This window comes from Streptomyces sp. ISL-11 (assembly GCF_018614525.1).
Classification (GTDB): Bacteria; Actinomycetota; Actinomycetes; order Streptomycetales; family Streptomycetaceae; genus Streptomyces.
This window is the reverse complement of the sequence record NZ_JAGGOL010000084.1, coordinates 1-57,671: the sequence shown is the minus strand read 5'-3', so window position 1 is coordinate 57,671 and position 57,671 is coordinate 1. Positions and strand designations below refer to the sequence as shown.

Annotated in this window: 47 protein-coding genes and 3 pseudogenes (1 of these 50 running past the window's edge); 29 read left to right on the top strand and 21 right to left on the bottom strand. The window is 71.5% G+C overall.

Annotated features, from left to right (window positions below; genetic code table 11):
- The 5 genes and pseudogenes from J7E86_RS32075 to J7E86_RS18535 form a co-directional block, all read left to right on the top strand.
- Positions 1-371: pseudogene (locus J7E86_RS32075) on the top strand (DUF4158 domain-containing protein) (its annotated part extends 178 nt beyond the left edge of the window); the annotation flags it as partial.
- A gap of 160 nt (positions 372-531) precedes the next feature.
- On the top strand, positions 532-1,329 hold the full coding sequence (locus J7E86_RS31160) for a hypothetical protein (RefSeq protein WP_251019325.1): 798 nt from the start codon (positions 532-534) through the stop codon (positions 1,327-1,329).
- Positions 1,330-1,399: 70 nt separating this feature from the next.
- The gene (locus tag J7E86_RS18545; protein ID WP_215082815.1) at positions 1,400-2,611 is read left to right on the top strand and encodes a cytochrome P450; all 1,212 of its coding nucleotides are present in this window, start codon (positions 1,400-1,402) and stop codon (positions 2,609-2,611) included.
- Positions 2,612-2,728: 117 nt separating this feature from the next.
- On the top strand, positions 2,729-3,112 hold the full coding sequence (locus tag J7E86_RS18540; RefSeq protein WP_215082814.1) for a VOC family protein: 384 nt from the start codon (positions 2,729-2,731) through the stop codon (positions 3,110-3,112).
- Positions 3,113-3,580: 468 nt separating this feature from the next.
- Positions 3,581-4,864 carry a NucA/NucB deoxyribonuclease domain-containing protein gene (locus J7E86_RS18535; protein ID WP_215082813.1) on the top strand — a complete coding sequence of 428 codons (1,284 nt, stop codon included), beginning with the start codon at positions 3,581-3,583 and terminating at the stop codon, positions 4,862-4,864.
- Positions 4,865-4,871: 7 nt separating this feature from the next.
- Here J7E86_RS18535 and J7E86_RS18530 read toward each other — a convergent pair whose 3' ends face one another.
- Both J7E86_RS18530 and J7E86_RS18525 read right to left on the bottom strand, forming a co-directional pair.
- Positions 4,872-5,363: a hypothetical protein gene (locus tag J7E86_RS18530; protein ID WP_215082812.1), complete on the bottom strand. Its 492-nt coding sequence runs from the start codon at positions 5,361-5,363 to the stop codon at positions 4,872-4,874.
- A gap of 118 nt (positions 5,364-5,481) precedes the next feature.
- On the bottom strand, positions 5,482-7,317 hold the full coding sequence (locus J7E86_RS18525) for an NAD-binding protein (RefSeq protein ID WP_215082811.1): 1,836 nt from the start codon (positions 7,315-7,317) through the stop codon (positions 5,482-5,484).
- Positions 7,318-7,831: 514 nt separating this feature from the next.
- On the opposite strand from J7E86_RS18525, the gene J7E86_RS18520 reads away from it, so the two are divergent.
- Positions 7,832-9,394: an FAD-dependent monooxygenase gene (locus tag J7E86_RS18520; protein ID WP_251019324.1), complete on the top strand. Its 1,563-nt coding sequence runs from the start codon at positions 7,832-7,834 to the stop codon at positions 9,392-9,394.
- A gap of 255 nt (positions 9,395-9,649) precedes the next feature.
- On the opposite strand, the gene J7E86_RS18515 is transcribed toward J7E86_RS18520, so the two are convergent.
- From J7E86_RS18515 to J7E86_RS18505, 3 genes are all read right to left on the bottom strand, one after another.
- On the bottom strand, positions 9,650-10,630 hold the full coding sequence (locus tag J7E86_RS18515; RefSeq protein ID WP_251019323.1) for a recombinase family protein: 981 nt from the start codon (positions 10,628-10,630) through the stop codon (positions 9,650-9,652).
- 255 nt (positions 10,631-10,885) lie between these two features.
- The gene (locus tag J7E86_RS18510) at positions 10,886-11,485 is read right to left on the bottom strand and encodes a cysteine hydrolase family protein (RefSeq protein WP_215082809.1); all 600 of its coding nucleotides are present in this window, start codon (positions 11,483-11,485) and stop codon (positions 10,886-10,888) included.
- 232 nt (positions 11,486-11,717) lie between these two features.
- The gene (locus J7E86_RS18505; protein WP_215082808.1) at positions 11,718-12,968 is read right to left on the bottom strand and encodes an MFS transporter; all 1,251 of its coding nucleotides are present in this window, start codon (positions 12,966-12,968) and stop codon (positions 11,718-11,720) included.
- 138 nt (positions 12,969-13,106) lie between these two features.
- On the opposite strand from J7E86_RS18505, the gene J7E86_RS18500 reads away from it, so the two are divergent.
- Positions 13,107-14,039, top strand: a complete 933-nt coding sequence (locus J7E86_RS18500) for a LysR family transcriptional regulator (RefSeq protein ID WP_215082807.1) — start codon at positions 13,107-13,109, stop codon at positions 14,037-14,039.
- A 46-nt stretch (positions 14,040-14,085) separates the two neighbouring features.
- Here the strand turns inward: J7E86_RS18500 and J7E86_RS32070 are convergent.
- Positions 14,086-17,101: pseudogene (locus J7E86_RS32070) on the bottom strand (Tn3 family transposase).
- Between the two features lie 51 nt (positions 17,102-17,152).
- Between J7E86_RS32070 and J7E86_RS18475 the strand changes: the two are divergent.
- The 5 genes from J7E86_RS18475 (at position 17,153) to J7E86_RS18455 (ending at position 20,956) form a co-directional block, all read left to right on the top strand.
- Positions 17,153-17,479 carry a hypothetical protein gene (locus J7E86_RS18475; protein ID WP_215082803.1) on the top strand — a complete coding sequence of 109 codons (327 nt, stop codon included), beginning with the start codon at positions 17,153-17,155 and terminating at the stop codon, positions 17,477-17,479.
- 251 nt (positions 17,480-17,730) lie between these two features.
- On the top strand, positions 17,731-17,889 hold the full coding sequence (locus tag J7E86_RS18470; RefSeq protein ID WP_215082802.1) for a hypothetical protein: 159 nt from the start codon (positions 17,731-17,733) through the stop codon (positions 17,887-17,889).
- 56 nt (positions 17,890-17,945) lie between these two features.
- Positions 17,946-18,437 (top strand): hypothetical protein, encoded by a 492-nt coding sequence (locus J7E86_RS18465; protein ID WP_215082801.1) that lies wholly within the window; start codon positions 17,946-17,948, stop codon positions 18,435-18,437.
- A 199-nt stretch (positions 18,438-18,636) separates the two neighbouring features.
- Positions 18,637-19,890, top strand: a complete 1,254-nt coding sequence (locus J7E86_RS18460) for a protein-glutamine gamma-glutamyltransferase (RefSeq protein WP_215082800.1) — start codon at positions 18,637-18,639, stop codon at positions 19,888-19,890.
- 241 nt (positions 19,891-20,131) lie between these two features.
- Positions 20,132-20,956, top strand: a complete 825-nt coding sequence (locus tag J7E86_RS18455) for a GNAT family N-acetyltransferase (RefSeq protein ID WP_215082799.1) — start codon at positions 20,132-20,134, stop codon at positions 20,954-20,956.
- A 701-nt stretch (positions 20,957-21,657) separates the two neighbouring features.
- On the opposite strand, the gene J7E86_RS18450 is transcribed toward J7E86_RS18455, so the two are convergent.
- From J7E86_RS18450 to J7E86_RS18430, 5 genes and pseudogenes are all read right to left on the bottom strand, one after another.
- On the bottom strand, positions 21,658-22,395 hold the full coding sequence (locus J7E86_RS18450; RefSeq protein ID WP_215082798.1) for a dienelactone hydrolase family protein: 738 nt from the start codon (positions 22,393-22,395) through the stop codon (positions 21,658-21,660).
- A gap of 410 nt (positions 22,396-22,805) precedes the next feature.
- Positions 22,806-23,405 (bottom strand): Ku protein, encoded by a 600-nt coding sequence (locus J7E86_RS31150; RefSeq protein ID WP_285439719.1) that lies wholly within the window; start codon positions 23,403-23,405, stop codon positions 22,806-22,808.
- A gap of 252 nt (positions 23,406-23,657) precedes the next feature.
- Positions 23,658-24,634, bottom strand: a pseudogene (locus J7E86_RS18440) (penicillin acylase family protein); the annotation flags it as partial.
- A 109-nt stretch (positions 24,635-24,743) separates the two neighbouring features.
- Positions 24,744-26,051, bottom strand: a complete 1,308-nt coding sequence (gene paaK / locus J7E86_RS18435; protein WP_215082797.1) for a phenylacetate--CoA ligase PaaK — start codon at positions 26,049-26,051, stop codon at positions 24,744-24,746.
- Positions 26,052-26,110: 59 nt separating this feature from the next.
- Positions 26,111-27,760: an acyl-CoA synthetase gene (locus J7E86_RS18430; protein WP_215082796.1), complete on the bottom strand. Its 1,650-nt coding sequence runs from the start codon at positions 27,758-27,760 to the stop codon at positions 26,111-26,113.
- A 176-nt stretch (positions 27,761-27,936) separates the two neighbouring features.
- On the opposite strand from J7E86_RS18430, the gene J7E86_RS18425 reads away from it, so the two are divergent.
- From J7E86_RS18425 to J7E86_RS18405, 5 genes are all read left to right on the top strand, one after another.
- Entirely contained in the window at positions 27,937-28,737 is an 801-nt protein-coding gene (locus J7E86_RS18425; protein ID WP_215082795.1) for a crotonase/enoyl-CoA hydratase family protein, read from the top strand.
- Between the two features lie 21 nt (positions 28,738-28,758).
- Positions 28,759-29,706 (top strand): Zn-ribbon domain-containing OB-fold protein, encoded by a 948-nt coding sequence (locus J7E86_RS18420; RefSeq protein WP_215082794.1) that lies wholly within the window; start codon positions 28,759-28,761, stop codon positions 29,704-29,706.
- Positions 29,703-30,758 (top strand): lipid-transfer protein, encoded by a 1,056-nt coding sequence (locus tag J7E86_RS18415; protein ID WP_215082793.1) that lies wholly within the window; start codon positions 29,703-29,705, stop codon positions 30,756-30,758. The genes J7E86_RS18420 and J7E86_RS18415 overlap by 4 nt, the downstream gene beginning before the upstream one ends.
- Positions 30,755-31,921 carry a thiolase domain-containing protein gene (locus J7E86_RS18410; protein WP_215082792.1) on the top strand — a complete coding sequence of 389 codons (1,167 nt, stop codon included), beginning with the start codon at positions 30,755-30,757 and terminating at the stop codon, positions 31,919-31,921. The genes J7E86_RS18415 and J7E86_RS18410 overlap by 4 nt, the downstream gene beginning before the upstream one ends.
- An 80-nt stretch (positions 31,922-32,001) precedes the next feature.
- Positions 32,002-32,238, top strand: a complete 237-nt coding sequence (locus J7E86_RS18405) for a DUF397 domain-containing protein (RefSeq protein WP_215082791.1) — start codon at positions 32,002-32,004, stop codon at positions 32,236-32,238.
- A 91-nt stretch (positions 32,239-32,329) separates the two neighbouring features.
- On the opposite strand, the gene J7E86_RS18400 is transcribed toward J7E86_RS18405, so the two are convergent.
- The 4 genes from J7E86_RS18400 to J7E86_RS18390 all read right to left on the bottom strand — a co-directional run bounded on the left by J7E86_RS18400 (position 32,330) and on the right by J7E86_RS18390 (position 35,079).
- A complete protein-coding gene (locus J7E86_RS18400) occupies positions 32,330-33,346 on the bottom strand; it encodes an isopenicillin N synthase family oxygenase (RefSeq protein WP_215082790.1) in 1,017 nt (338 codons plus the stop codon).
- Between the two features lie 184 nt (positions 33,347-33,530).
- Positions 33,531-33,605, bottom strand: a complete 75-nt coding sequence (locus tag J7E86_RS32065; RefSeq protein WP_374223821.1) for a putative leader peptide — start codon at positions 33,603-33,605, stop codon at positions 33,531-33,533.
- A gap of 125 nt (positions 33,606-33,730) precedes the next feature.
- Complete coding sequence (locus J7E86_RS18395; protein ID WP_308312634.1) at positions 33,731-34,279, bottom strand: rodlin; 549 nt, start codon at positions 34,277-34,279, stop codon at positions 33,731-33,733.
- Positions 34,280-34,602: 323 nt separating this feature from the next.
- The gene (locus J7E86_RS18390; protein WP_215082789.1) at positions 34,603-35,079 is read right to left on the bottom strand and encodes a DUF1453 family protein; all 477 of its coding nucleotides are present in this window, start codon (positions 35,077-35,079) and stop codon (positions 34,603-34,605) included.
- A gap of 95 nt (positions 35,080-35,174) precedes the next feature.
- On the opposite strand from J7E86_RS18390, the gene J7E86_RS18385 reads away from it, so the two are divergent.
- Positions 35,175-35,792: a TetR/AcrR family transcriptional regulator gene (locus J7E86_RS18385; protein WP_215082788.1), complete on the top strand. Its 618-nt coding sequence runs from the start codon at positions 35,175-35,177 to the stop codon at positions 35,790-35,792.
- 356 nt (positions 35,793-36,148) lie between these two features.
- Complete coding sequence (locus J7E86_RS18380) at positions 36,149-36,646, top strand: hypothetical protein (RefSeq protein WP_215082787.1); 498 nt, start codon at positions 36,149-36,151, stop codon at positions 36,644-36,646.
- 61 nt (positions 36,647-36,707) lie between these two features.
- On the opposite strand, the gene J7E86_RS18375 is transcribed toward J7E86_RS18380, so the two are convergent.
- Together J7E86_RS18375 and J7E86_RS18370 are read right to left on the bottom strand one after the other, a co-directional pair.
- Complete coding sequence (locus J7E86_RS18375; RefSeq protein ID WP_215082786.1) at positions 36,708-38,714, bottom strand: N-acetylmuramoyl-L-alanine amidase; 2,007 nt, start codon at positions 38,712-38,714, stop codon at positions 36,708-36,710.
- A 260-nt stretch (positions 38,715-38,974) separates the two neighbouring features.
- Entirely contained in the window at positions 38,975-40,084 is a 1,110-nt protein-coding gene (locus J7E86_RS18370; RefSeq protein ID WP_215082785.1) for an aminoglycoside phosphotransferase family protein, read from the bottom strand.
- Positions 40,085-40,320: 236 nt separating this feature from the next.
- Here J7E86_RS18370 and J7E86_RS18365 point away from each other — a divergent pair, with 236 nt between their 5' ends.
- Entirely contained in the window at positions 40,321-41,829 is a 1,509-nt protein-coding gene (locus J7E86_RS18365) for a hypothetical protein (protein WP_215082784.1), read from the top strand.
- A gap of 142 nt (positions 41,830-41,971) precedes the next feature.
- On the opposite strand, the gene J7E86_RS18360 is transcribed toward J7E86_RS18365, so the two are convergent.
- Positions 41,972-43,453 (bottom strand): PP2C family protein-serine/threonine phosphatase, encoded by a 1,482-nt coding sequence (locus J7E86_RS18360; RefSeq protein ID WP_215082783.1) that lies wholly within the window; start codon positions 43,451-43,453, stop codon positions 41,972-41,974.
- A 492-nt stretch (positions 43,454-43,945) separates the two neighbouring features.
- On the opposite strand from J7E86_RS18360, the gene J7E86_RS18355 reads away from it, so the two are divergent.
- From J7E86_RS18355 to J7E86_RS18345, 3 genes are all read left to right on the top strand, one after another.
- Complete coding sequence (locus J7E86_RS18355) at positions 43,946-45,376, top strand: HEAT repeat domain-containing protein (RefSeq protein WP_215082782.1); 1,431 nt, start codon at positions 43,946-43,948, stop codon at positions 45,374-45,376.
- A gap of 8 nt (positions 45,377-45,384) precedes the next feature.
- The gene (locus J7E86_RS18350; RefSeq protein WP_215082781.1) at positions 45,385-45,957 is read left to right on the top strand and encodes a hypothetical protein; all 573 of its coding nucleotides are present in this window, start codon (positions 45,385-45,387) and stop codon (positions 45,955-45,957) included.
- Between the two features lie 90 nt (positions 45,958-46,047).
- Positions 46,048-46,257, top strand: coding sequence for a DUF5302 domain-containing protein (locus J7E86_RS18345; RefSeq protein ID WP_215082780.1), 210 nt, complete (start codon positions 46,048-46,050; stop codon positions 46,255-46,257).
- Positions 46,258-46,287: 30 nt separating this feature from the next.
- Here the strand turns inward: J7E86_RS18345 and J7E86_RS18340 are convergent, their stop codons facing one another.
- From J7E86_RS18340 to J7E86_RS18330, 3 genes are all read right to left on the bottom strand, one after another.
- On the bottom strand, positions 46,288-46,737 hold the full coding sequence (locus J7E86_RS18340; protein WP_215082779.1) for a hypothetical protein: 450 nt from the start codon (positions 46,735-46,737) through the stop codon (positions 46,288-46,290).
- Positions 46,738-47,024: 287 nt separating this feature from the next.
- The gene (locus J7E86_RS18335) at positions 47,025-48,143 is read right to left on the bottom strand and encodes an esterase family protein (protein WP_215082778.1); all 1,119 of its coding nucleotides are present in this window, start codon (positions 48,141-48,143) and stop codon (positions 47,025-47,027) included.
- Positions 48,144-48,251: 108 nt separating this feature from the next.
- The gene (locus J7E86_RS18330; RefSeq protein ID WP_215082777.1) at positions 48,252-49,238 is read right to left on the bottom strand and encodes an NAD-dependent epimerase/dehydratase family protein; all 987 of its coding nucleotides are present in this window, start codon (positions 49,236-49,238) and stop codon (positions 48,252-48,254) included.
- Positions 49,239-50,064: 826 nt separating this feature from the next.
- On the opposite strand from J7E86_RS18330, the gene J7E86_RS18325 reads away from it, so the two are divergent.
- The 6 genes from J7E86_RS18325 to J7E86_RS18300 form a co-directional block, all read left to right on the top strand.
- Positions 50,065-52,239: a hypothetical protein gene (locus J7E86_RS18325; protein WP_215082776.1), complete on the top strand. Its 2,175-nt coding sequence runs from the start codon at positions 50,065-50,067 to the stop codon at positions 52,237-52,239.
- A gap of 64 nt (positions 52,240-52,303) precedes the next feature.
- Entirely contained in the window at positions 52,304-53,845 is a 1,542-nt protein-coding gene (gene pelF, locus J7E86_RS18320) for a GT4 family glycosyltransferase PelF (protein ID WP_215082775.1), read from the top strand.
- Positions 53,842-55,302, top strand: coding sequence for a hypothetical protein (locus tag J7E86_RS18315; protein WP_215082774.1), 1,461 nt, complete (start codon positions 53,842-53,844; stop codon positions 55,300-55,302). The genes pelF and J7E86_RS18315 overlap by 4 nt, the downstream gene beginning before the upstream one ends.
- 65 nt (positions 55,303-55,367) lie before the next feature.
- The gene (locus tag J7E86_RS18310; RefSeq protein ID WP_215082773.1) at positions 55,368-56,369 is read left to right on the top strand and encodes an SDR family NAD(P)-dependent oxidoreductase; all 1,002 of its coding nucleotides are present in this window, start codon (positions 55,368-55,370) and stop codon (positions 56,367-56,369) included.
- Positions 56,370-56,419: 50 nt separating this feature from the next.
- Positions 56,420-57,133 carry a sugar phosphate nucleotidyltransferase gene (locus tag J7E86_RS18305; RefSeq protein WP_215082772.1) on the top strand — a complete coding sequence of 238 codons (714 nt, stop codon included), beginning with the start codon at positions 56,420-56,422 and terminating at the stop codon, positions 57,131-57,133.
- A gap of 9 nt (positions 57,134-57,142) precedes the next feature.
- A partial coding sequence (locus J7E86_RS18300; protein ID WP_215082771.1) for an NAD(P)-dependent oxidoreductase occupies positions 57,143-57,671 on the top strand: 529 nt, incomplete at its 3' end.

Sequence of the window (57,671 nt, the reverse complement as noted above, 5' to 3'; positions counted from 1 at the left end):
CCTGCCGGGGTGCGAGATCGCAGCTCGGCTATGGCGTCCAGCTCGGCACCGTGCGGTTCCTGGGCGCCTTCCTGGACAACCCCGAGCACGCGCCCGCCGAAGTCGTCGAATACGTCGCCGACCAGCTCGGTCACCCGCCCTCCGTGCTGGCCGGGTACGGCGCCGAGCGCACCCGCTGGGACCACAGAGACGCCATCAAGGACGCCTACGGCTCTCGGGATCTGAAGGGCGAGGCCTGGTGGAAGGTGGCCCGCTGGCGGTGGGACCGCTGCTGGTCGGGTAACGAGCGCCCCATCGCCCTGTTCGACCTCGCCACGCTGTACCTGGTCGAGAACAAGGTGCTGCTGCCCGGCGCCACGGTCCTCGAACGCATGGTCACCTCCATCCGTGAGCACACCAACCGCAAGACCTGGCGCACCCTGGCTGCCAAGCCCGACGCCGCCCAGCGCGCCGCCCTGAGCGCGCTGCTGCCGGTCGAGGACAGCCGCCGCACCTCCAAACTGGACCGGCTGCGGCCTGCATGCGTGCTGCATGGGACAGAGGGAGGGGCTCTGCGGAACGGCCGTCCCCGGGTACCTGCACCTGTCGACCGGCATGCATACCGGCTCCGTCCCCTTCACCGTCGAACTGCACGAGTCGGAGTCGGCTTTGGACGTCGACGGGTGGGAGGACATCGTGGAGACGCCGTTCTCTACAGCCTCGGAGAAGACGAGACTGATCGAATGGGGCGGGGGAGGGCGGGACCGCGGCCTGCCGCCGGGTGCCTACCGGGCCCGCTACCACTGCCGTGGCATGGACAAGGCCGACGGCGTTGTCCGGAGTGCCGGCGAACCCGTGCTGGACGAGTATCTGCTCCAGTTCTGGGTGGCTCCACTGGAGCGCGACCGCGTCGTGAAGGAGACCAGCGGCTCCGCCGCGTACTGGCACCGGTTCGCGAGCAAACTGCCTCCGCCGCCCACACCTGAGGAACTGGCCGAGGCCAAGCGCCTGGCCCGTGAGAAGGCGGAGCAAGAAGAGCGGGAGCTGACGGAGCGCGCCGAGAAGCGGAAGCGGGGCGGACGTCTGCCCAGCGACCGGCTGCGCAATGTCGGGGGCAATGTGGCCGGGATGGTGGAACTCGACGCCGCCCTCGTCCACGCGATCAACGAGGCCGGACCGGACGCCCAGCGCGCGATGGCCCGGTGGGCCGCACATCGTTCCTGCGACATGGCCGGACTCAGCAACGTGGACTGGATCGCCCGAGGCCTGACGGAACTGGACCCTTTCCGCCGGACGCGGAGTCCGTGGGGGCGCTGCGGCAGCTGTACACGGCCGCGCCGTGGGATGTGATCTAAGAGTCCGACCGGGGTCATGGCATGAGGCCTCCCGGCGCCCGCACCCTCACCACTAGCATCCGTACATGGATGCGAACACCGGCTTCGACCCGTGGTCCCCCCGGTTCGTCGCCGACCCCTACCCGGGCTACGAGCGGCTGCGGGCGGCCGGTCGTGTGCACTGGTTCGAGCCGAGCCGTCAGTGGCTGGTGCCGCACCATGAGGACGTCCGGGCGCTGCTGCGCGATCGGCGGCTGGGCCGGACGTACCTCCACCGGTTCTCCCACGAGGAGTTCGGGCGACCCGTTCCCCCGGCGGCCCACGAGCCGTTCCACGTCCTCAACGGCAACGGCCTGCTGGACCTCGAACCGCCTGACCACACACGCATCCGGCGCCTTGTGTCCAAGGCATTCACTCCGCGCACAATCGAGAACCTGGCACCGGTCGTGGCGCGGCTGGCGCGCGGGCTGGTGGACGAGCTGCTCGCCGAGGGCGGCGGGGATCTCATCGGCACGGTCGCCGAGCCGCTGCCGGTGGCCGTCATCGCGGAGATGCTGGGTATCCCCGAGGCCGACCGGAAGCTGCTGCGGCCCTGGTCGGCGGCGATCTGCGGGATGTACGAGCTCAACCCGGACGAGGAGAAGGCGCGGAACGCCGTCCGCGCCTCCCTCGACTTCTCCGCCTACCTCCGGGAGCTGATCGCCGATCGTCGCACCCGCCCCGGCGACGACCTGATCACAGCGCTCGTCCACGCGCACGACGAAGGCGACCGGCTCACCGAGCAGGAAATGGTCTCCACCTGCGTCCTGTTGCTCAACGCGGGCCACGAAGCCACCACCAACACCACGGGCAACGGCTGGTGGGCGCTCTTCCGCAACCCGGACCAGCTCGCCGCCCTGCGCGCGGACCCCGGGCTCCTGCCGGGAGCGGTCGAGGAGCTCATGCGCTACGACACCCCGTTGCAGCTCTTCGAGCGGTGGGTTCTGGACGACATCGAGATCGCCGGCACGGTCATCCCGCGCGGCAGCGAGGTGGCCCTCCTCTTCGGCTCCGCCAACCGCGACCCCGCCCGCTTCCCCGACCCGGACCGACTGGACGTCACCCGCGCGGACAACCCCCACATCAGCCTGGGAGCGGGCATCCACTACTGCCTGGGCGCGCCGCTCGCCCGTCTGGAACTGATCGCCTCCTTCGGTGAACTGTTGCGGAGGGCGCCCCGACTCCAGCTCATGGCGGAACCGGAATGGAAGCCGGGCTTTGTGATCCGGGGGCTGCGGGAGCTGCTCGTTGGGTGCTGACATCACTTCACAGGGGGAAGCGGTGCGTGTGGGCGCCGCGGCTTCGGGAGGACCGGTGAACTTCACCACCAGTGCACGGCGGCCAAGCCCGTCACGTCATCTCGTAAAGTGACGGCCATGGCATGCCGGATCAGTGAACTGGTCATCGACGCCGCGGACCCCGACCGGCTGGCCGCATTCTGGAGCGACGTCCTCGGCTACGCCGAGTTCGATCGGGAGGGCGACGGAAGCATCGCGATCGGCCCACCCGACGCCGGTTTCGGCGGCCCGCGGCCCACCCTCGTCTTCAGCCCGACCAGCGCCCCCCGGACGGGAAAGCTCCGGCTGCACATCGATGTCAACGCCACCGACCGCGACCAGGACGCTGAGCTGGAACGACTGCTCGCTCTCGGCGCACGGCCCGTCGACATCGGCCAGACCGGCACCGAAAGCTGGCACGTCCTGGCCGACCCCGAGGGCAACGAGTTCTGCCTCCTGCGCACCCGGCTCAAGCCTCTGTGACGATTGCGCCCCTTCGTGTGAGGCGGCCTGAAGCTTGGAGTGTGCCGATGAAGTGGCTGCCCGGTTGGCGGACCGGGGCTGCGGCATCTCCAGCTGAACGGCGATCCGGGTGTGCCGGAGGCCGGAGGTGAGGCAATCCGTGGGCAGTTGCCGGGTTGACGAGGCCACGGTCCGGCGTACGTAGTGGCCTTGGCCGCGTCCTTCGGTGACCCGGCCCGACTGCAGGAGGACCAGGAGGCCGGCGACTGGGGCAGTGGTGGCATCGTCGATGACGATCACGGAGCGGCCGCCGTCGTAAGGGCCCCCAAGACGCCGCTGGACGCAGATGACGCGCGCCCACACATGGCCGAAAGTCGGCTGTCCCGGGACGGATGAGGTGGCACACGCCTTGTGTGCGTCTGTTCGACGAACCTAGCGTCGATTGCTCGTGGCCGGTTAAGGCCGCGAGGAGCGACTCGAGGAGCGTCCATGCACTGGCCGATACGCCGTGCGCTGACCACTGTTCTGGTCGGCGCCGCCTGTACCGCTCTGCCCATCTCCTACGCGGCGGCGCAGCCCGCCGCCCATGACGAGACGGCGGGAGTCACCACGACCCCCGTTCAAATCGTCGACTCCCACCACCCGCTGCCCGCTCTGGGCAGCAGAGCGCCGGAAGCCACCCGGTGGCGGGAACCGGCGCCGCGCCCGCCCGCCACGCTGCGCGAGCACGGTGACGAGACCGGGCAACGACTCGGTCTGTCCTACGTTTCCGCGGGCCAGGGCACTGCCGCGCCCACCGCCGTGGACCTGAGTGCCTGTCGGCGCCTGTTCCCGAACTCCGGTGAACGGATCATCAACCACTACGAGTACTGCCACGTCACGCCCCTGGGCTACTCCGTGGTGCAGGGCGGCAAAGTGATCGGCCATGTCTCCTGGCGCCACACCACCGCCGGTGAAGGCACCAAGGGCTCCCGGGTCATCCGGCTGGTGACCGGCATGGACAACGTCGTGCGCACCGGCACGACCACGGACGGCAAGCTCGCCATCGGCTGGGCCACCGGCGGCTACTCCGGGCCCGACGGAAGCAACAAGGCGTGCGGTGTCAACGGTTCCGGGCCACAGTTGCTGAGCGCCTGGCAGGCCGGCCAGACCGCCATCTACACCATTTCCTCAACCGCGTCCGACGGCTACGGCCGTGACAAGGTGGCGCGCTGCGCCATCCGCTCGTCGGTCACCAACACCGGTGGCACCGGGACGGTCCTCGACAACGGGGTCCGGTTCGACTCCGCCAGCTATCTGGGGTCCAACGGTGCCGGCATCTTCGACCGCGTCATGCCGGTGATGGCGGAGTACAGCGTCGGCTCCACGCGCAACGGAGCGGTCGCCCGCCACGTCCAGCTGGCCCAGACCAACCCGGGAGCCACCTACCCGCCGGCCCCGGCCGGTGGCACGAAGTCCATTCCCGGCGGCATCGCCTCGGGCAAGCCGTTGCACCGGCTGATGTCCACCTGGGACGCCGCGGCCACCACGGCCTACAACAACAATCGCAACGTGGTGCGCAGCACCTGTGCCCCGCTCTCGCACCAGGCGGGCGAGGAGTGCGACGAATACCCCTTCGCCTCGTCCTGGGAGGGCGCGGGCAAGGGCGACGGCAACTTCTCGGTGAAGTACGTCGACGGAACCCAGAACGGAAACGCCGGAACCGACCTGAACAACTGGTACGTGGCCGACCGCATCCTGCACAAGGACGCCTTCTACGTCAGCATTCGCTGACCCGCCATCACCGCTGTCCCTCGTCGGGCCTGCCCGACGAGGGACAGCGCCACAACTGGATCACGAACCGCTCCAGACCGGTGAACAGCGGCGGGTCCGCTGCCTCCTGCCGGGCCCGCGCCTCCGGGCCGCCCCCGTACCGGTACACACGAACGGCATACGAGCCGGGCCCGTCGAGCGCCATCGGCTCGCCGACCGGACCATGCGGCACGGCCCAGGCCGTCACCGCGCCGGAGGGCACGCCGAGCACGCACTCCGCCGGCGCCCCGCCGGATTCCGGGGGAGGCGGCGCGTCCCACAACTCCAGCCGCACATCCGCGTCGTGCATCGCCACGGTGCTGGCCACCGTCACCCCGCTGCCGTTGACCGCGAACTGCCGCCCCTCCAGGGCCGGTAGTCCCCACGGTCGTCCGTCGAAGGGCGCGGTCGCATCGCACAGCGCGAACTGGCCTCGCTCGACGCCCACCAGCTGTTCGGACATCCGTACCACAGTCGTCATGCCGACCTCCCGCCACGCCAGGGACCACGGGTGCACACTTTCCGTCTTGTGACCCGCTCACCGTAGCCCGTGGGGCGTGTCGGGTGTGCCCGGCGATGTCCATGCTTCGTGGAACGTGTCAGTCCGCCGCGATGACGATGACCTCGTCCCCGTCCGACCAGCGCCGGACCTCCGTCTTGGGAGGGTTGACCCGCACCCCGTACCCCGGGCCCACCCCCGCGTCGGTGTGGGACCGGTACCCGATGGCGCAGGCCCCTTGGCGTCGCGCCGACTCCACCACGGTGGCGAAGGACGCCGCGCGTCCGGGTTCGACGTAGTGGCCGGCGGGCCTGAGGCAGACGGTGTTGCCACCCGGAGAGAACAACTCCTCGAAGAGAGCGGCGAGATCCTCGTTCTGGGAAATCTGCGCCATCAGCAGCCCGACCAGCTTGCCGCTGACGACGAAGTCCGCTCCGGGGCTGACCGGGGCGATGGCCCGGTTCCGGTCGTCGGCCATCTCGGTGACGACGGGGACGCGGTGCCCGCTCTCCCGTTCCAGGGCGCGCAGGAGCAGCAGCGTGACCAGGGTCCGGTCGTCCGGTTCGCCGTGGCCCGTCCGGCGGTCGGGGCCGAGGACGATGACACCGTCGTACGCGGCGACGTCGAGGCGCTCGATCGTCTCGCGCAGCGTGGGGTCGCCGGGATGGAAGACGACCGACAGCGTGTCGCCGCTCGCCGCGCCGGCGGCCCGGACCGCCGTCGCCGTGGCCGCGCGGTCGTCGGCGACGACGTCGAGGACCGAACCGCGGGCGGCGCTCCGCGACAGCTGGTCGACGATGCGCCGTGCGCGGCGGTTCCACCCCAGCAGCAGCACGCGTTCGGGGCGGGCCTCCCGCGCGGGCCGTGGCACGATCACCGACGGGTCGACGGGCGGCGGTTCGTCGGGCAGGACGGTGATGTCGTCGTCCTCGGCGATGACGACGAGGCGGTCGCCGGCGAGGAACTCCGTCGCCGACGGCGGGTTCAGGACGAGATCCCCACCGGCCCGGACGATGCCCACGGTGCAGGAGACGGGGTAGGCGGCGAGCGTTTCGTCGAAGCGGCGACCGACCAGTGCCGGTTCGTCGACCGTGTAGAACTCGTCGCCGGCGAAGTCGAGAAGGTCCTGGTGGACGAGGGAGAGCCCGGGGTGTCGGGAGCACTGCACCAACAGCCGCGCGGAGACGTCGTCGATCTCCAGCACGGTCGCGCCGGAACCCGCGGCCAGCTGGGCCGCGACCCGGTACCGGTCGTCGCGGACCACTGCCACGACCCGGACCGGGCAGTCCTCTCCCACCGTGGCCCGGAGGGACAGCAGCGTCTTGACGATCTCGGCGTCGTCGGACGCGTCGTCCCTCGGGAGGACGAGGACGGCGTCGGCCGAGGAGGGACTGACCCTCGCCAGGGCGGCGGGGTCGGTGGGACGCCCGCTCCGGCAGATGACCCGTGTACGGCCCGTCTCCCCGACGGTGCCGTGCAGTTCCTCCTCCATCTCCGTCTTGTCCCTGTCGGCGAGGACGACGACGGTGCCTCGCCGCTGGTTGGCCTGCGCCGCGACCAGTTCGGCGACCACCGTGGGCGTCTGCTCGGACCATCCCAGCACGACCGTGTGGCCGTGCTCCAGCACGGTGGAATGGCCGCGGCGCAGAGCGGTCAGCTTCTCGGTGATGCCGGCCGTGAGGAGGCCGACGAGGGCCGAGACGTAGAGGAGGGCGACCAGGGCCAGCAGCAGGGAGAGCGCGATGCTCAGCGGTGGGCCGACGTCCCCGCCGAGCCGCAGGGTCTGCCCGATGTTCCGCCACACCGCCGCGACCTTCCCCTGGAGGGAGGCGGGGGCACGGCGGTCGGTCCACACGAGCAGCGCGCTCGCGGGGACGACCACGGCCAGACAGGCGAGGGCCAGCCACCCGATGAGGGCGGAGGTGCCTCCCGCCATCGTGTTGTCGAACCAGTACCGGAGGCGGTCCGTAGGGGTGCCCCGCCGGGGCGCCGGGCGCCCGCGCGGTGCGGGTGGCGCCTTCGTCCGTTTCGTCGCACGCGTGCGTCCGCTGTCGGTCCGCTGTCGGGGAAGCGCTTTCCTGCCTTCCTTGCGCACGCCAGCAGCGTGACGCTTGATCGCGAGCGAGGAGACCGCATCGGGCGGCGTTCATCCTTTTGGATGGCTTGTGCCTCGCAGGCCGCGTCCTCGCCCTGGTCACTGAGCGCGCCGACGCGGAGCTTGCGGCGCTGACCGCCTGACCGCCTGACCGCCTGACCGCCTGACCATCTGGCCGAGCCGGTCGAGGACCGGCCGGAACACCGGCGGGAGGCGGGTGAGGTGGCTGAGGAGGAGCGCGGACGACCCGCTTCCCGTCCCTCCTCGCGGGGCTGGTCCCTTGACATCGCGGTGCCTGTTGTGGCTGGTCAGGGCGGTGAATGGGCCTCTTCGGCCCTCGGCCATAGTGGGCGCCATGGACTATGACGTAGTGGTGGCCGGAGGCGGCCCGGTCGGACTGATGCTGGCCTGCGAGCTCCGGCTCGGAGGCGCGCGGGTGGCCGTCCTGGAGCGCCTCACCGAAGTGAACCCGACGATCAAGGGCGGGGCGATCACCACGCCCAGCGCCGAGGCGCTCTACCGCCGGGGCATGCTGCCCGCGCTGGCCGAGGTGCAGCGGCAGACGATGGACCGCTTCCAGGCGTTCATACGCGAGCGGAACGGCGGGGACGGAGGCGGGGCCGCGGGCCAAGGGCTCGGGTTCGTCGGGCACTTCGCCGGGATCATGCTGCGCGCCGACCTGGTCGACCGTACGGAGCCGGGCCTCGACGACGCCGGACCCGCCGCCGAGATCGCTTTCGTGGCGCAGCAGGACATCGAGCGGCTGCTCGGCGGGCGGGCGGACGAGCTCGGCGTCGACGTGCGCCGGGGAGTGGAGCTGACCGGCTTCGACGCGGACGACGAGGCCGTCACCGTGCGGACCAGCCACGGGGCGATACGCGCCGGCTGGCTCGTGGGCTGCGACGGCGGCCGCAGCGCGGTCCGCAAGCTCGCGGGTTTCGAATTTCCCGGTACGGACCCGGAGATCACCTGTCACCAGGCGGTCGTGGAGATGACCGGCGCCGAGGACCTGGAGGTCGGCTGGACCGCCACGGACACCGGGGTGTACGCCCACGGGCCGATGCCGGGCCGCGTCGTCACCGTGGAGTTCGACGGCCCGCCGGCCGACCGGGACGCGCCGGTCACCACCGAGGACCTCCAGGCACGGCTGCGCCGCGTATCCGGCGTGGACGTCACGATCACCGAGGTGCGGACCGCGACCCGCTTCACCGACCACGCCCGCCAGGTCACCGAGTACCGCAAGGGCCGGGTGCTGCTGGCGGGCGACGCGGCGCACGTCCACTCCGCGTTCGGGAGCCAGGGGCTGAGCCTGGGTATCGGGGACGCGATGAACCTCGGCTGGAAGCTCGCCGCGGTGATCGGCGGCCGGGCGCCGGAAGAGTTGCTGGACACGTACACCACCGAGCGGCACCCCGTCGGTGCGTGGGTCCTGGACTGGACCCGGTCGCAGATCGCGGCCATGCGCCCGGACCCGCAGTCCCGGGCCCTGCGCGAGATCGTCAGCGACCTGGCGGGGACGGTCGTGGGCACCACGTACCTCACCGCGCGGCTCAACGGTGGCGGGGTGCGGTACGAGCTGCCGGGTGAGCACCCGCTGACCGGCCGCAGCACCCCGGACCTCGAACTCACCGACGGCAGCCGCCTCGCGGACCACCTCCACGGCGGCCGGGCGCTCCTGCTCGACCTCACCGACGGCCCGGAGCTCCGGGCCCTCGCTGCGGGGTATGCCGGCCGCGTCGACACCCTGACGGCCGGCTGCCCGTCCCGCCCGGAACTGGCGGCGGTCCTCGTCCGTCCGGACGGCTTCACGGCCTGGGCGGCCGACGCGGGGACGCAGGCGCCGGCGTCGACGGCCGGGCTGGCGGAGGCGCTGGAGGAGTGGTTCGGAGTGCCAGAGGGTGCGGTGACGCCGGGCTGATCCGCCGCTCTGCTGACCGACTCGAACCACGAGCCGATGATGGGCACGCGTGGATGAGCCCGGCCAGGTCCGGTGGTTCCGATCATCCCTGCGACGGAATCACGGGGTTTGGCAGACGGGTGAGTTCACTGGAGACCGCCACGATCGGGGGACAACTCGCCGACGCCACGCGGGCTCATCGGCCTTGGGGCGCCACCGGTACAGCGGTTAACGCTAAGCCGGTGATCAAGGACTTGATGCCGGTCGCGGACGGGTCTACCGCAGCTCGGCGTTCGGGTGGGGCTGGGACTGGAGCCGTTCGCGCAGCTCGATCTCCTCGGTGGTGAGCGGCTCTCCGGGTCGGCGGATGCGTACGGGCTTGGGCCGCATCGGCAGGCCGTCGTCAACCGCGGCGGCTTCGGCTTCCGCGAGCGCCCGGTAGAGCGAGGCGACCGAGGGGGACTTGCCCGCGTTCTTCCCGACCTTGATGGTGAGCTTCTTCGCGATCTCGGGGACGGGGACGCCTTTGTCCTTCAGTGCGACGGCGAAGGTGAGCATGTCGTCGTCGATGACCTTCGGGCGGCCGCCGTGGTTGCCCTTGGACGCGGCGATGACCTGGCCTTCGAGGGTCTTCTCCCGGATGTAGTTGCGTTCGATCTGCCCGGCGACGGCGAGCACGGCGAAGAACATGGCGCCCATGCCGTTGGGATCGTAGACCCCGGTGAGCGGTCCGGTGAGGAGTTCGAGCTGGATGCCGCCAGCCTGGAGCTCGGCGGACAGCGTCATCAGTTCGGCCGCGTTCCTGGCCAGACGCTTGAGCTCGTGCACCGTGAGGATGACGGGCGTCTCAGGGGCGGCCTCCTTGAACTGGTGGGCCAGGGCGAGCGCCTTCTCCAGTTCGGGCCGGACCTTGACGCGGGTGCTGATCTGCTCCTTGAAGACCTTGTGGCACTCCGCGCGGTGGAGGGCTTCGAGCTGGCTCGCCAGCTCCTGCCGCGCGGTCGACGTCCTGGCATACCCGATGCGGACCGGACGCTCGGTGCGGGGCGCGGGCACCACGGCGAGGGCCGGGCCCTGCTTCCACGCGCGGCCTGGGTGCCGGTCGGTGGGGACGAGAACTTCCAGTTCCTCGCGCAGCGCAGGAACGAGGACGAAGCGCGGGGTGTGGTACTTCGCGGCGGTCTTCCCGCCCCGGGTGCGGCAGGCGCTGCCAGCGGGCGCGTCACAGTTCGGACAGTCGTGACGTTCTACCGCCAATGCGGCCCGATCGGGCGTGAGATCCATGCGGGAAGTCTCTCAGAAGGGTCTCGCACAACGTGCGGGTTTCGAGAGGACTTCTGCGAACGGCGACCTGCGGAAACGTGATCGTTCCTAGGGCTCTCGCAGAACTCTCACAGATGACCATTTGTGAGAGCTCTGGGATGCTGCTGGGCCGGGTGCCTGGGGTGCGGGCGGCCGCCACACAGTGTGTGGGTGCGGCGGCCGTGGGTGGGATTGGCTCGGCGGTTCGAGTCAGTCGGCCCCGACCAGGGTGTGCAGCTCGGCGGTGTCGATGATGTGGGCCCGCGAGGGGAAGACGCGATGCAGCAGGATGTTGTGGACTTCGGTGTCAGGGTCGGCGACGCCGTCGGACAGGACGTAGAGCCGGTAGTCGCGGTCGGCCGCGTCGATGACGGTAGACAGGACGACGCCGCTGGTACTGAAGCCGGAGACGACCAGAGTGGTGATCTCACGCTCGCGTAGCTGCTCGTCGAGGTCGGTGGTGGACATGCCGCCGTAGCGGATCTTGCGCACCACGATGTCGCCGTCCTGGGGCGCCAGGCGCTCGTGGACGGCGGTGGATGGGTCCTCGTGGTGCATGAGGCGGTGCTGGGCCAGCGGGGCAAAGGACTTGTTGGTGGCCGGGACCGCGTCCCAGTCGGCCTCGGTGAAGCCGATGCGGACGTAGGCGATGGTGCCGCCCGTGGCGCGGATGTCGGCGATGGCATCTTCCATGCGTGACAGCAGGGCTTCGCGGTCCCAGCCCTCGGGCAGATGGGCCAGGACCGCGGGCTGGTAGTCCATGACGAGAAGGGCGGTGCGTGCGGGGTCGAGCGCGGGGGCGGTGCTCACGCGAGTGTTCTCCTTGCTGGTGGTGCTGACCGGCGCTCATGCCGGCCAGTGGGTTTCAGCCGGAAGGTCGAGCAGGGGCAATGCCGGCAGGGCGGCTGCGACTGCGATCCGGACGTCCGGCAGCGCGGGCAGCGCACCACCGAGTTGCTCGTGGGAACGCAGTGATTGAACGGGACGCGCATCGGTGGACCGGCCACAGCCTGCTTTCGAGCGGGTGGCGAGTTGCGGTGTGTCACGTCGTGCTCCGGATCAGATCTCCCTCGTGATGCGGCGCGTGGCCCTGCCGGGGAAGCAGGAAAGGGGTGAGCAGCATGAGAAGACCGGCGATGGCGATCGCGGTGCGGGGGCCGGTGATGCCGGCCAGCAGGCCCCACAACCCGGTCATGGCCGCGACAGTCAGCTTGCTGGTGACCGACCACGCTGACAGGGTCCGGGCGATCCGGTCCGTCTCCATGTGATCGAACCGGTAGGTGGCGAACACCGGGTTGAACACGCCCATGCAGGTGATCAGTCCGAACTCGACCGCGATGACGAGCACGAGCCCGGCCGCTCCAGGGCAGATGAAGGCCAGCCCGAGCGACCAGCACGCGCGCAGCGTCCCGACTGTGAGCATGACCTTGTGCCGTCCGAACCGTGAGACGAATCGGTGGGCCAGCCGTGAGCCGATGATGCCGCCGATGCAGGGCAGGCCGAACGCCAGGCCGTACTGCCAGGGGGCGAACCCGAGGTCGCCGAGCATGAGGACGGCGAGCAGCGGCGAGGTTGCCAGGATCAGGCCGTTGACCAGAACCGTGTTGAAGAACAGAGGGCGCAGGGCCGGGTGGGCCAGGATGTACCGCCACCCTTCGAGCAGGTCGCCGGGCCGGAGCCGCGTCCCGTGCGCACCGGTGCGCACGGGACGCGGCTCACTGCCGCCGATCGCACGGATCCCTGCGGCTGAGATTAGATAGCTGACCGCATTGGCCACCACGGTCATCGCCGGGCCGAACAGCCCGATCGCGGCCGTGCCGACCGGCGGTCCGAGCACGGTGGCGGTCCAGGTCGTGGACTCGAATCGCCCGTTAGCGACGAGCAGGTCCTCCGACCGCACGAGCGCCTTCAGATACGCACCACTGGCCGCGTTGAAGGCGATGTCGGCCGCACCGACGACGACGGACACGACCAGGAGCTGGACGACACTGAGCAGACCGAGTGCGTACGCGGCGGGGACACTCATCAGTGCCACGAACCGGGTCAGATCCATCGCGACCATCACCGGCCGCTTGCGACGAAACTCCACCCACGGCCCGAGCGGCACCGCGACCACCGCCCCCACCGCCAGCCCCGCGGCTGCCAGCACCGACACTTCGGTCGGCCCGGCGTGCAGCACAAGGATCGCGATCAGGGAGAACGCGTCGAAGGCGAGCCACGTGCCGAACGTGCTGACCCCATACGCCGCCCACAGCCACGCGAACTGCCGGCCCAACCGTCGCCTGCCCATCATGCTCAGCGCACCCCTTGACGTCCCACTCGAACAAACCGACGTTGACCAGTGAGATCAAAACCAGCAGCGCAGCAGCAGGTCAAACAACCAATCTGCCAGCGACTCACAACCAAACGTTGTGCACTAAGGTGGATCGGCATGGACCTCGACACCGTCCGGACCTTCGTCGCCGCCGCCGACGCGGGGCAGTTCCAGGAGGCCGCCGCCGAGCTGGCGGTCACCCAGCAGGCGGTCTCCAAGCGCATCGCCGCGCTGGAGCGCAACCTCGGCGTGCGGCTGTTCACCCGCACCGCGCGCGGCGCCGAGCTCACCATCGACGGGCAGGCGTTCCTGCCCCACGCGCGCGAGCTGCTACGCGTCGCCGAGCGCGCGATCACGTCCGTGCGCACCGGCCGCCGCCCGCTGCGCGTCGACGTGATCAACTCGCGCGGTGCGGCGTCGGGCCTGATGCGCGGATTCCACCGAGGTCACGCCGAGATCGACCTCGACGTGCTGATGCTGTTCGACATCGAGACGGCCATCGCCGCCATTCGGTCCGGTGCGATCGACGCGTCCTTCCGCGCCGTCGCCGCGCCCGGCCGACCTCTTCCCGAGGACATCGAGTCCGTCCGGGCACTCGACGAGCCGCTCCAGCTCCTCACCGGCCCCGCCCACGCGCTGGCGGGCGCCCGGTCGGTGACCGTCGCCCAGCTCGCCGGGCACCGGATCTGGATGCCCGGCATCGTCCCCGGTACCGAGTGGGCCGCCTACTACGACGACCTCGTCGCCGAGTTCGGCCTCACCATCGAGGCGACCGGCCCCAACTTCGGCTCCGACGCGCTCCTCGACACCGTCGCCGACACCCCGGCCCTGGCCACCTTCATGGGCGAGCACACACGCCTCGTCTGGCCCGCCGACCACGGCCTGCGCCGCATCCCGGTGACCGACCCGACGCCCGTCTATCCGCACTCACTGATCTGGCGCCGCGACAACCCACACCCCGCACTGACCACACTCCGCAACTACCTCGGCTCCACACAGCCCGACCGCCCTGACAGCGGGACTTGGACACCCACATGGACACAGCGGTAGGCAGCACCGCGTCAACCATCGGCAACGACCTCGTGAGCCGCAACAGCTATTCCGTCCCCTCGTCGTCATCGTCGAGTTCGACCGCGTCCGGGTCGCGCAACGGACGCAGGCCGCCGCTGGCCGGGATGGAGGCGGTGAAGCTATAGCGGCCCAGGACGTTGAGATTCTTGTGCTTGAGCGGGGACAGCCGCGCGATGTCCTCGTCACGGATCTCATGTCCCTCGGCGCGGAGCTGGGCGACAGCGGCGTCTATGAACCGCGTCGTCCAGAGCACAATGGCGTTGAGGACCAGGCCGAGCGCGCCGAGCTGGTCCTCCATCCCGTCCCGGTACGCCTGGTGGATAGTGCCGCGCTTGCCGTGGCACACGTCCCGGGCCAGCTTGTGGCGGGACTCCTGCACGGTGAGCTGGTGGTTCATCTGCCGGCGGTAGGTGTCGTCAACCGGGTCCACCATGCGCATCAGGTGTTCGGTCTTGCCGATCCGCCCGTACTCGGCAAACGCCTGCCCCAGCGGGGTGGGGTGGCCCTCGCGGCCGAACATCCGCAGCAGGTGGTAGGCGCGAACCTGGTTGGTGACCAGGGAACCCGCGACGCGCAGCATGTCCGGCCACCACGTCTCGATCTTCTTCAGGTTCACCCGGTTCCGCGCGAGCGGCTCCAGCACCCCGTACGTCCCCGTCTCCACCCCGGGCATGGTCGCCCGCCAGAACCTCTGGTCGTCCAGGTCCTTGAAGCGGGGGCTGAAGTTGTAGCCCAGGATCTTGAAGATCCCGAACACGACGTCGGAGTACGAGCGTTGTCGGTGGCCACCATCTCCGGCTTCACCCCGCCGTCCAGGTTCAGCAGCGCGTCCAGGATGTGCAGGGAGTCGCGCGGCGTGCCGGGGACGACCATCTGTCCGATCCCGGCAACCTGGTCGTTGACGGCGTTGAGCCAGGTGATGCCGCGCTTGAACCCAAAGTACTTCGGAGACGGCGCGGAGCTGATGGTCCGTACTGGGACCACGAACCGCAACCCATCGACCGAGGCCAGCAGGCCGTCGCCCCAGAACTGCACGATCGGCACCTCGGACTGGGCCCGGATCAGCATCGCGTTCGCCGCGGCGATCGTGTCCGCGCGCAGGTAGAACTGGTCGACGTGGACCAGGCGGGAGCGGGTGAGGGCCTCGTGCCCGGGGTTGGTGACCGGCGTCATGCCGATGTTGCACGCCTCCGAGACGAGCAGCGCGACTACCGACGTGGTGAGGTCCTTCATCCGGGTGGTGCCGTCGCCCAGGTGCACGAAGGCGTCGAGGAACCCGGTCCAGGAGTGGACCTCGAAGAGCAGGTCCGGCAGGTCGATCTTCGGGAGCATCTTCTCGACCCGCTTGCGCAGCCACGCCAGCGACTTCGGCTCACCGAGCGCGCCGAGCTTCTCCACGTTCAGCTTCACCCGGCCGTTCGGCAGGACATCGAGCGACACCTTCGCATCCGCCCCCGCGCTCTCCAGACGCTCCGCCATCTGCTTCCAGCCCGCGTCCAGGGCCCGCGCCAGCTCCGCCAAGTGGTCCTGGACGGGCATGTCCAGGCTCAGGCCGGCCAGCAGGTCCTCGCGCACCGCCTCCCACGCGGGCCCGCCCAGAAGCCGGGCCCGGGGGTCGGACCAGCGGTGCGAGGAGGAGGCGAACACGTCCCGCCGCTGAAGGGCGCGGTGCAGCTGCTCCAGCACGCACACCACGTACGCGTCCCGGTCCACCGCGCCGGTCGGCAGGTCGGCGTTCGCGTACACCGCCTTGCGCCACGCGGCCGGCACCAGCTTGTCGTCGATCTCGCGCGGCAGCAGCGGCTTGTCCTTCACCCGCCGCCTCGCCAGCGCGGGCAGCCGCCGCACCCCGGCCAGCACGCGGTCGCCGCCTCCAGCGCCTTCGACTCGCCCAGCAGCGCCAGGAACGGGCGCACCGTGTTGTACCGGGTGGTCAGGGCCGCCCGCATCGCGACGTCGGCGGAGCCCTCGTCCTCGGGCACCAGCGAGACCACCAGCGCGGCCGCGCTCATCACCGCCTCCCGGGGCGCGACCTCCTCGACCGCCGCCCATAGCGCCGCCGTGTCCAGGTCGGCGCCGTGGGTCTCGACCAGCTCCAGCTCCTCGAACAGGACCTTCGCCGCCCGCGCGAGCGTCCGTGACGCCTTCTCCAGCTGCGGCAGCGTCGACAGGCGTTCCTTCTCGGTGGCCCGCTTCGCCGTACTGATCAGCCGGGTCGCCATGAGGACCTGGAAGAGGTCCAGGGCCTCGTCGATAGCCTTCGCCTCCAGGTGCCGCATCACCGCGGTGAGCATCGCGGTGCGCTTGGGCTCCTCGGCCCGCTCCAGGCTCGCCGCCTTCGAGCCCAGCCCGTACCGGGCCAGCGCCGCCAGCCGGTTCGGCGGAACCTGCGACAGCCGCACCCGGCCCAGCTGGAACGCGCCGATCTCATCGACCCGCTCCAACGACCGGGCGAAGGCCGTGCCCGTCGTGCGCGTCGGCGGCCGGCGCAGCCGCTCCAGCTCCGAGTACCGGGCGCCCTCCGGCGTAACCAGCGTGGCCACCAGGTCCGCAGGCAGCGCCGCGTCCGCGCGGTGAGCGGCACGAGCAACCGTGGCGTGCAGCCGCTTCTCCGCGACCGTACGAACCTCGGACACCTTCCGGGCCAGCACCGATACCCCGGGCAGCAGCACCCGGTGCCGGCGCAGTCAGCCCACCGCCTGATTGAACAACGCCACCGGCCCCTTGGCGTGCGTCCACGCCCGACCGTGCAGGAACGTACGGACGTCCCGGATCTCCCACGCGTGCTCGTACGCCGTCGGCTTGCGCTCGGTGTACTGCTTCACGCACGAGACGTCCTCGATGCCGAGCTGCTCCCCGAGGTACTCCGCCACCGCCCACGGAACTTCCAGTGGGTCGTCCGGGAGGAACCGGCCGATGTAGCGCACGGTGCACATCTGAAGGGCGAACCCGAGCCGCCTGTGATCACCGCGCCGCTTCGCGATCAGCTTGCGGTCCTCGTCGTCGAGGAAGAAGATCCGCATCCTCCCCCTCCTCTTCATCCTGCCCTGGGAATCTGCGCGGTCGTCTCAGGACGCATCGCCCTGCGCCGCATGCGCGGTGACGAAGAAGCCAGCCGCATCCGGGTGCGAGCCGGGATCGCCCTCGGTACGGCGGCCATCGTGACCGTGTGGGCCGGCTTCGTCCGGCCCGGTGAGACGAAGAGTCAGAAGGCCGAGCACGTCTACCTCGCCCACCAGAAGGCCGGCGTGGAGCTGAAGAAGCCCGACCTCGCCCGGTGGGCGGGCTACAAGCAGGAGGGTTTCGGCCGCACGCAGTACGCGAAGTTGGATAAGCTCCACGGCCCGATCGTCGTCTGCGAGGAGGGCGACCAGCTCAATCTCGACCGGCAGCAGCAGGACACCAGCCTGTCGGCTTGACCGTCGGGCGCCCGGCCGGACACCAGCTCCACCACCGCTGGGCGCCGCACCCTTTCCCCGCGAGGCCGCGCCACAGCGCGCCCGGAGAACGTGACTCCATCGAGGGGTCGCACAACAGCGTTCGGCGTCGAAGACCACGCTCGGCGGACCACATATGCCACCATGGCCGCCGTTTCGGTAACCGAGGAGACGGGACGTCGGGGCAAGGTAACCGTCCCTCCGGGCCGACGGAGCGTCGTACCGGCCGAACGGTGCTCTTCGTCCCGGTCGGCAACGACGACATCGACCGCGCCGTGGAGTTCCCGAACACCACCGTATCCTCCACGCCGGGCCGGATCGAAGGCATGGCCAGATACCGCCTCAGCAGCAGGTTGGCCGGTTTCAAAGCCATGATGTTGCCGGGGAGTTAACGCGGAGACATGATCACTGCTCGTATCGACCTGATCACTCATCCAGGAGCCGAGAAGTGATACGCAGAACCGCTCTCCGCACCCTCACCACCGTCGCCGTGACCGCGGCTCTCGCCCTTCCGCTCACCCAGGGAGCCCAAGCGGTCACCCGGGTCGGTACCGCCCCGGCGCCCGCCGCCGTCCCCGCCACGATCAACGCGGACGACGGCAACCCCTTCCGTTGGATGGAACTGGACGGCCTACGGGCCGACTTCCGGTTCATGTGTCCCGCGGGCCACTGTGTGGGCTTCTGGTCCCTGGTCCTGACGGACGACATCGCGCGGCAGAGGTTCGAGGGCGGCAAGTTCTTCGTCTACGCCCCGGCCTCGGGTGAGTTCAGCTTCTTCCTCGACACGGACATCGCCGTGCGCACGGTGGACCACCCCGACCAGGTCCGCCTGGCCGACACCGAATTCCTCCGCTCCCACCCGCGCGTCGAGGTCCGCTACGGCGACCCCGACGACCCGGGCCGGGCCCGCGTCGTCGCTTCGGCGACGACGCTGATGTAGCGCCTGGTCGCCCGACCGGCCCACGCCGGGCGGCGACCGAGTCGCGCTGCCCGCCCGGCGCCACCACGGCCGTGACCGGCGACGAGCGCGCCGCACCGCCATCTCCCCTAGGGCGTGTCCTTTCGCCTCGAGGCGGCGCCCTTGTCGTGCTCTCGCACGCTCTCGTTCACGAACATCACCAAAGGGAGTTGTTGTTTTCATGTACAAACAGAGAAGATTCCTCACCTTCGCCACCGCTGGTGCAGTCATATGCACCGCCGCATTAATACCGACGGTCAGCCAGGCCGCAGGCAGCGGCGGCACGGAAGAGAAGCCCTACGCCACAACGCACGGCCTGACTGCGGAAGACGTCAAGAACATCAACGCACTCAACGAAAGCGCCCTGGCTCTGGGGCAACCCGGCAAGCCTCCGGGGGAATCGTCCCCGAGCGCCGACCCGTCCTTCCGGCCTCCCAGCCGTGCCGACGACAGGGTGACCCCTCCGGCCGAGCCGCTGGACAGGATGCCTGACGCGTACCAGGCCTACGGAGGCAGGGCCACCACGGTCATCAACAACTACATACGCAAGTGGCAGCAGTCCTACAGCCACCTCGACGGCAAGAAGCAGCAAATGACCGAGGGCCAGCGAGAGAAGCTGTCCTACGGCTGCGTCGGCGTCACCTGGGTCAATTCGGGTCCCTACCCGATGAACAAATTGGCGTTCGCGTTCTTCGACGAGAACAAGTACAAGAACGACCTCAAGAACGTCAGCCCCCGACCCGATGAAACGCGGGCAGAGTTCGAGGGGCGCATCGCCAAGGGCAGTTTCGACGAGGGGAAGGGCTTCAAGCGGGCGCGTGATGTGGCGTCCATCATGAACAAGGCCCTGGAAAACGCCCATGACGAGGGGACGTATCTCGACAATCTCAAGGCGGGGCTCACGAACAACAATGACGCTCTGCTCCACGAGGACAGCCGCTCGAACTTCTACTCCGCACTGAGGAACACACCGTCCTTCAAAGAAAGAGACGGAGGCAACTACGACCCGTCCAAGATGAAGGCAGTGATCTACTCGAAGCACTTCTGGAGCGGGCAGGACCAGCGGGGCTCCTCCGACAGGAGGAAGTACGGCGATCCGGCAGCCTTCCGTCCCGACCAGGGCACCGGCCTGGTCGACATGTCGGGAGACAGGAGTATCCCGCGCAGTCCCGCCAGGCCCGGCGAGAGTTGGGTCAATTTCGACTACGGCTGGTTCGGGGCCCAAACGGAAGCGGATGCCGAGAAGACGGTATGGACCCACGGCGACCACTATCACGCGCCCAATAGCGACCTGGGCCCCATGCACGTCTACGAGAGCAAGTTCCGGAACTGGTCCGCCGGGTACGCCGACTTCGACCGCGGAACCTACATGATCACGTTCATACCCAAGAACTGGAACACCGCCCCCGCCAAGGTGGAGCAGGGCTGGCCGTAACGGAACCGGGCGGGAGGACCGGGTCGCCCGGCCCTCCCGCACCACGGCCACACCGCGGATTGCGCGAGCACGGCAGCGGCATGCGAACTCGGGTGAGAGCGCGTGAGGCGGACGGCTCGGCAATCTCGGTTGAGATCGACCCGGCTATCAGCGACATTACGTCGTTAGGCCGGAGCATGACGAAGGCCCGAGGCGACTTCTCCTCGGGCCTTGTCCGCTCCTCCGCCGGGACCACCGCACCGTGACTGAACTGGAGCCATCCGTGGCCAACTCTTGGCAGACCACCCCCGACGCCCGTGTCGAGGATCGAAGCGGGCAGGACCATCCGGATGCCCCCGCGGCCTTCGACGACGCGGCGACTCGCCAGGCCCGCAACTCCGCCGCGTTCTGGACCGCGACCGGAAACGCCCGCGGCCACGAGGTGATCCGCCGGCGCGGCTTCCTCGCCGTGCTCGGCGACGAGCGCGCCGGGGCACGCATCCTGCTGCAGGAACCCGACCCCGACGCGCACGAGCTCGCCGAGCTGACCGAGCTGGCCGGCCGGCCGACCGGACCGGTGGATGTCGAGGATCCGTTCAGTTCCACCGACCTGAGTCACCTGGGCATGCGCAACTGGCAGATGCCGATCATGGTGCGCCCGCCCGGCCCCGTCCCCGCCCCCGCGATGGAGGTGGTCCGCGTCCGGCGGGCGCACGAGCTGCGGGCTGCCGAGGAGATCGTGATCGAGGGCTTCGGGCTGACCAGATTCACCCCCTACCGTCCCGGCGAGATGTTCCCCACGACGCTGACCGAGCAGCCAGGCGTGGATGTCTTTCTCGCCGTCCTCGACGGCGAGCCGGCCGGAGCCGGTGTCACCGTCGTCCACGACGGGTCCGGCAGCCACTACTGGGTCGGCACGGCGGCGGCGCACCGCTCCCGCGGCGTCGGACGGGCCGTCATGCTCGGCTCTCTGGCGCCCATGTCGAACCTTACGGTGACACTCACCGCCTCACGGCTCGGACGGCCGCTGTACGAGTCGCTGGGCTTCACCGCCGTCACCTCGTCGACCTGGTGGTCCTCACAATGACCACCATCGAACGCGGTGGCGCGGTGCGGGGCTGCGGGCAGTGGCGGGGCCATGTCCGAGTGCGTGAGGACGAGTGCGGGCGCGGTGTCGTCAGCACACGTGCCAGGTGCCCGGCCGGGTGGCTTAGGTCGAGCGGCAGGTAGGCGGCTCCGGTCTTGAGGACGGCAAGGACAGCGGTCGCCAGGTTGGTCGAGCGGGGCAGTGCGATGGCCGCTGCCTTGCCTCGTCCGACGCCTGTTGGCAGCCTTATGGAGCTCCGTGTAGGTGAGCCGGTCCTTACCCGATGCGACGGCCTCCCGGTGTGGCGTGGCGACCTCCTGGGCGGCGAAGAGGCCGGGGAGGTCGTGCCCTCCGGCGCCTGGCCGACCGGGCCCATCCACTCCACCAGTACCTTGTGCCGCTCCTCGGCGGTGAGCAGGTCGATGCCGCCGATCGTCTTGATGCGGCTTTACGTGTGGTCAGCACAGTGATGCCGCAGTAAATGCGTACATCTCGCCCTGGAAGCCGGAACGGTCCGCCGCAGGTCGCGACGATCACGGCCAGGGCTCCGTCGCAGTAAATCCGGTATTTACTGCGGCAGTTGTGAATACGTCTCCACGATCACACAACTGCCCGAATGTGGTTCTGCTGTGAGGGCTTGAGGGGAGGAGACTGTCAGTGCGCGACGCTGACCAGTCCTGGCGCCAGCATGTTTGGCTGGGTCATGCCCCCAGGTCCTCCGTCACGGGCAGGCACTCGGCGAGCAGGTCGACGACGTCGCGCCAGGCTCGCTGCGCGTGCCGTGGATGGTAGCCGACACCGGGGACCACGGGGTGGTCGACCGGCGGGTGGTGGAAGGCGTGCAAGGCGCCGCCATAGACCGCGAGGCGCCAGTCGACGCCCGCGGCCTGCATCTCAGCGGTGAACGCGTTTCGTTGCGCGGGCGGCATGATCGGGTCTTCCGATCCGACCCCGGCCCACACCGGGCAGCGGATGCGCGCTGCCTCGCCCGGTCGGCCCGTGGTAGTTGCGTTGACTGTCCCGATCGCGCGCAGGTTGACGCCGTCGCGCCCGAGTTCCAGCCCGACGGCGCCCCCGGTGCCGTAGCCGATGGCGGCGATCCGGTCGGGGTCGGTCCGGGGCTCGGTGCGCAACTCGTCGAGTGCCGCGTGGCCGATGCGCCGCATCCGGTCGGGATCAGCGAGCAGTGGCATGCAACGGGCCAGCATCTCCTCGGGGTCACCCAAATAGCGCCCGCCGTGAAGGTCGAAGGCCAGCGCTACATATCCCAGCTCGGCGAGAGCATCGGCCCGGCGGCGCTCGACGTCGCTGAGCCCCATGCCCTCTGGCCCGAGCAGTACTGCGGGCCGGCGGTCGACACCGGCCGGGAGCGCGAGGTGCCCGATCATCGTCAAACCGTCGGCCGGGTACTCGACCGTACGCGTCGTAATCGTCGTCATGAGACTGGACTGTAGTGATCGTCGAGCCCGGTCCGGCCGGTGTTCTGCCGCTGGCAGAACAGCGTAGGTGTCCCTCTGAAATACGGGACGGGCCCGGCGCTCAGGGTTTCAAGATCATCCCGTTGCCTCTTTGACGCGTATCTCGGTCACACCCCTGGATGGCTTGATCAGCACTTGGCCGATGATGCGACGGGGTCTCTGCGAGCGATCCTTCTTGAGCATCCCCCCAAGCCCTGTTACCGCTCCCTCGTCCTGATCCAGGCCCGCCAGCCAGGTGACCCCGCAGACCGGGCATTCCCTAGTCTGTATCCGGGAGGAGGCATCGCGGAGTGCGCGATCGTGTTGCTGGCGTCTTCAGTCGCGCGATCGGCATACGGTTGAGCAGAAGCGCGTATTCGACTTCGGGGCTTTCAACTTGGTGCCGCAGCTGGCGCAACGGCCTTGGTCGTCTGCATCGGGGGCGAGGAGATCGTTGAGTCGGCAGGTGAGCTGGTCCAGTGGCTCCGGGGTGTGGGTGCGGGGTTCGTTTGGCATCGGGAACGGGTGGTTGGGCAGGGTGCGGTAGTAGCGTTCTTCCTCGATCCAGCGGACGAGCGGGTCCGCGACGCCGGCGCCCTCGTATCGGTAGCCGGGTGCGGCTCGTGCGCGGACTTCGCGGATAAAGCGGCTGAAGTCCTGGGGGCCGCGAGCAGGTAGGGCCGATCCAGCTGGAGAGGGCTGATCCGGGCGGCGTCGACGAACGCCAGCACGTCGATCAGCTTCTTGCTGGGGACCGGCAGCTGATCGAAATCTTCCTCCGTCAGCACGGCGCGCGCGCCGTCCCGGTCGCCCCCCCGGGCCAGGTGCTCGTAGGCCACGACCTCGCCGCACACATCACAGACCCGATCCCGGCGCACACGACCGCCGTCTCGGTCGTGAACCTCCCGCAGCTTGACGTCGTGCTCCTCGATGACGGGCACCATCTGTACCGGTACGGACACCAACCCGAACCCGATCGCCCCTGACCACATGCTGTGCGGCATGCCTCCAGCCTGCGCCAGAAGACAGCCTTCCGCTGTGGGATCTCGGATCCCGTGGCCGAATCTCAGGTGCGGTGGCCAGCCCGTGGCCGACCGGCCACGGGCGTGAGCCTGCCTGCCCGGAGCCAGGCGGAGACGGGGATAGCGGTACTGGCGGGCGAACCGTCCGTACAACGGAGCTCCCGCTAGGAACCCGGCTGTGCGACCACCCCAGTCAGCCACCAAGCGACGATGAGCCCAGCTGGCGGGCGCGGTCCGCAGCTCGTACAGGTTCATCGGGATGCCCGTGGCCACCGTGTGGCTCCAGGCGATGCGCTCGTTGTGACCGATCTCGACGACGGGAACGCCCAGCAGGGAGGCGCCCGCGACGTTCAGTTCGCCGGGAATGGTCTGCTGGGACTGCCAGAAGCGGCGCCCGCCCTGCCACGGGTAGTGCGGGTTGCCGAGCAGCAGGCCCCGGCCGTTCGCCGTGGTGGAGCCCGCGAAGGCGACGGCGTTGGAACCCAAGTCGGCGTTCTGGCGGTCGAACGCCTTGCGGGCCGCCGCCGCGGCGTCCGGTGACGTGGCCGTGCGCGCCGCCGCGCCCGGCCACCGGCCCGCGGTGATGCCGTCCGCGGCGAGGCCCTGCCCGCCCAGCACGGTGATGGCGTAGCCGCGGCGCGCCACGTCCAGGGCGGTCACCGGAGTGACCCAGTCGGCGTCGCGGCACGCCGGGTCGGTGATCTTGTTCTGCTTCAGCCAGGCGTTGTACCCGGCCGCCCAGCCGCGCATCAGCTCCTGGCCTGCCGGCTGGGACCGGTCGGGGCGGGCCGCTCCAGGAGCTTCTCCACCGTCCTGGCGTCGTTCACCCCCCGGAAGTACAGATCGCTGGAGAGGTTGGTGGCGGCTGACGACAGCGAACCGTCGGGTGCGGCATCGGCGCCGAAGCGGCGCGAGCGCTCGCCGCGCAGGGTGACGAATCCGTCGGCGATGGCGCACACCTGGTCGGCGGCCTGGGCGTATCCGCTGCCGAAGCCCAGATTCGCGTAGTCCTTGGCGACGATGTGCGGAATGCCGTATTCGGTGTACCGCAGGGCGGCGGACAGGCCGCCGCCGGAGGGCCGTTCCGTGCGGTCGGTGGCGGCGGACGCCTGGGCCGGCAGACCGGCCGCGCCGGTCAGCAGGGCGAGTGCCGCCAAGGAGGCGCCGGTCAGAGCGCGCCGTCTGGAGCGTCGAGGCAACGTGACTCCCAATGCGACTCGTGGTGAGCGGAGTTGACAGCGGTGGGAAGGACGCCAGGAGTGGGTGTTCGAGTTGACTCCGGCCGCTACCGCGTCCCGCCGCCCCGCCTCACGGCCGGCTTCCGCCCCGCAGGTCCACGATCCGCTTGAGCTTGCCCACCGAGCGTTCGAGGGTTCCGGGGTCCACGATCTCCACGGCGACCGACACCCCGACGGCGTCCTTGACCCGCCCGGCGATCTCGACGGTGGCCGCCGCTCGCTGGTGCGGTGTCGCCTCCGGGCGCGCCTCGGCCCGTACGGTGAGGTGGTCCATCCGCCCCTCGCGGGTCAGCCGCAGCTGGAAGTGCGGGGCGACGCCGGCGACGCGCAGCACGATCTCCTCGATCTGCGCCGGGAAGAGATTGACGCCCCGCAGAATGATCATGTCGTCGCAGCGGCCGGTGATCCTCTCCATCCGGCGGAAGGCGGGACGCGCGGTGCCGGGCAGCAGCCGGGTGAGGTCGCGCGTCCGGTAGCGGACGACGGGCATGGCCTCCTTGGTGAGCGAGGTGAGGACGAGCTCGCCGTGGGCGCCCTCGGGCAGCACCTCGCCCGTGACCGGGTCCACGATCTCGGGGTAGAAGTGGTCCTCCCAGATGTGCGGCCCGTCCTTGGTCTCCACGCACTCCTGCGCCACACCCGGCCCCATGACCTCGGAGAGCCCGTATATGTCGACGGCGTCCAGGGCGAAGCGCTCCTCGATCTCCCGGCGCATCGCGTCGGTCCACGGTTCGGCGCCGAAGATGCCCACGCGCAGGGAGGTGGACCGGGGGTCGACGCCCTGGCGTTCGAACTCGTCGAGGAGGGTGAGCATGTAGGTGGGCGTGACCATGATGATCTTGGGGCGGAAGTCCTGGATCAGCCTGACCTGGCGCGCGGTCATGCCGCCGGAGGCGGGGATCACCGTGCAACCCAGCCGTTCGGCGCCGTAGTGCGCGCCCAGGCCGCCGGTGAACAGTCCGTAGCCGTAGGCCACGTGCACCTTGTGGCCCGGGCGGCCGCCGGCGGCCCTGATCGAGCGGGCCACGACGTCGGCCCAGGTGTCGAGGTCGCGCTCGGTGTAGCCGACCACGGTCGGGGTGCCGGTGGTGCCGCTGGAGGCGTGGAGGCGCCGCACCTCGTCCTGGGGGACGGCGAACATCCCGAAGGGGTAGTGGTCGCGCAGATCGGCCTTGGTGGTGAAGGGGAACCGGGCGAGGTCGGCCAGGGAGCGGCAGTCCTCGGGGCGCGTCCCGGCGGCGTCGAAGGACCGCCGGTAGAAGTCCACGTGTGCGTAGGCGTGCGCCAGCGTGGCCCGCAGACGGTCCAGCTGGAGCGCGGCGAGCTCCGCACCCGACATCCGCTCCGCCGCGTCCAGGAACATCCCGGGTCCCGCCATCGCCGCTCACCGCCCCGTCGACCGACCGATCATTCGGTAGTTGCTCGACGGTCACGTAATCAGCAGTCGGAACCGGGAGTCAAGACCTCCGCCTCACCTCCGCCGGCCACCGCCCGCGCCCAGCGGTAGTCCGCCTTGCCGCTGGGCGAACGCCGCACGCACGTCGTGAGGACGACGCTGCGCGGCACCTTGTAACCGGCCAGCCGGGTGCGGCAATGGGCCCGCACCTCGTCGAGCGTCAGCGCCGCCGCGCCCTCCCGCACCTGCACGACGGCCGCGACCCGCTGCCCCCACCGGGCGTCCGGGACGCCCGTGACCAGCGCGTCGTAGACATCGGGGTGGGCCTTCAGCACCTGCTCGACCTCCTCCGGATACACTTTCTCGCCACCGGTGTTGATGCACTGCGAGCCCCGCCCGAGGACCGTGATCACCCCGTCCGCGTCGGCCGTCGCCATGTCTCCGAGCAGCACCCACCGCTCGCCGCCCGCCCGGAAGAACGTCTCCGCCGTCTTCACCGGGTCGTTGTAGTAGCCCAGCGGGACGTGCCCGCGCTGCGCGACGCGTCCGGTGCCGCCGGGCGGCACGGGCCTGCGCGTCACCGGGTCGACCACGGCCGTACGCTCGTTGACCCGCAGCCGGAAGCCCCGGCCGCGGTCGTCCGTGGCGGTGCCGTTGAAGCCGGACTCCGAGGAACCGAAGTTGTTCAGCAGCGCCACCCGCGGCAGGAGCGCCGCGAACTGCTCCCGCACGGTGTCCGACAGGATGGCCCCCGAGCTGCTGACGCTCAGCAGCGACGAGCAGTCGGCGCCCCGCAGCGGCCCGGCCAGCGCGTCCACCAGTGGCCGCAGCATGGCGTCCCCGACCAGCGAGACGCTGGTGACCCGCTCCCGGGCGACCGTGCGCACCACGTCCTCGGGCGTGAACCCGCGGTGCAGCACGACCTTCTGGCCGAAGTCGAAGGCGATGAAGGCGGTGAGCGTGGAGGTGCCGTGCATCAGCGGCGCCGTGGGGAAGAACACCAGTCCCTCGCCGCCCGCCGCGACCCGCTCCGCCAGCTCCTCCGGCCGCCCGACCGGCTTCCCGGTGGGCGCCCCGCCGCCGAGTCCCGAGAAGAACAGGTCCTCCTGCCGCCACACCACACCCTTGGGCATGCCGGTGGTGCCCCCGGTGTAGATGATGATCCGGTCGTCGCCGGACCGGGGCCCGAAGTCGCGCCAGGGCGCGCCGGACGCCTCGGCCTCCGCGAAGGGTACGGGCGCGATGCCGGGCTCGGGCTCGCCCTCGGTGGCGGCACCGACGCGGATCAGGTGGCGCAGCGTGCGCCCGGCCGCGGGCAGGGCCGCGGCCACCCTCCCGGTGAACCCGCCGTCGAAGACCAGGCACACCAGGTCGGCGTCCCGGTAGAGGTAGGCGAGCTCGCCCTCCACATAGCGATAGTTGACGTTGACCGGCACGGCCCGGATCTTCAGGCAGGCCCAGAGCGTCTGGAGGTACTCGACCCCGTTGTACAGGTGCAGCCCGACGTGCTCACCGGGCCGGACGCCGGCCGTGCGGAGGTGGTGGGCCAGCCGGTTGGCCGCCGCGTCGAGCTCCGCGTACGTCAGCCGCCGCTCGGCCCCGGTGCCGGGCAGGTCGCGGTGGACGAGTGCCTCGCGCCCGGGCACGGTGTCGGCGATCGACTCGAAGAGGTCGGCAAGGTTGACGTCCACGTGTCCTCCTGCGCGGGGAACCGGGGGGCTCGGCGGTCATTAGAGCGCCGGGGACGGTGGGGGGGAAGGGAGTCCGCCAAGAAATCTGACGGCAAGTCAGAAAACCTCTTGAAGTGCGCGCACCCCTCCGCCACCCTGTTCTCTCGTCGCCGGACCGGCGGACGGAGGGAGACCCCATGAGCGGGACCGAACACCTCACCATCGAACGCGCCGGCGCCACCCTCGTCCTCACCCTCGACCGGCCCGAGGCGAGGAACGCCCTCTCCCCGGCCATGCTGGTCGGCCTCCACGACGGCTGGGCCGAGGCCGACGCGGACGACACCGTCCGCTCCATCGTGCTCACCGGCGCGGGCGGCGCCTTCTGCTCCGGCATGGACCTCAAGACGCTCGCCGGCCGCGGCACGGCCGGCGACCCCTGCCGCGAGCGGCTCACGGCCGACCCCGACCTCCACTGGAAGGCCATGCTCCGCCACCACCGGCCACGCAAACCCGTCATCGCCGCCGTCGAGGGCCCCTGCGTCGCCGGCGGCACCGAGATCCTCCAGGGCACCGACCTGCGCATCGCCGGCGAAAGCGCCACCTTCGGCCTCTTCGAGGTGCGCCGCGGCCTCTTCCCCGTCGGCGGCTCCACCGTCCGCCTCGCCCGCCAGATCCCCCGCACCCACGCCCTGGAGATGCTGCTCACCGGCCGCCCGTACACCGCACGCGAAGCCGAGCGCATCGGCCTCATCGGCCATGTCGTACCCGACGGCACCGCCCTGGAACGGGCCCTGGAGACCGCCGAGCTCATCAACGCCAACGGCCCCCTCGCCGTCGAGGCCGTCAAGGCGTGCGCCTACGACACCGCCGGCCTGAGCGAGGCCGACGGCCTCGCGCTCGAACTCGAACGCGGCATGCGCGTCTTCGACACCGCCGACGCCAAGGAAGGCACCCGCGCCTTCGCGGAGAAGCGGCCGCCCGTCTTCCGGCGCGCCTGACACGAGGGAGAACCATCGGCCATGCCGGACATCCGCACCGCACCCATGGTGGTCGAATTCCCCTTCACCCGCTCCCTCGGCCCCGTGCAGAGCGCCTTCCTCACCGGCCTGCGCGAGCGGGTCGTCCTCGGCGTCCGCACCGGCGACGGCCGCGTGCTCGTACCACCCGTGGAGTACGACCCCGCCACCGCCGAGGACATCCACGAGCTCGTCGAGGTCGCCGCCACCGGCACGGTCACCACCTGGGCCTGGAACCCCACCCCCTGCCGCGGCCAGCCCCTGAGCACCCCCTTCGCCTGGGTCCTGGTCCGCCTCGACGGTGCCGACACCGCCCTCCTCCACGCCCTCGACGCCCCCGGCGCCGACGCCGTACGCACCGGCATGCGAGTACGGATCCGCTGGGCCCCCGAACGCACCGGCGCGATCACCGACATCGCCTGCTTCGAGCCCCACGACAGCCCGGCCACCGGCCGGACCGCCACTCCGCACGACGGCGCCTTCCCCGACCCCGTCACCCGCATCACCACCCCCGCCCGCCTGGACTACACCTACACACCCGGCCGTGCCCAGAGCCGGCACCTCGACGCCCTCGCCGGCCGCCGCATCGTCGGCGAGCGCTGCCCGGACTGCCGCAAGGTCTACGTACCGCCCCGCGGCGCCTGCCCCACCTGCGGGGTCGCCACCGGCGAACAGGTCGACGTCGGCCCGCGCGGCACCGTCACCACCTACTGCGTCGTCAACATCAAGGCGAAGAGCGCCACCATCGACGTCCCTTACGTCTACGCCCACATCGCCCTCGACGGCGCCGGCCTCGCCCTCCACGGCCGCATCGCCGGCCTTCCCTACGACCAGGTCCGCATGGGCCTGCGCGTCGAACCCGTCTGGACCGAGGGCGCCCGCCACCCCGACCACTACCGGCCCACCGGCGAGCCCGACGCCGACTACGACACGTACAAGGAGCTGCTGTGACGCGGTATCCCAGGGACGTGGCGATCGTCGCCTTCGCCCGGAGCGGGCACCGCCGCACCGCGGGGACGTCCGAGACCGAGATGCTGCTGCCCGTCCTGACCGAGGTCCTCCGGCAGGCCGGACTGCGGCCCGGGCAGGCGGACTTCACCTGCTCCGGATCGAGCGACTACCTCGCCGGCCGGCCCTTCTCCTTCACCATGACGCTCGACGCCGTCGGGGCCTGGCCGCCCATCACCGAGTCCCACGTGGAGATGGACGGCGCCTGGGCGCTGTACGAGGCGTGGGTGAAGATCCTCACCGGTGAGGCGGACACCGCCCTCGTCCACGCCTACGGCACTCCCTCGGCCGGCGACCTCCGCGACGTCCTCACCCGCCAGCTCGACCCCTACTACACCGCCCCCCTGTGGCCCGACCCCGCTTCCCTGGCCGGACTCCAGGCCCGGGCGCTCCTCGACGCGGGCGGGACCGACGAGGCCGCCCTCGCCGCCGACCACCCCGACCCGTACGCGCGACCGCACGGCCCGGTGCCGGACGGCGATGGCCCGCCCACCGGCGACGGCGCCGCGGCCGTCGTCATCGCCGCCGGGGACACCGCCCGCCGCATGTGCGCCCGGCCCGCCTGGATCCGCGGCATCGACCACCGCATCGAGGCGCACGCACTGGGCGTACGCGACCTGACCGACTCACCGTCCACCCGGCTGGCCGCCGAGCGCGCCGGAGCCTTCGACGCGGCCGCCGACGCGGCCGAACTCCACGCCCCGTTCCCCTCGCAGGAGGTGATCCTGCGCAGGGCGCTCCGACTGCACGACGACGTGCTCGTCACCCCCTCGGCCGGCGCACCGGCCGGGAACCCGCTCATGGCAGCGGGCCTGATCCGCCTCGGCGAGGCGGCCGCCCGCATCCACCGGGGCGAGGCCGACAGGGTCCTGGCCCACGCGACGTCGGGGCCGTGCCTCCAACAGAACCTCGTCGCGGTACTCGAAGGCGAGCGGTCGAGCGTCCGGGCCCGCACCGGACCGGACAGCCGGAACCCCCAGGAGGAGACCCGGTGAGCAAGGAGCCCGTGGCCGTCGTCGGCATCGGCCAGACCCGGCACGCCGCCGCCCGGCGGGACGTCTCGATCGCCGGACTCGTCCGCGAGGCCGCCCGGCGCGCGCTCGCCGACGCGGAGCTGACCTGGGCCGACGTCGACGCCATCGTCATCGGCAAGGCCCCCGACTTCTTCGAGGGCGTGATGATGCCCGAGCTCTACCTCGCCGACGCCCTCGGCGCGGTCGGCAAACCGATCCTGCGCGTGCACACCGCCGGCTCCGTCGGCGGCTCGACCGCCCTCGTGGCCGCGGACCTCGTCGCCGCCCGCGTCCGGCGCACGGTCCTGGCCCTGGCCTTCGAGAAGCAGTCCGAGTCCAACGCCATGTGGGCCCTGTCCCTGCCCGTCCCCTTCCAGCAGCCCCTCCTCGCCGGCGCCGGCGGCTTCTTCGCCCCGCACGTACGGGCCTACATGCGCCGTACCGGCGCACCCGACGGCATCGGCGCCCTCGTCGCCTACAAGGACCGCCGCAACGCCCTCAAGAACCCCTGGGCACACCTCCACGAGCCGGACATCACCCTGGAGAAGGTGCGCTCCTCACCCATGCTGTGGGACCCGATCCGCTACTCCGAGACCTGCCCCTCCTCCGACGGCGCCTGCGCCCTGGTCCTCACCGACCGTACGGGCGCCGCCCGTTCGCCGCACCCGCCCGCCTGGGTGCACGGCGGGGCCATGCGCAGCGAACCGACGCTCTTCGCCGGCAAGGACTTCGTCTCGCCGCGCGCCGGCCGGGACTGCGCGGCCGACGTCTACCGCCAGGCCGGGATCACCGATCCACGCCGGGAGATCGACGCCGTCGAGCTGTACGTGCCGTTCAGCTGGTACGAGCCGATGTGGCTGGAGAACCTCGGCTTCGCGGCCGAGGGGGAGGGCTGGAAGCTCACCGAGTCGGGGGCCACCGCACTGGACGGCGACCTGCCCGTGAACCCCTCCGGCGGGGTCCTCTCCACCAACCCCATCGGCGCCTCCGGCCTGATCCGCTTCGCCGAGGCGGCACTGCAGGTGCGCGGCCGGGCGGGCGAGCACCAGATCGAGGGCGCTGCCAAGGCCCTCGGCCACGCCTACGGAGGAGGGGCGCAGTTCTTCTCCATGTGGCTGGTGGGAAGCGAACCACCCGTCTCCTGACGGCCGATGACGCGGCCTGTCCGGCGCCCGCCGCGGTCGCTAGGGTGGTGCCGGGACGACGAGCCGGGAGGAGCTAAGACGTGGCGGAGAGCACGACTGAACGACTGGTGGGCGATGCGACGCCCGACCTCGACCTCGCGAACGCCGCCTGGCAGTCCGGCACCCAGGGGATCGGCGACGTCCAGATCGCCTTCGTCGAGGGCTTCATCGCCATGCGCCACGGCCGCCGCCCGGACCGGCCGGCCCTGGTCTTCACCCCCGCGGAGTGGCGCGCTTTCGTACTCGGCGCCCGCGAGGGCGAGTTCGACCTGACGTAACGGCCGGACGATCCAGCCCGTCCGGGGGCACCTCCCAGCGGTAGCCGGGGGAGTTCGAGGACCGGGGCCCGGGCGGAGTCCCGGAATGACGTCAGACCGCGGCCACGCCCTCGGTCAAGAGCTCCGCGTGATAGCGACGCGCAACCCCGGGGTGCGCCCGCAGCCACCCCTTGATCTCATTGCGCCCGTACTCCGCGAACAGCGGATTCGCGGAGTCCTGGGTGACGCCCGGGGCCCGGTCGGCGTGGGCGAAGGGCACGGGCTCGATGCGGGCGTCCAGCCGCGGGTTGTAGAAGAACGGCACGGAGTAGCGCTCCCGGTTGCCGGGCGGGCTGACCACCCGGTGGTTGGTCGCCTTGAGGTAGCCGTTGGTGGCCACCTCCAGCAGCTCGCCGAGGTTGACCACGAACGCGCCGGGCACCGGCGGCACATCCATGAACGCGCCGTCGGGGCCCTCCACCTGGAGCCCGCCGACCTCGTCCTGGAGCAGCAGCGTCAGGAACCCGTAGTCCTTGTGGGCTCCCACGCCCTGCGCGGCGCCGTCCGGCGCGCTACCGGGGTAGCGGACGAGCTTGAGGTGCAGGTGGGGGCGGTCGGCGAAGGCGTCGTCGTAGAAGCCGGCCGGAGCGCCGATGGCCGCCAGCAGTTCGTGCAACAGCCGCTGGGCGACCGAGCTGAGCCTGTCGATCCAGTGCAGGGCGGCGGTCCGGAGCTCGGGGAGGGCGGCCGGCCACTGGTTGGGGCCCTCCAGCCACCAGTAACCGGGCTCGTCCGCGCCGGGTGCGCGCGGGGCGCGCTCGGCGCCGATGTCGATCTGGTCGCGCCAGTCGCGGTTGCCACCGGTCCGCTCGTCACCGATGCGGGTGTAGCCGCGGAAATGCGGCGAGTTGAGGTTGCTGATGGACAGCCGCTCCGCCTCCGGCAGGGCGAAGAACGCCCGGAGGGTGCGCATCAGATCGGCGGTCTCGGCCTCGGTGACGCCGTGGCCGGTCAGGTGGAAGAACCCGACGTCGCGCGCGGCGGAGTGCAGCTCCTCGTGGAAGCGGGCACGGGCGGTGGGGTCACCGGCGGCGGCGGAGAGGTCGAGGACGGGAAGCTTGTTGCTCATGAGATGTCCACAGCGTGAGGGCCCGGAATTCCGTACGGCGGTGCGCCGGACGGCCCGCACCGCTCAGCAGGGTGTGCGGCAGGACGGGGACCGGGAAGCGGCAGGAAAGACAGAAAGAAACGGAAAAAAATCCGAAACAAACGCGCGAACCACTGCCGGACAGAGGGGCAGGGCGCGATGAGGGTCAGCCGTGGCGTCGACAGGACATGCTGGTGACGCGGAGGAGGTCCACGTGGCGGCGTTTCACGAGCATGGTCACCTCGTCATCGTATACGACCCGGCTCCGGACCGTCCGCCCGCGGGTCCCCGGACAGGGGAATCCCCCTCCCTCGGGGCCCGTGCACCCGAGGAAGGGGGAGTTCCGGCGAGCCGGCGCTATGACCGTCAGTGGCCGTGGTTCCCGTCCCACCCGTGGTCACCGTTGTGGTGGTCACCCTTGTGGTGGCCACCGTCATGGCGACCACCGTCGTGACGATCACCGTCGTGGCCCTTGTGGCCGCGGTAGTGGTGGTCGTGGTGGTGGTTGTGGACAGACCCGAGGTCGCGGTTGCCCGAGCCGTTGCCAGACAGGATCGGGATCTCGTCGAGGATGTGCGACAGCGGGTCGTCGCCGTCGTTGATCGTCGAGTTGTCGGTGCAGGTCTGCTGCTGCTGCGACGTGAGGATCGGGATGTCCTGGATGCCGATGTTGATCAGCGCGAGGATGGACTGGATGCCGATCTTCCCGATACCGATGCACGGCTTGTTGAGCGTGCCCTGGATCAGGCTCATCTGCGGGCTCTGCTTGCCCCCGGTCTTGGTGTTGCCGTAGCCGGTCTTCGCGGCGTTGCCATTGGCGACGTCCTGGCTGTTGTCGATCGCCATCGCGGGGCCGGCTACGGTGCCGACCGCGGAAGCCGTCAGGGCGGCCGTGGCGAGTACCTTCTTGAGCACGTCTGTGCCTTTCGATCGATTAGCGCCTCTTCTCAGGGAAGCGAACTGAGTAACTCGACCCCATTTGCAGAAGTTTCGGGCATTCACTCATTTGCGCCATTGTGCCGCCGGTAGGAAAATCGCCCGGAGTGTCGGGGGGCTATCGATGGATATTTCCGATATGGCCGCGCAATCGGGTGACACAACCGGAAATGCGGCTTTCCGGCTGGTAGCGTGCTGCGTGCGGCGTATCGTGAGCCGTCGGCCCGCCCGGAGAGTGCCCCCACAAGCCGCGTCCGGGCGGGCTTTCGCCGCCCACCCGGGCTCGCGTCGGCGGGCCCGGGTCAGCGGCGCCCCCGCTCGGGCGCGAAGGGCACTCCCGTCGCCCGGCCGCGCAGGCCGACCGCCAGGGACTCGCCCAGGAAGCTGACGCCGATGGTCAGCTGGACGGGCCGCGCGTCCTCGTGCATGCCCGCCTTCGCGGCGAGGAAGCCGTAACCGGCCATGAGCGCCACCGAGCCCGCCATGACGAGGAAGGTCCGGCCGGTGTAGCGCTGCCACAGGACGCCGTCCCGCTCGAAGACCGTGATGGTCACGCCCCGCACCGCGCCGAGCGCCACGCCCAGGACCGCGCCCAGGGTCACCCACGTCAGGTCGGCCGCCGTCGGGTCCGCCTTGACCAGTGAGGAGATGCCGATGCCGGTGAGGACGAGCGGCGTCACCAGCAGGTCGCGGGCGTTGAGCGGCTCTCCCCTCAGTCGCTTGATCACGACGACGATCACCACTGCGGCGATGACCGCCGCGAGCAGCCAGCCCTTCATTCCGCCCCGCCTCCCCGATATGGCACAGCAGTGCCATCACTATGTGGCACGGTCGTGCCAAAAAGATATTAGCGCGGGCGTGCTATAAAACCAACATGCCGAAGATCGTGGACCCGCGAGCCCGCCGCCGGGCGGTGGCCGAAGCCGTTCTCCGCGTCGTGAGCCGGGACGGCCTGGAAGCCGCCTCGCTGCGCAACGTCGCCGACGAGGCCGGACTTGCCATCGGCTCGATCCGCCACTACTTCAGCGACCACGACGAGCTGGTGATCTTCGCCATGGAGGAGCTCGTACGCCGCATCGACCACAGGGTCCGCGCGCACATCGACTACCTCCTCGCCCCCGGCCCCGACGGCGACCTCCGGGCCCGCGCCGAGGAACTCCTCACCGAGTTCCTCCCGCTGGACGAGGCGCGCCACGAGGAGGCCGTCCTGTGGACCGCCTTCGCCACCGCCGCCCGCGTCCGCCCCGGACTGCGCCCGCTGGCCGTCCACTTGCAGGAGAACCAGCTGGCCCTGATGGAGAGGGTGCTGCGCGGCGGGCAGCAGGCCGGCGGACTGCGCGCCGACCTCGATCCCGACACCGAGAGCCGCCGGTTGTCCGCCCTCGTCGAAGGGCTCTCCTTCCAGGCCGTACTCCGCCCGGACCACTACCCGCCGCGGGAGCTGCGGCGCCTGCTCCTCCACCACCTGGAGACGCTCCGGGCACCGGCATAGGCGGTGTCCGGTGGCTGCGGGCCGTCTCTGCCGCCTGCGGCGGCGGGCGCCCTGCGGGCGCGTCCTCAAGCGCCGGACGGGCTTGATTTCGCTGGGCTCAGCCGATGTCAGCCCGTCCGGCGATTGAGGACACCGCCGCGCAGCGGTGGTGCGCACGCCCCGCCCCGCAGCGCCCGCTCGCAGTTCCCCCAGCTACCGCTGGGGGTGCCCCCAACGGGCTTGATTGCGGCTGAGCCCAGCCGCTTTCAGCCCGTCCGGCGTTTGAGGACGCATGGCCCGCCGGACACAGCCCGGCAGCGCCGCGTCGTCGCTCTCCCCGGCGTCACACGACGGCGGCGGGCACGTACGATGTGGGCATGTCGTTCCTCCGCCGCCGCAGCGCAACGCCCATCGGGCCGGACTTCGACGTCCTCGCCATGGACCCGGGGGACTGGCCGGGTGACCTCGGGGCCGGGCTGCTGCCCGCTCCCGACGGCAGCTGCCAGGGCGTCTTCCTCCGCTATGACCTGTTCGGCGGGCGCGGCCCAGCGATGATCATCGGCAATCTGCCCGAGGGATCCCCCGCGCGCGAGGTCGACGAGGGACAGGTGCCCTTCGAGGTGACCCAGCTGCTCGCGGCGCTCGGCAACGAGGAGCCCGTCCACGTGCTGGACACCGAGGACATCCCCGTCATGCACGAGGACAACCTCCTCATCGTGCGGCGCGTGAAGTGCTCCGAGGGCCGCATCTCCTGCACCCAGTTCGACCGTAGCGACGGCGTCCTCGTCACCATCGCCAGCTGGGACCGGCCCATCACCGACGAGCTCTACCAGCTCCTCAAGCCGCTGCCCGCCGAGATGTTCCAGCAGGTCTGACACCCCGCACACCCCGGAGCCCGGTACGGACCGCCGTACCGGGCTCCTCGCACGTCCGGCCCTACCGGTTCGACGGGCGTACGGTCACGTCGGCGGCCCTGACGAAGGCCACCCGGTGCCCGAACTGGATCTCGTAGTAGACGTCCTTGCCCCGGACCACCTTGTGACCCGCCGGATCGAAGGTCTTCGCCCACAGGTATTCGCTCGTCAGCCGCTGGCCCACCACGTACCGCTGCCCGGCGAGAAGCTTGTACGGCAGCGGCGTCACGGCCTGCACCGGCACCTCCGCCGGATACGCCTCCTTCTCCGGATACGCCCGCCCGTACACCGGCACGTCACCAGCGTCGTCCTTCGGGGTGACCACCGGCCCGTAGGCGTTCACCGCGGTCGGCTCCCACCAGGGGTTCCGGAACCACGCCTTCTGCCCCAGATACCAGATCGCCGTCCACGAACCCTGCCGGTCGGCGAGCGCGAACTGCTGGCCGGTGGAGGCGCGGGCGCCCGTGTCGTTGACGTCGGTCGTCGACGCGCCGCCGTCCGGGTGCAGCCCGATGTCCCTCACCAGCGGGGCCCTCTCGCTGGGCGCGGTGTACAGCCGGACCGCGCCGGACCCGTGGGCGTCGCACGGCTTCGCCGGCTCGGTGCAGCCGGTGTAGGCCGGGGTATGGGTGTCGTAGTCGGGCCGGATGGTGACCAGACCGCCGAAGAAACCGCCGGTCGGCCGGACGGGCTTGCCCATCAGCTCGAAGTAGTGCGCCCAGTCCCAGTACGGGCCCGGGTCGGTGTGCATGCCCCGGATGGTCCCCGGCGTCGTACCCGGGACGTTGTCATGGCCGAGGATGTGCTGCCGGTCCAGCGGGATCTTCAGCTTCTCCGCCAGATGCCGCACCAGCCGCGCCGAGGTGCGGTACATCTCCTCCGTGTACCAGGCGTCCGGCTGGGCGAGGAACCCCTCGTGCTCGATGCCGACCGACTTGGCGTTGACGTACCAGTTGCCCGCGTGCCAGGCGACGTCCTTGGTGGGCACGTGCTGCGCGATGTGCCCGTCCGCCGAGCGCACGGTGTAGTTCCAGGAGACGTACGTCGGATCCTTGATCAGCTTGATCGTCGTCTCCCACGAGCCCTCCGTGTCGTGGATGACGATGAAGTCGGCCTTCTGCCCCGTGGGCCGGCTGCCGAGGTCGTGGTTGCCGTAGTCGGCGCCCTCCAGCTGCTGGTACGGCGCGGGGATCGACTCGCACGCCACCGAGGCGGGACACTCGACGCCGTCGTCCGCGGTCGCCGGGAGCGCCAGCCGCCGCACCTGATCGGTACGGGGCGACAGGCCGGGGTCCTCCGGGAGGGCGACCTGCTGGCCCGCGTCGGTGACGCGCCGCTCGCCGGCGCGCATCACGTCGTAGACATCCCGGGCGAAGGTGGCCGCCGTGGCGCTGTCCGAGGAGCCCGGATAGCTCGCCACCGCGCCGTACCACTCGGCCGGATCATCGCTCAGGGGCAGGCCCAGGCGCTTCTGCGCGGCGGCGAGCAGGGCCGCACCGCCCCGGACATTGGCCGCGGGATCCCGGCGCAGCGCCGCGGGGGACAGGCCGGAGAGCTCCGCGGCCCGCTCCAGGCTGCGCAGCCGCGCCGGAAGCTCATCGGGCGTCGGCAGAGGGGCGGTACGGGTGGACCGGGCGCCCGTGAACGGCCGGGCGCCGTCGCCGCGCGGGTCCTCCCGGCTGTCGCCGTGGTGCGGGGCCGCGGCCAGGGCGGTGCCGGCGTCGGTCAGGTGCATCGGGCCGTATCCGCCGGTGACGCTGGGTGTGCCGCCGTGGGAGTCCCAGCGCGACTGAAGGTAGGAGACGCCCAGCAGCACGCTCTGCGGGACGTGGTACTTCGCCGAGGCGTCCGCGAACGCCTGCTGGAGCGCACCGGAGCTCGGCTGCCCGGCCGTCGCCGTCGGCGCGGCCGCGATGAGGGGCGCGACCAAGGTGGCCGCGGCGACGGCGACCGCCACCCGGCGCGTACGGCGACTTCTTCGTGGCGTTCTCGGGGGACTGGTCCGGGGTTCGGGGGCGGATCCTCGCAATGCGGCCTCCTCGGGACGGCAGTGCCACGCGCTGGGATGGTCGGTGCGCGATCGGGCGTGCGGGACCGGACGTACCAGAGGTATCCGCTGGATGACGATCCGTCAATCAAGCTCACCCCCTTGGCACCGCGCATGTCAGCGTGCGCGCCGAGAGAAGCACTCGTACGAAGTTTCGAGGAGGGTGGGGCGTGGGGCCGTACCGGTGACACGGCGACGCGCCGCGCTGGGGGCGCGGCGCGTCGGGGCGGACCGGCCGACGGTCAGCGGGTGCCGACCGCGGCCCGTACCGCGCGCCTGGCGAGCGCGCAGTCGTCGTGCAGCCGGCGCAGCAGCAGCCGCTGCTCCTCGCCGGACTCCGTGGTGCCCGGCACCGACGGCGCCGGATCGTGCATGGCCCGCTGCACCGCCGTCTCGTACGTACGGATCTCGCGGGTGAGGACGAGCATCAGATTCACCAGAAAGGCGTCACGGGAGACCGGGCCCGCGGCCTGGGCGTGCTGGCTGATCTGGCGCCGCGCCACGGGGGCGTCACCGAGGACGGTCCACAGGGTGGCCAGGTCGTACCCCGGGAGATACCAGCCGGCCTGGTCCCAGTCGACCAGCACCGGCCCGGCGGGGGAGAGGAGGATGTTGGGGAGCAGCGCGTCGCCGTGGCAGAACTGCCCCTGCACATGGGCCAGCCCGTGCAGCAGCTTCTGGAGGTCGCCCAGATCGCGGTCGGTGAGCAGGCCGAGCTCGTGATAGCGGGCGATGCGCTTGCCGTAGTCGAGCGGCATGTCGAACATGCCGGCCGGGGGCCGCCAGAGGTTGACCCGGCAGATCGCGCCCAGCGCCGCCCGGACGTCCGCCCGGGGCGGGGTGTCCGTGGGATGGCGCCGGGCTGCCGCCGGGCGGCCCGGCATCCGCTCGATGACCAGGGTGCAGTTGTCGGGATCCGCGGCGATCAGCCTGGGCACCCGCACCGGGGGGCGGTGCCGGACGAACGCCCGGTATGTAGCTATTTCATGGCGGAACCGCTCGGCCCATGCGGGGGAGTGGTCCAGTAAACATTTGGCCACGGCCGTGCTGCGGCCGGTGGACCCGACCAGCAGCACCGAGCGCCCGCTGTGCTTCAGCACCTGGACGGGGTTGAACTCCGGGCAGATGCGGTGCACCGCGGCGATCGCCGTGCGCAGCTGCGCGCCCTGGGGGCCGGACAAGTCGATTCTCCCGCTGAGCGGTTGGCCACCGATCCCCGGCGCCCGCCGGGCCCGTCCGCCCCCGAAGGCAGCTCCCGCGGCATGGGAGGGGTCGAGGTACGGGCCGCCGCCGGCGTGCTGCGGACGGAGCGGCCGGGGCGGGGCGGACACGGAGGACGAGGCTGCATACATGAGCGGAACAGATCCCTTCGTGTGCCGGCGAATGGCGGCGCTCCCCCGGTCCCCCGGCAGCGGTGCACCCTGGGGAATGCGGTCCGGCGGCCGGGTGGCCGGGGTGGCGCGTTCCTACATCACACCCACCCGCGGGTGGCACACCATCTGGCGCACCCTGGCGAACCCTGGCGAATACTCGCTTGGCCCATGACGGGCCGATACCTTCAAGTCAGCCGAGAACCTGGGGGCTTGACGTGACAAGGGAACCCAACACCCGCCTGGCGGACCTCTTCGGCCTGGCCGGCTGGTCCAAGGGCGAACTCGCGAGACTCGTGAACCGGCAGGCGGCCGTCATGGGCCATCCGCAGCTGGCGACCGACACCTCGCGGGTGCGGCGTTGGATCGACATGGGGGAGTCACCCCGCGATCCCGTGCCCAAGGTGCTGGCAGCCCTCTTCACCGAGCGACTCGGTCGTGTCGTGACCATCGAGGACCTCGGGTTCGGCCGGAGAGGGCGTGCGGGTAAGGGCAGGTCCGCGGACGGACTGCCCTGGCCGCCCGAACGGACTGCCGCGGTCCTCACCGAATTCACGGGAATGGACCTCATGCTCAACCGACGCGGCTTGGTGGGCGCGGGCGCCGCGCTCGCCGCAGGCTCAGCACTCAGCAGCGCGATGCGCGACTGGCTGCACTCCGATCCGGTTCTCGCCTCCGACGCCCCCCGTTTCGACGACCTGCGGATGGACACCGCACACGCCGACCCCGCCGGGCTCGACCGCTATGAAGCGGCGCCCGTGGGATCCACCGAGATCGATGCCCTGGAGCACTCGGTCGAGGTCTTCCGCCGCTGGGACGCCGCCCGCGGTGGCGGGCTGCAGCGCAAGGCGGTGGTCGGCCAGCTCAACGAGGTGGGCGGGATGCTCGCCTACCACCACCCCGAACACCTCCAGCGCCGGCTGTGGGGGGTCGCCGCGAATCTCGCGGTGCTCGCCGGCTGGATGTCCCACGACGTGGGACTGGAACCCACCGCGCAGAAGTACTTCGTCATCGCCGCGCACGCGGCCCGCGAGGGCGGCGACCGGCCACGGGCCGGGGAGGCGCTCTCGCGCGCCGCCCGGCAGATGGTCCATCTCGGCCGCCCGGACGACGCTCTCGACCTGATGAAGCTCGCCAAGTCCGGCTCGGGCGAGGAGACCCTGCCGCGCACCCGGGCCATGCTGTGCACGATCGAGGCGTGGGCGCAGGCGTCGATGGGCCGTGGCCAGGCCATGCGGCGGACCCTCGGCGAGGCCGAGGAGCTGTTCATCTCGGACAAGGGCGATGTGCCGCCGCCGAGCTGGATGCAGAAGTTCGACGAGATGGAACTGCACGGCATGCAGGCCCTCGCCTACCGCACGCTCGCGGAGCACGACCCGCGGGCCGCGTCCGTCGCCCAGCAGCACGCCAAGGAGGCTCTGGCGCTCCGGGGCAACGACACGCTGCGGTCGATGATCTTCGACTACATCTCCATGGCGTCGGCGTGCTTCATCGGCAACGACCCCGAGCAGGCCGACACCTATGCCCGGCTGGCGCTGGTGTCGATCGGCGAGACCTCCTCGCATCGCACCTGGGACCGGCTGCGCGAGATGTACCGGCTGACCGGGAAGTACGCGGGCTATCCCCGGATCGAGACCCTGCGGGAGGAGATCGAGCGGGCGCTGCCCAAGGGGCCGAGGAACACGGCCAAGGGCGGTGCGGGCAAGGGCGGAAGCGCGGTGGTGTGAGGGCCCCGTGCGGGCCCTCGATCACCGTCCGGGCAGGGCGGCTCCGCAGGTCTCTCCGAATGCCTCCGGGAACGCCCGCGGCTTCGTGAGCTCTCCCTCGGGACCCTCAGCTCTCCCTCGGGACCTCAGGAAGCCGGATACCTCAGGAGGGGACCCGGGCGACCAGCACGCAGGCGTCGTCCTCGCGCTCCATGGCTCCGAACTCCTCCAGCACGGCCCGTACACAGTCCTGGGCGTTCCTGGCCGCGGCGATCCGCGGTGCGAAGTCCAGCAGCCGCTCGGTGTCCGTGTCGATGCCCGGCTCGGCGCTGTGCGGCACCAGGCCCTCGGTGTGCAGGAGGAGGACGTCCCCCGGTTCCAGGGGCTCCTCCGCCTGTGCGTAGGTGACGTCCGAGACGGCTCCGAGGAGGAGCCCCTCGGGCGGCTGGAGCGCCCGGCCCCGTCCGGCACGGAAGAGGACCGGGGCGGGGTGGCCGGCCTGCGACCAGCTGAGGACGCGGCGGACGGGGTCGTACCGGCAGCAGACCGCGCTGCCCAGGGCGGGCTGCGCGGAGGCGTCGAGGAGGTGGTTGAGCCAGCCCATCAACGGCCCCGGCTCGGCGCCCGTGATGGCCATGCCGCGTAGCGCGCCGAGCAGCATGGCCATGGTCGAGGTGGCGGTCACACCGTGTCCGGTGAGGCCGCCGACGCTCAGCAGCGTCCGCCCGTCGGGCAATTGGAGGGCGTCGAACCAGTCGCCGCCGATGAGGGCGCTGCTGGCGGACGGGAGGTAGTGCGCGGCGAGGTCGAGGTTGCCGCGGGAGCCGGCCGGGCCGCCGGTGCTCTGCGGGAAGCGCAGGGAGCCGCGCCACGGCGGCAGCACGGCTTCCTGGAGCTCGACCGCCAGCCGGTGTTCGGTGCGCGCGACGTGCCGTTGGTGGTGCAGCGAGTCACGCGACTCGTGCACCGCCCGCCGGCCGCGCCGCTCCGCGGTGACGTCACGTAAGACGGCCCACATGGAGGCCGTGGCGCCGTCGGTGTCGAGCACCGGCTGCCCCATCATGTGCACGGTGCGCGTGGCGCCGTCGCCGCGCACGATGCGGAACTCCCCGTCGATCGGCTTGCCGTCCACCAGGCAGTCGGTGACCAGCGCGGTCAGCAGCGCTCTGTCCTCCTCCAAGAGGCAGGAGGGGAGCTCGTCGAGGGTCAGTGCCCCGTCCTCGGGCCGCCGGCCGAAGAGCTCGAAGAGTTCATCCGACCAGGTGACGTGGTCATTGAGGAAATTCCACTCGGCGCTGCCGGCCCGGCCGGGCGCTGCCGCGTCCTGACCGGCGTCCAGGGTGCCCGCCGGGGCGACGGGAGCGGCCGGGGCGGCGGGCGCCTCGTCCGGGTCGGTGCCGCCGGGCAAGCCCTCACGGAGCTGGCCGAGGTGCTCACCGAGATTGTCGAGGTGGTGCACGGCGAGGTCGCACAGGGCGCGCTGCCAGCGCAGCTGCGGATCCTCCGACAGCTCTTCACCCGCCGTCTCACGGCGCACGGCGTCGACGCCACCGCGCAACCGCCGGGTCTGGGAAATGAGCGCGTCGACCGTGCCGTGCTCGGGTGGCCGAGCGTCGGAACGATCCGCGTGCAGAGGGGACGGCATGTCGTACTCCGATACCGGCGCGGCGCGGCCGGCTCCTGGGTCCGGGGAAAGGGCCGGTAACGACTGTTGCACAGCGAGCGAGGGCCCGTAAGTGGTTTGGCAACACCCGATCCGGTGGTGTCGAGGGCACATGCCCAAGGCATGGGACACGCGGCATTTCCGTGGCGCATAAGGAGGCCGCCTCCGGCGCGCGGGCCCCGAACGGGCACTCGAACGGGACGTGAAGGGGGGTGGCCCCCCCCGGCGGGGTCCGGTGGTGAGGCGGTGGTGATCCGGTGGGCAGGCGTCCGGTCAGGTCGCGCGGGCGCTCGCGGGCCCGGAGAGGGCAATTCGGACACGACTCGGCGGAATGCTTCGCTCCAGGTAGGCTGCGGGCGCTCGAAGACCCGAATCACCGCTGTTCACCAGGCATAGCCCTGATGGACACCGGCAAGAATGCCGGACGATGGAAATCCCGTTGCCAGCCGACTCCCCGCACCGGATGCTGACCCCATGTTCGAACCAGACATAGCGCCCAGCGGCACCCTGCTCGGCCTCCTTCAGCGAGGCCGCGGCGACGGGACCCTGCATGCCCTCGCGGCGCCGCGGGCGGAGGCGCTCGCGGCGCTGTACCACTGCGTGCTGCACGACCCCAGGCGGGACTGGCAGGTCGAGAACCGCTCGCTCTACTACGCCCGCCTGTGTCTGGACCTCGACGCCGGGCTCGACGAGCTCGCCGAGCACCTCTTCCACCCCGTCGACCTCCTCGACACCGCCGAGGAGCGCACCGGCCTCACCCTGGCCGTCCTCGGCCACCTCGCCTCCTACGGCCGCCAGGACGCCCTCCTGCTGCTGCGCCGCTACGCCATCTCCGGCGCGAACTGGGCCTGGGCCCTCGACGAGCTCGCCCTGCGCGACGACGACGCCGGCCTGCTGGGCCTCGGTGAGAGCGTCCTGGCCCGCTTCCCGCTCGATCCGGAGGGCGAGCGCGCTCTCGCCACCACCGTGCGCGACGCCTTCGAGCCCCGCCCCTGGCGGCTGTGGGCCGACGAGCAGCAGTCCCCGGCGACCGCCGCCCGGGTGCGCGCCGCACAGGAGCAGAGCTCCTTCGACCGCTGGCAGCGCCAGCTCCGCCCCACCGGCCCCCGGCCCGGCTGGAGCGTGCGCGAGGTCCTGGACTGGGCCCAGCAGGGCCTCGCCCTCCATCCCACGCAGCTGCGCCACGTCGCCGCCACCCGGTGCCTGACGGCCGTCGCCGGCCCCGAGGACCGACTGGAGATCATCCAGGCCGCCGCCGCGGGACCCGAGGCCGCCCGCGCCACCGCCCTGCGCTACCTCGCCGAGCACCACGACCCCCAGGCCCTCGACCTCATCGAGGCCGCCGCCGCCGATCCCGTCGAGCTGGTCGCGGAAGCCGCCGTCACCGCCTTCGACCGCATGCGTTCCACCGCCGCCCTGGAACGGGCCCGCGCCTGGATCCACCGCACCGATGCCCTCGGCGCCGCCGCGGCCGGCATGATCGCCTGCCGGGGCGGGCAGTACGACTCCGCGCTCGTGCTGAGCGCCCTGCGCCGGACCGTCCGGGCCGAGGGGCCCGACGCCCCGGTGCTGTGGGACCTCGTCCAGGGCGCCGGGCGCCTGTCGATCGGCTGCGCCGCGCCCGTACTGCGGCACATCTACCGCGAGACGTGCTCCTCCCACCTGCGCGGCCGTACGGCCCGCGCGCTGGCCGCCACGGATCCGTCCTTCGGCCGCGGCTTCGCCGTCGAGTGCCTGTGGGACTGCGAGGAGACGACCCGCGAGCTCGCGGCCCACCACGCCACGACGGCCGACGCCCGGGTCGTGGACCAGCTGCGCAGGCTCGCCGCCGATCCGGCCGAGGAGGACGAGGTGCAGACCGCCGTCCGCAGCCGTTTTGGTCCGGAGGCGCCCTCGGCGGGATGATTCCCGGCATGAAGTCCAAGATCATATCGAGTGTCCTGCCGAGGGCCGGCGCACTGCTGCTGTCGTGCGCCGCGGTGTCCGTCCTGCTCGCCCCGCAGCTCGGCTCCGTGGCGGAGGCCAGGCCCCGGCCGGCGGCCACCGCCCCGGGCGGGGCGACCGCCGTCGTGCGGATCACCGAGGGACAGGTGGGGGAGGCCGCGCCGGGCGGCACGATCCTCTATCCGAGCGTGACCAGCTGCCTGACCGTGACCGTCCGCCTGGGCGACGGCGCCAGGGCCGGTGCCCACGCCAGTCTGTTCCGGGTGCCGGGTGAGTACCGCTCCGACGAGATCCTCGCCGCCCTCAAGCGGCGCGTGGGCGACCGGCCGGTGAGCGCCGTCGAGGTCAGGGGCGCGACCGGCGCCTGGTACCCCGGCTATTTCGTCAAGGCGATCGAGAGCTACGGCGACGGGGAGAGCGTGCCGTTCCCCACGCGACCCGACCCCGAGGGCATCGCGCGGGCCGTGGCCGACGGTCTGGGGCAGCCCCGCGCCGCGGTGACGGTCGAGGACCTGCCCGACGGGGACATCGCGGTGGGCTGAGGCAGCCGGCCGCCGACCGTAAATCTGGTCACGGTGGGCGCGCGAGCGTGCGAAGCTGGGGCGACAGCCGCCATGACCAGGAGGTTTTTGATGACGGACAGCACCGCGTCCCAGGACGTACCGGAGAACGACACCGACGCCGAGGACGATGTGAAGCGGAAGTTCCGCGAGGCCCTGGAGCGCAAGCGCGGCCAGTCGGCCGACGCGGGTGCCGGTGAGCGGGGCCGTGACGGCTCCAAGATCCACGGCACTCACGGCAAGGCGGGCGGCCAGCGCTCCTTCCGCCGCAAGAGCGGCTGACCGCCCGAAGGGCGCCGACCGCCGTCCGGTTCAGGACCGGCGGCGCTTGAGAGCCTTCCGCACGTAGTGGACGGCCAGTGCGATCAGCACCAGCACGAGCACCACGACCAGGATCATCACCACGATCAGGACGATCCCGAGCTTCTTGAAGAAGCTCTTCTTCTTCTTTTTCTTCGGCTTCGCGAGCGTGGTCTTACGGTCCTTGTCGGCCCGCTGGTGGTGCGAGGAGGCCAGGACCGGCTCCGACTCGGCGGTGTCCGCCGTCACGGCGGACGTGGCGGCGGTGCCGGCGGCCACCTGGACCTGACCGGTCGCGGCTGCCGGACGGGCGGGGCTCTCGGCCGCCGCCGGCGAGACCAGCAGCGCCGCGGCCATGGCCAGGACCGCGAGGACCACTGCCCGGCGGTTCCGGCGCCGCAGGGCGGGCGCCCCCGCCTCCGGACCGCCCTGCCGCGCGTCGTGATTCAGCTCGGTGTTCATCCATGCCCCCATAAGGTGCTCCTGGGTTTTTCTCGTACGTGCTTCACGGCCCCGGCACCCGAACCCCGTCAGGGGTCCGGCCGCCGGAGCGCGGCCCCATTATCCGCACACTCGGAGGGTCGCCATCAGGGCGCATGGTGGCTCATTCCGGAGTGCCGGGTTTGCGGAGCCCATTCGCGGCGATATCGGCGGGAAGGCCGGCCGGCCGCCGGGGACGGCGAGGTGCGACGGCGGTGGCGGGTGCGTTCACCGGGCCGTTCGGGGAGGCCGTGGCCGGGCGCGGCGGATCATTTCCTCGCGGCCAGTTCCTTGTCCAGCCAGCGCAGCACGACCGGATACTCCTCGCGCCAGGTCTGGAAATTGTGGCCGCCCTCGTCGCGGACGAGCCGGGCGACCCTGGTCGGCGCCTTGGCCTTGTCCGCGAAGGTCAGGGTGGGCCGGTAGTTCTCCTCGCCCGACTTGCTGGTCGACAGCAGCAGGGACACCGGCGGCGGGGGCATGTGCTCGACGCGCCAGATCAGGTCGTTCTCGCTCTTGTACTGCTTGCTCCCGGCGTAGAGGTCGCCGGTCCTGCCGTCCTGGCGGGCGAAGTAGTCGGCGGACAGGCCCGCCGCGGCGCCGTACCGGGCGGGGTCGGTCATGGCGAGCTTCAACGCGCAATAGCCGCCCGTGGAGTTGCCCACGGCGCCCCAGCTGCCCGGCGCGTCCGCCGCGCGGTACTGCGCGGAGACGGCCAGGGGCAGATCCTGGTCGAAGAAGGTCAGGGCCTGCGGGCCGCCGGGCACGTCGGTGCAGTTGGTGTCGCGGTCGGCGACGACCGAGGGCCGCACCAGCAGGTAGATGGTCGGCCGGATCTCCTTGGCCATGATGGCGGCGGACGCGGCCTGCGGAACCTTCAGCTGCGTGATGAGGTTCTTCGACACCCCCGGCTGACCGGTGATCACGACCACCACGGGGAACTTCTCCTTGGCGTGCTCCTTCTGGAAGTACTGCGGCGGCAGGTAGGCATAGCCGTCCATGCCCAGTCCGCTGACGGGCCCGCGTATCTCGATCCGGTCGACCTGGCCGGCCTTCTCCCGGGTGCCCTGCAGGCCGATGGACTCCTGGCCCTTCACGGTGAGCGCGGGCGGGCGTTCGCCCTTCCCGCCCGCCTCCCGCAGCTCCTGGCGGCTGGAGGCGCGCCCGAGGAGCTCGTTCCAGGTGGAGTAGAAGCCGAACCGGTTGTTCGCCTCGACCAGGAGCACGGACAGCACGCAGACCTGGGTCAGTACGAGCAGCCCGAGGCGGGACGCCCACGCGAGAGGACTTCTCCGCGCGGCGCGTGGCCACAGCCACAGCGTCAGGGCGCCCGCCCCGAGGGCGGCGAGCAGGAGCACGGTCAGCAGCGTCTGGGACGTAAGGCCCACGGTGGTCACTCCCTTGGAGGATCTTTCCCCGGGAGACGGGAACCGGCCGTGAGGGGTTCGCCTCGATGTCCCTTTCCCCGCTTTCGGCGTGCGGAGCGAGGCGGGTCCCTACGCCTCCCGCAGCAGCCTCTCCTCGGTCTCCGGGGCGAGCCCGAGCACGGGACGGTCCGGCCGCTGGGGAGCCACTCCGCCCAGCTCGCTGAGCCATGCCCAGGTGTCGGCCACCGTCTCCTCGACGGGCCGGCACCGCAGCCCGCTCGCCAGGGCCTTGTCCACCGCACCCTGGTGCAGGACGTCGTAGAGCTCGCCCGGCGGCACCCAGACCGGCAGGTCCGTCCAGGGCTCGACGCCCGCCGCGAGGATCGCCTCCGGCTCGGTCCAGCGCAGCCGTGCGTCGGAGCCGGTGACCCGCACGCAGCTCTCCAGGAACTCGCCCGTCGTGGTGTGGCCGGGCGGGCTGATGAGGTTGTACGGGCCGCCGAGCCCCTTCTCCAGGGCGTCGAGGGTCCACTCGGCGAGGTCGCGGGAGTCGATGTACTGCAGGCCCAGGTCCCGCGGCCCGGGAGCGAGGACCGGTCCGCCGCGGGCGATCCGGTTGAGCCACCACGGCAGGCGGCCGATGTTCTCCCGGGGGCCGAGGATCAGCCCGGCCCGCACCAGCAGCGCCCGGTCGCCGAAGGCGCCGGCCGCGGCCAGCTCGCCACCGCGCTTGGCCTGCGCGTACTCCACCTCGCCGGCGTCGGGCGAGCCGTCCACCACCGGGTGGTCCTCGTCGTGTCCGGCCGGCGAGGGGAAGGTGTACACCGATCCGCTGGAGATGTACGCGTACCGCCCGGCGCGGTCCGCGAGCGCCCGCGCCGCGTCCCGCACGGCCGAGGGCGCGCCCGACCAGGTGTCGACGACGGCGTCCCACTCGCCCGCGCCCAGCGCCGTGAGCCCCTCCGGCGCCGTCCGGTCGCCGCGCAGGGCGGCCGCGCCCGCCGGCGGTGCGTGGTGACCGCGGTGGAAGACGGTCACCTCCCAGCCGCGTGCCAGGGCCGCCTCCGTGACGGCGTATCCCACGAACTCCGTACCGCCCAATATCAAAAGCCTCATCCCGCAAACCTGCCCCGAGGGATCACACTTGGGAAGCACTCCACGCTCTGAGCGGAATCGCCAGGAGCGGACGGCGGCCCCGGGGCCCGGCCCCTTCGCGCGGCGGCGGGACGCGCGGCCGGCGCACCGAAAGAGAGGGCAACCTTACTGAGAGGGGAGCCAGTTGGTTCCGGTTGCGTGCCGTGCCGGACGCCGGTGGCGAGGCCGTGGGCCGCGGGTGGGTGATGTATCCGGCGATGAGCGGATGCAACAGGCAAGCCGGACAGCCGTCATCAGGCCGATCTCCGGGTGCCCCGTTTTTTGAGGTGCCTCTGAGGTTCCGGATGGGAGCTCCGTACCGGGCCGCGGTGCGCATCACTGTCACCACAGGTCACCGGGGCGATGACGCGAGGAGGCACCGGAGTCGTACGGACCCTCCTCCGGTGGGCGGTCGCGCCATGGCCCGGTCAATTCCGGCCAGGTCGCCGTGAACGCCGCCGGGGCTACTCGGCAGTGGGCCAGCGCGGCCCCCGGGCATGGCGCACTATATGGCTGGGCGGTCGAGAGGCAGCGGTGTCTCTCGGAGCCGCGGCACAGCTGTGCCCGGCCGCCCGGACACCGTCGTACGGCCCCGGCTCCGGGCCGTGCGGCTCGGGTGCGGACATCGGTGTGCGCACCGGGGGGAGCAGGCGGTCGCGTGGGGAGGCGCGATCGTGCTGGGGGCCGTGTCATGGGGACCATTCGAGGTATGGAGCGGCCCGCCGGGTGACGGCGCGCCCGCTCGTACACGTCATGACCGGACGGCGGCGCATTTCTGCGCGACGTGCCGTTCTGGGGGGAGAATCCAATGGGTCGTACGACCCGTCTTGCCGCGGCGTGCGCCGCCGGAGTCCTGCTCACGATGGCCGTGCCGCTGAGCGGCGCCCACGCCGCCGACGCGCCGAGGGTCGACCTGAGGCTGCTCGTCGTCGATGACGGCGGCCCCGCCACCGAGGCGATACGCGCCGAACTCGACGACGCCGGCACCCCGTACACCACGGTCGACCTCACCGAATCCGGGCGGCCGCGCGTCGACGAGGCGTTCCTCAGCGACACGGTGGAGGGCAGACCACGGGCGAAGTTCCAGGGCGTCGTGCTGCCCAACGACAATCCCTTCGGGGCCGGTTCGCCGGAGATGGCTGCCCTGGCGTCGTACGAGAAGCGCTTCGGCATACGGCAGGTCGACGCCTACGCCTACGCCCGGCCGGCCGTGGGCCTCAACACCCCACAGGACGCCGGCTACAGCGGTCCGCTCGACGGGAAGACCGCGCAGGTGACCGCGGAGGGCACCACCGCCACAGGGCCGTTCGGCTACCTCAGGAAAAACGTTCCCTTCGAGGACAACGACACCACCGTCAACGAGAGTTACGGCTACCTCGCCACACCCCTGGAGAAGCAGGCGGACGGCGCGAAGTACACCAGTTTCCTCGACGCGCCCATCCCCGGCGGCACGGCCCGGGGCTCGCTCATCGGCCAGTACGACCACGACGGCCGCAGCGAACTGGTCGTCACCTTCGTCGCCAACCAGTACCAGACGCAGTTCCGGCTGGTCTCGCGCGGCATCGTCGAGTGGGTCACCCGGGGCGTCCACCTGGGCGCCTCCCGCAGCTACCTGGGCGTGCACGTTGATGACGTCTTCGCCTCCGACGACCGCTGGGACACCAAGCTCAAGTGCACCCCCGGCGACGTCGACTGCCCCGGTAACCCCAGTCCCGACAAGCCCTCCCTCCGGATGACCGCGGCCGACGCCGTCTACGCCAAACAGTGGTCGCAGAGCCACGGCCTCACCCTGGACCTGGCCTACAACGGCGTCGGCAGCGAGGAATACAAGGCGGAGCACGGCGGGGCGCCCGACCCGCTCCTCCAGCAGCTCACCGCCGACCAGAAGTCCTACCGCTGGATCAACCACACCTACACCCACGCCTTCCTGGGCTGCGTGCAGAACACCACGACTGTCCCCTGGAAGTGCGCCACCGACTTCCTCGGCCGGACGCAGTGGGTCCCCCGCCAGATGATCGGCGGCCAGATCAACGACAACCTCACCTGGGCGGCCCGCCAGGGCCTGATCCTCGACAAGGACGAGCTGGTGACCGGTGAGCACTCCGGTCTCAAGACCCTGCCCCAGCAGCCGAGCGACAACCCCGAACTCGCGCCCGTCCTCGCCCAGAGCGGCGTCACCTGGATCGCCAGCGACAACTCCCGCGAGCCCCAGCAGCGCCCGGTCGGCTCCGCCCTGACCGTGCCCCGCTACCCCATGAACGTCTACTACAACGTCGGCACCGCCGCCGAGCAGACCGACGAATACAACTGGCTCTACACCAAGAAGGCCGACGGCGGCAGCGGCATCTGCGAGAACTCCACGACGACCACCTGCCTCAAGGCACCGCTGGACGTCACCACGGGCTTCGCCTCCTACATCACGCCCCTGGAGGCCCGCATCGCGCTGGGCCACGTCCTCGCCAACAACCCGCGCCCGCACTTCATGCATCAGTCGAACCTCGCCGAGGAGCGGATCGGCTACAAGGTCCTGGAGAAGGTCCTCGGCGACTACAAGGGCCTCTTCGCCGACAACACCCCGCTGGTCAACCTCCGCATGCGCGACATCGGCACCGAGATGAGCAAGCGGGCCGCCTGGAAGACCGCGCTCACCGCCGGCAAGGTCACCGCCCACCGGATCGGCACCGCCGTCACCGTCAGCGCCCCCGCCGGCGTACAGGCCACCGTGACCCTGCCCGACGGCACCGTGCGGACCGGTACCACCGACGCCTTCGGCACCGCCTACGCCGGGGCACGTTCCGGGTGGGCCGCCCCCGCCGCCGGCCAGACCCAGCTCTCCTTCACCCTGCCGGCCGACGCCACGCCGCCCGCCCGCGCCGTCCCGTCGCGCACCGCACCGGTCCAGGCTCCGGCCGCGTCGCTGCCCGTACCCAAGGGCGTCACCCAGCGCGTCCCGTACGGGCCGGCCGACGCCGCCCGCCGATGACCCCGGTCCCGCTCGCTCCGCGCACCACCCCGAGCCGCGCCCTCTTTGGAGAGAACCGACTTTCATGCACGGACCGCTTGCCGAAACGGCATCCGACACTCCCTCGGTGACCCTGCTCACCGAAGGCACCTACCCGCACAGTCACGGCGGAGTGAGCGTGTGGTGCGACCAGCTGGTCCAGGGCATGCCCGACGTCGACTTCCGGATCATCGCCGTGACGGGCACCGGCCGGGAATCGCTCGCCTGGGACCTCCCCTCCCACGTCCGCAGCGTCCGGACGCACCCGCTGTGGGGACCGCCGCCCGCCGGCCGGGCCCCGCGCGGCCGCGACCTGCGCGACCTCCTCACCGCCTACGAACTCTTCCTGCTGACCCTCCTCGACCCCGACCAGGAGCGCCACTTCCCGCGGGCCTTCTACCGGCTGGCCGAGTACGCCGCGGCCGGCACCCTCGCCCCGGCCCTGCGCGGCGAGGCCGCGGCCCGCACGCTCGTACGCCTGTGGAAGCGCCCCGGCCTCGCCACGGCCGCCGCGCGCCCCACGCTCCACGACGCGCTGCTGGCCACCGACCTGCTGGAGCACGCGCTGCGCCCGCTCGCCGCGGACCCGCCCGCCGAAGGGGTCACCCACGCGGTGAGCGGCGGACTCGCCGCACTGCCCGGCCTGATCGCCCACCACCGCCACGGCACGCCCTTCCTCCTCACCGAACACGGCATCTATCTGCGCGAGCGCTACCTCGGCTTCCGCGCCGAGCCCTACCGGTGGCCCGTCAAGGCCCTGATGCTGGGGCTGTTCCGGATGCTCGCGGTGGAGAGCTACCGGGTCGCCGCCCTCGTCACCCCCGGCAACCGCTACAACCGGCGCTGGGAGGAACACGGCGGCACCCCGCCCGAGCGCATCCGCACCGTCTACAACGGCGTCGACCCGGCGGCGTTCCCGCCCGCCGGACCGGAGCCGGACGTCCCCACGCTCAGCTGGGCCGGGCGCGTCGACCCGATCAAGGGCCTGGAGACCCTGATCCGCGCCTTCGCCCTCGTACGGGCCGAGATCCCCGCCGCCCGGCTGCGGCTCTTCGGCGGCACCCCGCGCGGCGGCGAGGGCTACCGCACCGCCTGCGAGAAGCTCGCCGCCGAACTCGGCGTCGCCGAGGCCGTCGTCTTCGAGGGCCGCGTCGAGGACATCCGCGACGCCTACGCCGCCGGCAACATCGTGATGCTCTCCAGCATCAGCGAGGGCTTCCCCTTCACCCTGATCGAGGCCATGTCCTGCGGGCGCGCGACCGTCTCCACCGACGTGGGCGGAGTGCGCGAGGCGGTCGGCGACAGCGGGCTGGTCGTACCGCCCCGCGACCCCGAGAGCATGGCCAAAGCCGCGCTGACCCTCCTCAACGACCCCGGAACCCGGGCCAGGATGGGCGAGGCGGCCCGGCTCCGGGTCATCGAACAGTTCACCCTCCGCCAGACCATCAACGCCTTCCGCGACATCTACCGCGACCTCGCCGACAGCAGGCGGCAACCGGCCGTCGAGCGCCCCTGGCGCCGCCGGCAGCGCGCACTGCAGCGGGAGGACGCACCCGCCATGGCCATGGCCGCCGGTGATGCGGGATGAGCGGCCTCCTGCGGCTCGTACCGGGCGAGCCCGAACCCGCGCACGACCTGGCCGCCGCCCCGGCGGCCGCCCGCACCAGACCCCGGCCGCAATGGGCGGCGGACCCGATCGACGCGCTCGCCGAGGAACTCGCCGAGGTGTGCGCGGCCGCCGTGCACCCCGACGAGATCGCGGCCGTCCTGGAGGCCGACGGCCTGACCGGCGAACAGATCACCGAACGCTACGGCCGCGGCGACGCCTTCGAGCTGGCGGCGGAACTGTTCGCCCGCGTCCCCCGCGGCCACCCCGAACCCGGCCCGCGCCCCGACCCGTGGAAGGCCCATCCCGGCCGATTCGCCCTGCGGGCCCTGGTGTTCACCCTGCCCGGCTTCGGCTACGCCCTCGGCGCACCGCTGATGACCGGCGCCCGGGACGGCTACGGCCTTCCCGCGGGCACCGGCGGCCTCGTCGCCTCCGCGCTCGTGGCCTGGGCCTGGAACCAGGGGCTCGCCCACCGCGCGTACCTGCGCCTGGCCTCGGGCGGCCGGGCCGCGGCGGGCCGCTGCCTGCGCGGGGGAGCACCGCTCGGCGCGGCCCTCGCCACCGCCGCCGCGTTCCTCGCCCCCGGCATCCCCGGCGTCACCGCCTTCGCGGCCGGACAGGCGCTCTACCTGGCCGCGGCCACCGTACTGCTGGTACTGGGCCGCGAACGGCTGCTGCTGCTCACTCTGGCCCCCACCGCCGCCGGCGGCATCCTGCTCCTCGTCCTCCCCCTGCCGTCCGCCCTGCGGATCGCGCTGCTGCTCCTCACCCTCGGCGGCGTGCTCGGCTCGGCGGCCCACGAGATCCGGCGCACCCGCGACGACGGCGAGAAGGCCCCCGCGCCCCCCGCCCTCTCGCCGCTCGCCTCCCTCCCGTACGGCCTGTTCGGTCTCGGCTGCGGCGTGCTGACGACGCTGGCCGCCCTCGGCGACGTCCTGCGCCACAGCCCCGGCGCCACCACCGCGGGTGCCGCCGTCATCGCGCTCACCCTCAGTATGGGAGCCGCGGAATGGCTGCTCTACCGCTGCCGGAGCCTGGCACTCAAGGCCCTCGCCCGCACCACGAGCCCCCGGGGACTGCTGATCGCGGTGGTCCGCGTGCTCGCCCTGTGCGTGGCCGGATATCTCGGCGCCCTCTGCGTTCTCGCCCTGGCGGCCGGGGCGTTGTGGCAGGATGGCCCGCCCCTGACCGCGCCACGCCTTTCGGCGCTGCTGGCGCTGGGGGCGGTCCTGTGGACCGGACTGCTGCTCCAGGCATTCGGCGCCGCCTGGGCCCCCGCCGCGCTGTGTCTGAGCGCGGCCGGGGCGGAGACGGCCGCGCTCACTCTGGACATCTCGGCCCCGGTCACCGTTCAACTCGTCGTCTGTACCTGCACGGCGGCCGCCCTTCTCGCCGTCGCCACCGGCCTGCTCGGCCGGCTCACCACGCACCGCTGACGCACCGCCCGCACCGCACCCGCCTACGCACCGCACCTGCCCCGCGCTCCCCAAGGAGATCCAGCATGCCCGCACCCGCACCCGTCGCCGTCACCGGCGCGGAGGGATTCATCGGCTCGCACCTGGTCGAGGCGCTCGTCGCCTCCGGCCACCGGGTACGGGCGATGGTGCAGTACAACTCCTTCTCCTCCTACGGCTGGCTGGAGACCCTCGACGAAGAGGTGATGTCCCAGGTCGACGTCGTCCTCGGTGACGTCCGCGACCCCGGCTCGGTCAACGGCCTCCTGGCCGGCACCGAGGCGGTCTACCACCTCGCCGCGCTCATCGCGATCCCGTACTCCTACCGCGCACCGCACAGCTACGTCGAGACCAACGTCACCGGCACCCTCAACGTCCTCGAAGCCGTACGCCACCTGGGCATACCGCGCCTGGTCCACACCTCCACCAGCGAGACCTACGGCACCGCGCAGACCGTGCCCATCTCCGAGGACCACCCCATCAACACCCAGTCGCCGTACGCCGCCTCCAAGGCCGGCGGCGACCGCCTCGCCGACAGCTACCACGCCAGCTTCGCCCTCCCCGTGGTCACCCTGCGGCCCTTCAACACCTTCGGCCCCCGCCAGTCCATGCGCGCCGTCATCCCCACCGTCATCGGCCAGGTCGCGGCCGGCGAGCGCGAGATCACCCTCGGGGACCTCCGGCCCACCCGCGACTTCAGCTACGTCAAGGACACCGTGGCCGCCTTCCTCGCCGTCGGCACCGCACCCGCCGACCTCGTCGTCGGCCGCACCTTCAACGCCGGCACCGGCGAGGAGATCTCCATCGGCGACCTGGTCACCCTGATCGGCAAGATCATGGACACCGACCTCGACGTCCGCGCCGACCCCGAGCGCATCCGGCCCGCCGCCTCCGAGGTGATGCGGCTCGTCTGCGACGCCCAACGGCTGCGCACCGCCACCGGCTGGGCCCCCGCCCACACCCTCGAACAGGGCCTCGCCCACACCGTCGACTTCTTCCGCGACCCGCAGAACCTCGCCCGGTACAAGGCCGGCATCTACAACGTCTGACGCGGAGCACCGCTCGCCCCGACGTCACCAACGCAGAGAGGACGGCACCCATGCACGCAGTCATACTTGCCGGAGGCAAGGGCGTGCGGCTCCGGCCGTACACCACCGCACTGCCCAAGCCGCTCGTTCCCATCGGCGAGGAGCACGCGATCCTGGAGATCGTGATGCGCCAGCTGGCCGGCGCGGGATTCACCAGCTGCACCCTGGCCATCGGACACCTCGGCCACATCATCCGCGCCTACGTCGGCGACGGCTCCCAGTGGGGCATGACGGTCGACTACACCACCGAGGAAAGCCCACTGGGCACCATCGGGCCGCTGCTCACCATGATCGACCGGCTGCCCGAGCACTTCGTCGCGATGAACGGCGACATCCTCACCGACCTCGACTTCGGCGACGTCCACCGCACCCACGTGGCCTCCGGAGCGCCGCTCACCATCGCCACGTACGCCCGCCAGGTCAACATCGACTTCGGTGTCCTGACCACCGACTCCGGCAGAGTCGTCGCATTCGCCGAGAAGCCCAGCATGGACTACCGCGTCTCCATGGGCGTCTACGGCGTCTCCCGCTCCGCCCTCACCCGCTACACGCCCGGCCTGCCGCTGGGCTTCGACGAACTGGTCCTGGACATGCTGGCGGACAACTGCCCGCCGCACGCCTACGAGTTCGACGGGTACTGGCTCGACATCGGCCGCCCCGACGACTACGACCGGGCCAACCGGGAATTCTCCCTGCACCGCGACATGCTGATCAAGGGAGCGTGACCGGACCGCATGCGCATTCTCGTCCTGGGCACCACCGGCTTCCTGGGCCGGCACGCCGTCGAGAGCCTGCGCGCCCTTCCGGGCGCGCGGGTGCTCGACGGCGGCCGCGCCCCCGGCGCCGCCCTGCCCGTCGACCTGGCCACCGCCGACCCGGCCCGGCTGGCCGCCGCACTGCGCGAGGCAGCACCGCACACCGTCGTCAACTGCGCGGGCGCGGTCGGCGGCAGCGCGGTGGCCCTCACCGGCGCCAACGCCCGCGGCCCCGCCGTCCTGTGCGAGGCCCTCCGCGAGGCCGCCCCCCGAACCCGCCTGATCCACCTCGGCTCCGCCGCGGAATACGGCCCCACCGACCGCCCCCTGACCGAGACCGACCCCACCCGGCCCGTCGGCCTCTACGGTGCCACCAAGCTCGCCGGCACCCTCGCGGTCACCGGCTCCGGCCTCGACGCCGTCGTCCTGCGGGTGTTCAACCCCGTCGGCCCCGGCGCGCCCCGCGCCTCCCTGCCCGGCCGGCTGGCCGCCGAACTGCGCCGGGCCG

Coding starts and splice junctions, on each gene's coding strand:
- J7E86_RS31160 (WP_251019325.1), top strand. CDS start 532: ATGGGACAGAGGGAGGGGCTCTGCGGAACGGCCGTCCCCGGGTACCTG.
- J7E86_RS18545 (WP_215082815.1), top strand. CDS start 1,400: ATGGATGCGAACACCGGCTTCGACCCGTGGTCCCCCCGGTTCGTCGCC.
- J7E86_RS18540 (WP_215082814.1), top strand. CDS start 2,729: ATGGCATGCCGGATCAGTGAACTGGTCATCGACGCCGCGGACCCCGAC.
- J7E86_RS18535 (WP_215082813.1), top strand. CDS start 3,581: ATGCACTGGCCGATACGCCGTGCGCTGACCACTGTTCTGGTCGGCGCC.
- J7E86_RS18530 (WP_215082812.1), bottom strand. CDS start 5,363: ATGACGACTGTGGTACGGATGTCCGAACAGCTGGTGGGCGTCGAGCGA.
- J7E86_RS18525 (WP_215082811.1), bottom strand. CDS start 7,317: ATGGCGGGAGGCACCTCCGCCCTCATCGGGTGGCTGGCCCTCGCCTGT.
- J7E86_RS18520 (WP_251019324.1), top strand. CDS start 7,832: ATGGACTATGACGTAGTGGTGGCCGGAGGCGGCCCGGTCGGACTGATG.
- J7E86_RS18505 (WP_215082808.1), bottom strand. CDS start 12,968: ATGATGGGCAGGCGACGGTTGGGCCGGCAGTTCGCGTGGCTGTGGGCG.
- J7E86_RS18500 (WP_215082807.1), top strand. CDS start 13,107: ATGGACCTCGACACCGTCCGGACCTTCGTCGCCGCCGCCGACGCGGGG.
- J7E86_RS18475 (WP_215082803.1), top strand. CDS start 17,153: ATGCGCGGTGACGAAGAAGCCAGCCGCATCCGGGTGCGAGCCGGGATC.
- J7E86_RS18460 (WP_215082800.1), top strand. CDS start 18,637: ATGTACAAACAGAGAAGATTCCTCACCTTCGCCACCGCTGGTGCAGTC.
- J7E86_RS18450 (WP_215082798.1), bottom strand. CDS start 22,395: ATGACGACGATTACGACGCGTACGGTCGAGTACCCGGCCGACGGTTTG.
- J7E86_RS31150 (WP_285439719.1), bottom strand. CDS start 23,405: ATGTGGTCAGGGGCGATCGGGTTCGGGTTGGTGTCCGTACCGGTACAG.
- paaK (WP_215082797.1), bottom strand. CDS start 26,051: ATGGCGGGACCCGGGATGTTCCTGGACGCGGCGGAGCGGATGTCGGGT.
- J7E86_RS18425 (WP_215082795.1), top strand. CDS start 27,937: ATGAGCGGGACCGAACACCTCACCATCGAACGCGCCGGCGCCACCCTC.
- J7E86_RS18420 (WP_215082794.1), top strand. CDS start 28,759: ATGCCGGACATCCGCACCGCACCCATGGTGGTCGAATTCCCCTTCACC.
- J7E86_RS18400 (WP_215082790.1), bottom strand. CDS start 33,346: ATGAGCAACAAGCTTCCCGTCCTCGACCTCTCCGCCGCCGCCGGTGAC.
- J7E86_RS18390 (WP_215082789.1), bottom strand. CDS start 35,079: ATGAAGGGCTGGCTGCTCGCGGCGGTCATCGCCGCAGTGGTGATCGTC.
- J7E86_RS18385 (WP_215082788.1), top strand. CDS start 35,175: ATGCCGAAGATCGTGGACCCGCGAGCCCGCCGCCGGGCGGTGGCCGAA.
- J7E86_RS18380 (WP_215082787.1), top strand. CDS start 36,149: ATGTCGTTCCTCCGCCGCCGCAGCGCAACGCCCATCGGGCCGGACTTC.
- J7E86_RS18370 (WP_215082785.1), bottom strand. CDS start 40,084: ATGTATGCAGCCTCGTCCTCCGTGTCCGCCCCGCCCCGGCCGCTCCGT.
- J7E86_RS18360 (WP_215082783.1), bottom strand. CDS start 43,453: ATGCCGTCCCCTCTGCACGCGGATCGTTCCGACGCTCGGCCACCCGAG.
- J7E86_RS18355 (WP_215082782.1), top strand. CDS start 43,946: ATGTTCGAACCAGACATAGCGCCCAGCGGCACCCTGCTCGGCCTCCTT.
- J7E86_RS18350 (WP_215082781.1), top strand. CDS start 45,385: ATGAAGTCCAAGATCATATCGAGTGTCCTGCCGAGGGCCGGCGCACTG.
- J7E86_RS18345 (WP_215082780.1), top strand. CDS start 46,048: ATGACGGACAGCACCGCGTCCCAGGACGTACCGGAGAACGACACCGAC.
- J7E86_RS18340 (WP_215082779.1), bottom strand. CDS start 46,737: ATGAACACCGAGCTGAATCACGACGCGCGGCAGGGCGGTCCGGAGGCG.
- J7E86_RS18330 (WP_215082777.1), bottom strand. CDS start 49,238: ATGAGGCTTTTGATATTGGGCGGTACGGAGTTCGTGGGATACGCCGTC.
- J7E86_RS18325 (WP_215082776.1), top strand. CDS start 50,065: ATGGGTCGTACGACCCGTCTTGCCGCGGCGTGCGCCGCCGGAGTCCTG.
- pelF (WP_215082775.1), top strand. CDS start 52,304: ATGCACGGACCGCTTGCCGAAACGGCATCCGACACTCCCTCGGTGACC.
- J7E86_RS18315 (WP_215082774.1), top strand. CDS start 53,842: ATGAGCGGCCTCCTGCGGCTCGTACCGGGCGAGCCCGAACCCGCGCAC.
- J7E86_RS18310 (WP_215082773.1), top strand. CDS start 55,368: ATGCCCGCACCCGCACCCGTCGCCGTCACCGGCGCGGAGGGATTCATC.
- J7E86_RS18305 (WP_215082772.1), top strand. CDS start 56,420: ATGCACGCAGTCATACTTGCCGGAGGCAAGGGCGTGCGGCTCCGGCCG.